This is a genomic window from Streptomyces sp. NPDC090106 (genome assembly GCF_044747265.1).
GTDB lineage: Bacteria > Actinomycetota > Actinomycetes > Streptomycetales > Streptomycetaceae > Streptomyces.
Genome location: NZ_JBIVDS010000024.1, coordinates 1 through 57,671, shown reverse-complemented (window position 1 = coordinate 57,671; position 57,671 = coordinate 1). Strand labels below are relative to the sequence as shown.

The window sequence follows — 57,671 nt, the reverse complement described above, 5'->3', positions numbered from 1 at the left end:
CTGTCGTGCCTTCCGGGAGTTCGGCCGGGATGGTTTTCGGATGGACAGGTCCGTATGAATCCCCGCACAAAAGAACCGCTTCGTCACTGCGGTGGGGTTCTCATCGGCCTTGAAGTGCACGAAACGATGTCGTCTCCTATCGAGGAAGGTGTGTTACGTGGTCGACGCCGTATTCGCGAGATCGGCCTTGCCGCTCCTGACAGCGGACCGCTCAGTGGAGTTCTCCATGTCGTCGAATTGCGCTCGCCGCTGACGGGAAGCGTGACTCCGCGTCGGTGCGGAGCGATCCGGGCCTCTCGCGCTCGTTCCGCGGGAATCTGTTCATAGATGATCGAGTTCAATGGCGCGCGACAACCGAAGCGCGACCAGGGCGAGATCGGTCCGGACTACCTACAGAGGGTGCGCGGCCAGTGGGGCTCGGCTGCTTCGCAGTCCGCAGCCTGTGCGACGGGCAGCCACGGGCACCCAGTTTCCACGTCTCGCATCGACGTCCTTGTCCCTTGGCGCCGGTGTGGACGGACAAGTCCAGCTCAGCAGTTCTCCTCCTGACGTCTCCGCTCATGGCGTCGGGCCGATCAACCTTCCCCCTAACAGGTTGACAACCCTGCTCTGAACACCCCACGACCTGATTGGGAGTACGCCCTCGTGGCCACGTTCCTCTACAAACTCGGCCGACTTACCTACAGGCGACGGCACTTCGTTGCCCTCATATGGGTAGCGTTGCTGGCGCTGGCAGGGATCGGCGCCGCCGCCGCGCCCAGCGCTGGCACGTCGTCCTTCTCCATGCCGGGCACGGAATCGCAGAAGGCGTTCGATCTGCTCGATGAGCGCTTCCCCGGAAGCAGCGCCGACGGGGCTACCGCGAGGGTGGTGTTCAAAGCCCCCTCCGGCGAGAAGATGACGGACGCGACGAACAAGGCCGCCGTCGAGGCGGCTCTGGAGGAGCTGTCCCGTGGCTCCGAGGTAGCCTCCGTGGCCGACCCTTATGAGTCGCACGCGGTGAGCAAGGACGGCACCATCGCCTACGCCTCGGTCAACTACAAGGTGTCCTCCATGGAACTGGAGGTCTCCACACAGGACGCTCTGGAAGAGACCGCACAGGAGGCTCGGAGTGCAGGGCTGACCGTCGAGATCGGTGGCGATGCACTGACGAGTAACGAGGCGAGCGCTGCCACCGAGATCATCGGCATCGCTGTCGCCGCTGTTGTCCTCGTGATCACCTTTGGATCGCTGCTGGCCGCAGGGCTCCCCCTGCTCACCGCTCTGATCGGCGTCGCGATCGGCGTGTGCGCCATCACGATCCTGTCGAAGCCTTTCGATCTCAGTTCGAGCACCCCGACTCTGGCCATGATGATCGGTCTCGCGGTCGGTATCGACTACGCGCTGTTCATTGTCTCCCGCTACCGCGCAGAACTGGCTGAGGGACGAAGCCGTGAGGAAGCCGTCGGCAGGGCGGTCGGCACAGCGGGCTCGGCAGTGGTCTTCGCCGGGCTCACCGTGGTGATCGCGCTGGTGGGTTTGACCATCGTCAACGTGCCGATGCTGACCGAAATGGGCCTCGCTTCGTCCGGCACCGTGGTCATCGCGGTCCTGATCGCTTTGACGCTGGTTCCCGCGCTGCTCAGCTACGCGGGCCAGAAGGTGAAGCCGGCCGGTGAGAAGAGCAAGCTGCTGGGCGGCGGGCGGCGCGCAAAGAACACGGACGCGCCCAACATGGGCACCCGCTGGGCCAGCTTCGTGGTGCGCCGTCCGGTCGCCGTTCTGATCACGTGCGTGGTGGGCCTGGGTGCCCTGGCTCTGCCCACGACCTCGCTGGAACTGGGCCTGGGAGACGACGGTACGAAGCCCACGTCGACGACCCAGCGCCGTGCCTACGATCTGCTGTCGGACGGCTTTGGACCAGGGTTCAACGGCCCGCTGATGGTAGTGGTCGACGCCAAGGGCGGAAGCGACATCGAAGGCACGGTCGGCTCGGTCTCCGATGAGATCGGCGGGTTGAAGGATGTCGCTCAGGTCACGCCTGCGGCATACAACAAGGCCGGTGACACGGCGATGTTCACCGTGTTCCCGGGCTCCAAGCCGTCGTCGGTGACGACGGAAGACCTGGTGCACACCATCCGCGACAAGGGCAGCGCTGTCGCTGCCGACGACGATGCCCGGCTGCTGGTCACCGGTACCACGGCCATGAACATTGACTTCTCGCAGACGCTGAGCGATGCGCTTGTGCCGTATCTGTGCCTGGTTGTCGGCCTGGCGTTCCTTCTGCTGATTCTGGTCTTCCGTTCGATCTTGGTCCCGCTGAAGGCGGCGCTCGGCTTCCTTCTGAGTGTGCTGGCGGCCCTGGGTGCCATCGTCGCGGTGTTCCAGTGGGGATGGCTGGCGGGCCTGCTGGGGGTCGAGGAGACCGGCCCGGTCATGTCGATGGTGCCGATCTTCATGGTGGGTGTGGTCTTCGGCCTTGCCATGGACTACGAGGTGTTCCTTGTGACCCGGATGCGCGAGGCGTATGTCCATGGCGAACGGGCGACCGAAGCTGTGGTGACCGGTTTCAAGTACAGCGCCAGGGTGGTCGCCGCGGCGGCAGTGATCATGATGGCGGTCTTCGCCGGATTCATCGGCGCATCCGAGTCGATGATCAAGATGATCGGCTTCGGGCTGGCGACCGCTGTCTTCTTCGACGCCTTCATCGTGCGCATGGCGATCGTCCCGGCAGTTCTCGCTCTGCTCGGGGACAAGGCATGGTGGCTTCCGCAGCGGCTGAACCGGCTGCTGCCGAACGTCGATGTCGAGGGGGAAGGGCTGCGCGGTGAGCATGAGAAGAGCGCCGATCCGGACGACGAACAGAAGCTGGTGCGTGTCTGACGCGTAACAACTCGACGTTGGACCAGCTGGTGGGGGATACCGAGAGGGGTCCCCCACCAGCTTTTGTACAAGCGCTCGGCATGTCAAGTTGATTGATATGCGGCCGGTGTGCGGGTCAAGGTAAAGTCGGCTCCTGTGGAGTCGGTAGAGGACAGAACACCCGCGCGGATCACCTACTTGGTCAAACAGGTTGAGCGGGGGGTGCGCCTGGTGCTGGAGCAAGCGGTGCGCGAATTCGGTCTGTCGACTGTGCAATACGCGACGCTCAGTGTGCTCGCCAGGCGCAGCGGGCTCTCATCGGCGCAGCTGGCGCGAAGAGCGTTTGTCACACCTCAGGCGATGAATCAGGTCGTCGGCCAGCTTGAAGACGCGCAGCTGATCTCGCGTGAGCCGGATCCGGCGAATTGGCGGATTCTGCGGGCCTCGCTCACCGAGGAGGGTGAGCGACGCCTTGCGTCATGCGAAGCAGCCGTTGACCTTGTGGAGGCTCGGGTCCTGGCTTCCCTGGAGCCGGATTCGGTAGAACTCCTGCGATCGGCGTTGGAGTCCTGTGCGGTTGAACTTCGGGAAATGATCGAGTCGGCAGACGCGGATTAGCTGACTGGCCCTCGGCCTACCCGAAATGTCATGAGGGGTGCTGTCGCCCGTCGTCGATCGTCCCCGCTGTCATATGGTCTTGGGCCGGCACGGTTCCGCTGGACGGCCTGCCGATCTGAGGCGCAGTGCTGTAGCGAGCCTGGAGTGCGCGGCGTATGCCCACGGCGGTTGTGCGCACGGCTGCCGCGAACTGTACGGCTTCCTGATCGGTGCGGACGATCACGGAGATGGCGGCGACCGTGCTGGCCTCCGGTGCCGGAATGGGTGCGGCGCAGGCGAATGCGCCCACCGTGAACTCCTGGTGGCAGTAAGCGGTGCGATCGCGTCTGATTTGTGCGAGCAGGAAGCGTAGTTCCCTGGGGGATGTAACTGTATGCGCTGTGTAGGGAGCAAGCGGGCTCCGCAGGATCCGTTCCTGCACTGCCTCAGGGGTGTGCGCGAGCATGGCCCTGCCGACGCCACTGGCGTGAAGAGGTAGGCGTCCTCCGGCCCGGCTCCGCGTGGGAGCGCCTCGTAGGCGGGAGATTTTCTCGACGACGAGTGCCTGATCCCCGTCGAGCAGGGCGAGCTGGACGTGTTGCTGGGTCATCTCGTAGAGACTCTGCAGATAGGGCATGGCGATCTCCCGGAGACCCGACCCTCGTACGGAGCGGCTGGCTATCTCCCACAGCCGCAGCCCAATGCGGTAATTGCCCTGAGGGGACCGTTCAAGGATGCCTTCGCCCAAGAGGTCCTGAGCCAGACGGTGTGCGGTTGAGGTGGGGAGGCCCGTTAGCCGCTGGAGCTGTGTGAGAGAGAGCTCGTCGTGATCACCCGAGAAGGCCGCGAGGACCTGCACGACTTTGCTCGCCACCGTGCGCCCGGGTGTGGCCTGGTTTCCAGCCATGGGGGCACCCCGCTTTCGTAAATCAGAACCTCTTGACAAGCTACTTGATATGTGTGTTCTCCGTCCAGGGAGACGGGACACCGTTCGAGGTGTTCGGGAGCCAAGTCGCTCTCTGTCTTCTTTGCCATCCAGTGGGATGGCGGGTGTTCCTTGTCCCAATGCACAGGAGACTGAGGACGGGTGCCGGGCTGCGCAGCCGCGCAGGGTTTCTGGGCTGTGAGGTATGGGTGGGCTGGAAGCCCGCTGCAATCGGAGCCAGCACGGGCGATTTTCCGTTGAGAGGCCAGCGTGAACCACTACCGCACCAACTTGCGAGACGTCGCCTTCGTCATACGCGAACTGCTGGGACAGGAGGTGCTGGACAGCCCCGAACCGTTTGGTCGAATAGACCTGGAACATGCTCAGCGGGTTCTCGCGGAGGCTGACCGCTTCGCGGCGGACGTGCTGGTGCCGTTGTTCCCTGACGCAACCCGCGAGTCACTGAGGTTCGATCCCGAAACCCGCTGTGTTCCCATGTCACCGCCGTTCCTGGAGGTCTTCGCCGCCTATTTGGAGTCCGGATGGCTGGACCTGGACTTGTCGCCTGAACCGAGTGGGCAGTGGACGCCACCGTCACTCCGCCTGGCTGTCTTGGAGATCATGCTGGGCGCCAATCCATCAATCCCAACCGGGGCGTACCTTGTGCCGCTGGTCGTGAGACTGCTCCATGCACGCGATACCCCGGACCATAGGCAACTGGCCGAGCTCATCGTGGACCGCGGCTGGACTGTCGGTATGCCTCTGACCGAGCCGGACGTCGGCTTCGACGCCTGCGCCGTAAGTACGGTCGCCAGCCCGCAGCCTGATGGCAGCTGGCACCTGGAGGGTGCCGGGCGATCCGTTGTCCACGGAGATCACGAGACGACCGAGAACGTCATGCATCTCGTGCTGGCCAGACCGATCGGTGTATCGGACACGGGGGACTCCGACTGCGACAAGCCTTCTCTGTTCGTGGTCCCTGAGTTCGGTGTCGATCTCGGGAGCGGAGGCCTCAGTGACCGCAACGGAGTTCTGGTAATACGACACAAGGGCTTTGCCGGCGAGCCCACGCCCGGTGGTGGGGCGCCGACGGTCGGATGGCTCCTTGGCGACGAACGCGACGGTGTCCGGCAGATTCTTGAGATCGTCAAGGCGATACATGTGCTGGTCGGCGTCAAGTCGATGACCACGCTGTCCACGGGGTATTTCATGGCCCGTGACTATGCGGCCGAGCGCGTCCAGAGCGGCACGCCGCTCGAGGACCGGCGGCCTGAGTCTGTTGCGATCATCGAGCACTCTGACATCCGTCACTCGCTGATGACGCAGAAGGCACATGCCGAAGGGATGCGGGCACTGATCCTTTACGCCGGGTCTCTTCAAGACCGCCTGACTGCCGCCCGGCAGACGGGTGCTCATGACCGGTTCGCCGACGCCACCCATCAGATGCTCCTCCCGGTCATCAAGGGCTACTGTTCGGAAACGACCTGGCGGGTCCTGGGCCAGGGAGCGATGCGGGTGTTGGCCATCTCGGGCCATCCGTGCGACTACCCGCTGGAGCAGTACGTCCGGGATGCGGTGGTGGACAGCCTTTACGGGGGCCCGACCGGTACACAGGGGCTGCTCCTGTTCAGTTCCACGATCCTGAAAGATGAAGGTGCGGCGCTCGATGCGCTTCTCGACGAGGTCGCGGCGACCGCGGAGCGCCGCCTGGACGACACCGACGAATTCACTGTCGAACGCCGACAGCTCCACCACGCTCTACAGGCGTTCCGTGTACTGTTCGGCCTGCTCCTACGTCGCTGGGAGGACCAACAGCCCGATGGACCAGCCCTGGTGGCTCAGGACACCACCCGTTTCCTGCTCGCCATGGGCGACTTGCTCTGTGGGTGGCTCCTTTTGCGCAGTGCTGAAGTCGCCGCCTATGCGCTGATGGGCGACGGCCCGGACGACACTGACGTCTCCTTCTACCAAGGCAAGGTCGCCTCGGGCCGACACTTTGCCCGCACGGTGTTGCCTTGCGTCGCTGCCGACTTGGTGGCGGCTGGGTACACGGACGACATCTTGCTTTCCCTGCCCAACGCCGCGTTCTGACGGGCCTGCCACCGCGTCCGGGGGCCGACGCAACGCTGCCGCTTTGCCCTGGTGACGCCGGCACGGTGTCTCCATGAGCCGACTGCCCATGCCCTGCCTGTGGTGTGGCCTGGGGCAGAGCACAGGCAGGGCGCAGGTCCGGTCGCCGTGCGCCGACGGAGACCGGCGCTTGTCCTCTACTTCACGAAGGGCAGGAAGACCCGCGAGCTGAAGCGTCCTCCGGTGTGCAGGGTGTGTGTCCCCGCGTTCCTCGTGGCAACGGGAGCGCGGCCCGGCTGGGATGCCGAGAACGGCCCTGCGGGACTGCCCGCGATCTCCAGGATCAGAGTCTCCCCGGCATGGACGGTCATCCCGGTCGGCCACAGGCCCAGGTCGAGTTCGATCGGGGTGCCGGGCTGGACGGGCTCCTCAAGCTCGTGAGAGAGGTACGGCTCCAACATGGTGGACCTCACCGGGTCGAGCGCGCGGTGTGAGGCACGAAGCCTGCCTACTGGCCCGGTGTAGGCCAGGTGACTGATCAACTGGCCGTCCTTCTCCATCTGCAGGGCCATTTCCTTCAGTCCGGGCATGACGTTCTGCCACAGCGGGGTCCCGGCCGAGTCGACCTTGTAGACCGCCGCGAACAGGTCGAGGTCGTCGCCCTCGCTGGTCTCGGCCCAGAACCGGACATTGAGCGGGCCCAGCAGCTCGGTGTCCTGTTCGGCGGTGAAGCTGAAGCGGGCAGTTGCTTCGGAGTCGGTCGCGGAGTAGGAGATCGACGCCTCGGCGGACGGCTTGTCCCGTGTCAGCTGGCCGGACGCCGCGTCGAGGTAGAGAACGGTCGGCTCCAACGGCGCGGGCGGCCATGTGGCGGCGGTGCGATGGACGGAGGTGTCGTGTCCAGGGTCCAGTACTGCGTACCGGACTGGCGGCGTGGACTCCCAGCTGTTGTCCTCGTCCTTGAGATAGCGGTCGAAGAAGCGGCGCAGATCAGCGATGCTCTCCGGGTCGGCGATGTCGTGCCACTCCATGGTGTCGTGGACGCGCAGCCACTTGCGGTCGGAGCCCAGCTCCTGGAACGCCTGCTGGGTTCCGCGGGTGTGGATTCCGTTGCTCCAGCTGGACACCACGTAGGCAGGGATGTCGACTGCGGTGAGGTCCGCCCGCTTGTCGGCCCAGTAGGCGTTGGTGGTGGGATGACGTCGCAGCATCGCGGTGACGTCCTCGAAGCGGGCCGTCCCGTACAGGTGGCCGATGATGTCCTCGTCGTGGAACGCAGTGTCGGGGATGCCTCCTCGGCTGATTGCGTCCCGGTACACGTCTGTCAGACCCTCCCAGGGAGCGATCGCGCTCAGATGCGGTGGCTGCAGCGCTGCTGCGGCCCACTGCACCATGGCGAGGTAGGAGTTGCCGGCCATGCCGACCTTTCCGGTGCACCATTCCTGGTCTGCGATCCACTCGACGGTGTCGTACACGTCTCGACCCGCTGCCTCGCCTACGAACACCATGTCGCCTTCGGAATGACCTGTTCCTCGCGCGTCCACGACGACCAGTGCATAGCCGTGTGCACACCAGTACGCGGGGTCGAGGGCCTCGAACGCCTGAAGCCCGGAGAGGTTTTCCTTGGGGACGCCGAAATTGGCGGCGTAGTGAGTGGTGTTCCACCAGCCGCCCTGCTTGGAGTACACCGTGTAGATGAGGATCGCCGGCCGGGCGGTGGTGCCGGTGCCACGGTAGACGTCACCGTAGAGCCTCAGTCCGTCGCGCAGGGGGATGGCGACGTCCTGCAGGATTTCGATGTCCAGGGGCACAGGGCGGGCCCCGTCTGCGTGCACACTTCCGTCCGGGATGATCCGGGACCCCGGGGCCAGATCAGGGATCTCGGGTTCGGAAAGGGCGAGGGCGTTGGCAGGCCGGTAGATCACATTCATGTCGAATCGGCCCTGCGGGCTTGCGTTGTTCACGACACCACCTTTGTGTGGCGGCCACGCCCCGGCGGGTGCGTTTTCGGCCGCTCCACTTACCAAACATGAGGCACTTTTTGGTGTCAACGAATGAAGCTGCATTATTTCTGCGGTATGAAATCTTCATCTGGGCAAGGCGGAACTCCTCCGGTGCCTGGGCCGACGAAGGGCGATCCGCACCCCCTCGGGCCTGCCCAAAGAGCCCTGGAAGGTGGGTCGTCCTGCCGCCAGTGGCAGTCGGTCACGCCTTTGCGATCGCCCTTGGTCAGGTCAGGGCCGAAGCGACCGCCCTATGATCTCCTTCATGATCTCCGTCGTGCCGGCGTACAGGGTGCTCGCGCGGGCATCAAGGAAGTCACGGGCGACGTCGTACTCCTGCATGTACCCATATCCACCGTGCAGTTGCAGGCACCGGGTCACAACCCGCTGTTGCAGCTCGGTGGTCCACCATTTCGCCATGGCAGCGTCGACCGGGGTCAGCCGTCCGGCAACCAGGTCGCTCGCGCAGCGGTCCAGGTAGACCCGGGCCACGTGCACCTCGGTGGCGAGTTCGGCGAGGGTGAACCGGTTGGCCTGGAAGTCCGCAACCGGTCGGCCGAAGGCAGTGCGCTCCGCCGTGTACGCCAAGGTGTTCTGCAGGGTCCGCTCCATGGACGCGACCGCTGTCGCTGCCACACTGAGGCGCTCCTGGGGGAGATTGTGCATGAGGTACTGGAAGCCGCGGCCTTCCTCGCCGAGCAAGTTCGCGACGGGCACCCGGACATCGGTGAAGAACAACTCGGCGGTGTCCTGCGCGTGCAGGCCGATCTTCGACAGCTTGCGGCCACGTTCGAAGCCAGGCATGCCCCGCTCAAGGATGAGAAGGCTGATGCCTTCGCGCCCAGCGGTGAGATTGGTGGATACGACCACGATGGCGAGGTCGGCGAGGATCCCGTTGCTGATGAAGGTCTTGGCGCCGTTCACGATGTAGACGTCACCTTCGCGCACAGCGGTGGTGCGTATGGCTTTGAGGTCGCTGCCGGTGCCGGGCTCGGTCATGGCGATGGCCGCCACCTTGCGTCCGGAGCACAGATCTGGCAGCCAGCGCCCCTTCTGCTCGTCGGTGGCGAGTGCTGAGAGGTAAGGCGATACGAGGTCGTTGAAGCCGCTCAGATTCATTGTCACGGCCGCGGCTCCGGCCCGGCACAGTTCTTCGATGACGATGAGGTTGTAGCGGAAGTCGGCGACCCCGCCACCTCCGTAGCGTTCATCGATGTCCAGGCCGAGCAGGCCGACGGTGCCGGCCTGCTCGAACAGAGAGCGGTCGACCGCGCCCGCCTGTTCCCAGGCCGGTAGGTGGGGTTGGACCTCGTTGGTGACGAAGTCGCGGACCATCGCGCGGAAGTCGTCGTGGTCGGTGTCGAAGAGATCGCGTTCCATGGGCAGCAGTCCAGAGAGTCGTCGGGCAGGACGTTGCAGCGGAGTAGCGGGGCTCCCGAATGCTCAGTCGGATGGGGCGGGAGTGCTACGGACGAAGAACGGCATGGGCGCGTCAGGCATAGTGGCGATAGACGGCTTGGGCGACGCATGCCGGCTTGTCGGTTCCCTCGACTTCCACGGTGAAAGCGATACGCATCTCGACGCCGTTGCCGCGGACCTCCTCTACGGACTCGACCGCTCCGTGCAGCCGGATTCTCGAACCGACGTGCACGGGGCTGGGGAAACGGACCTTGTCCAGGCCGTAGTTGATGCTCATCGAGGTTCCCTCGATGGCGAGCAGCTCGTTGAAGAGAGGGATGATCAGCGACAGGGTGAGATAGCCATGGGAAATGGTGCCTCCGAAGGGGCCGGCAGCAGCGCGTTCGGGGTCCGTGTGAATCCACTGGTGGTCGCCGGTTGCGTCGGCGAAGGTGTTCACCCTTTCCTGGGTGATCGCCTGCCAACCGGTGCGGCCCAGATCGGTGCCGGCCAGGGCCACGATCTCATCGAGATTCGTGACGGTGCGCAGCGCAGTCATACCGGTGCCTTTCAGGAAGTGGTGCCGTAGGTCTGGCGGATACGGGGTTTCAGCAGCTTGCCGGCGCCGCTTCGAGGGAGAGCATCGGCGAAGACAACCGATTTGGGGATCTTGTAGCGAGCCAGTCGGCCATGGAGGAAGGCGAGGATCTCCTCCGCGGATGCCTTCGTACCAGGAGCGAGCACGACGACAGCTCGGGGCACTTCGCCCCACTTCTCGTCCGGCACTCCGATGACGGCGCAGTCGCTGACGGCGTGGTGCTCGTAGAGGGCCTTCTCGACCTCGGCCGGGTAGATGTTCTCCCCACCCGAGATGATCATGTCTTTGGCGCGGTCGACGATGGTGATGTAGCCGTCTTCGTCGGCGACGGCGATGTCACCGGAGCGGAACCAGCCGTCCTGGAGGACCGATGCGGTCTCCTCTGGCAGGTTCCAATAACCCCGCATGATGTTGGGGCCCTCCACGAGCAGTTCACCACGAGTGGCATCTTGTCCGGCCGCGTTGACGATGCGGACATCAGTGAAAAAGTGCGGCAGTCCGGCGCTGCCAGGCTTCTCGAGGGCGTGCTCGGCGTCTAGGAGGCAGACTCCTGGGGAAGCCTCAGTCATGCCGTAGCCCTGCAGGAAACCGATCCCGCGCCGCTCGTAGGTCCGGATCAGTGCCTCGGGGACAGGTGCGCCGCCGCACAGCAGCATGCGCACCGATGACAGGTCGGCCTGGGTGAAACCGGAGGCCGAGGCAATCTGCTGGAACATGGCAGGCACCCCGAACATGACCGTGACACCAAGGCGCTCGATCACATCGAGGGTGCGGGTGGGGGAGAAGGATTCTTCCAGGAGCAGGGTTCCGCCCTTGAGGACGGTGGGGAGACAGGTCATGTTCAGAGCGGCGGTATGGAACAGCGGCGCGGACAACAGGGTGATGTCGTCGGCGCTGAAGTCTCCGTCGACCAGGGTGTTGACACTGTTCCAGACGAGGTTGCCGTGGGTGATGACGGCTCCCTTGGAACGCCCGGTCGTCCCCGAGGTGTACATGATGATCGCAATATCGGAATGACTGACGGATACATCGAGGGCCGTTACCTGTAGTGCGGCCAGCTCCTCGTCCAAAGTTGTGCCTGCCGCGACCCGGCGTGGGACATCGCAGGAGTCGGCGAATGCCTGGAACGTCTCTGTGTGCATCAGCACGCTCGCGCCGGAGTCCGCTAGGCAGTGCAATAGTTCGGGCTCGGCGAGCCGGGTGTTGAGGGGTACGAAGATGGCCCCGAGCTGCGCTGTGGCGAACAGGGTCTCCAGGAACGAGGGATGGTTGGGGCCGAGGTAGGCGACCCGGTCACCGGGGCGTACTCCCAGTCCGCGCAGGTAGTGGGCCAGGCGGGTGGTGCGGTCGTGGAGCTGGCCGTAGGTGAGCTGGACGTGCCCGTACACAAGGGCGGGCCTATGGGGTGACTTGCGGGCGCGTCGCGCTGTCCAGGACCCGATGCCGTGATTGCGCATACGAGTACTCTGCCTTTCTGGATCGGAGAGTTGAGCGGTACGGCGGGGATGTGTCAGATTCCTTCCAGCCCGAGCGGGCCCGGTGCGGGCTGCTGAGCTGCGGCGGGAAGTGCCGGGATGTGAGCGAGGGGCGGCCAGTCTGGGAGGTGGCCGCTGCGCGTTGGCGCAGGTCTGTCGCCTCCACATGATCGAGGTCTATGCGGGCGCTCATGCCATTCGTGCATTGGAGGCCGGGGACGGGGATGTCGCAGGTTTCGTATTCCGGGCCCATGCTGGCGGCCCAGGCGGTGGCGATGTTGGTGCCGGACCAGCTGCTGTCGTGGAAGGTGATGGTTTTCCGCTGAGGGTGCGACCGCAGGGCAGGGCGGTTCTCGCCCATGCCGATGGCCTGGCCGGTGATGCCGACGGAGAGCTCGGGGGCCGAGAAGGAGACCAGGCCAGCGGCGTCCTGGACTGTGGCGAGACGTTCGTCTCTGCGTGTCCATGACTGGAGGGGAGTGCCGGTGGGCTTGGTGCCCTTCAGGGCGGGCACGACTGTGGGGATCTCCCATGGGGCCCTGTCCCGCAGGTTGCCAGCATGGCTGACTAGTGCGTTGAGTCGGCCGGGGTGCTTCACCGCAGCGCCGTCCAGCCTTTCTGCAAGCTCGGTTGTGCCCACTTCGGTGGCCACCCCTATGGCTTTGCCGCCTGTGTGCGTCAGGTTCGACGTGGCGGCCTCAACCACGTGCTGGTCCGCGTCGTTCACGAACACGGACTGGCCGTTCGTCGTGAGCGCGGGCGTAGGCGAGACCGTGGCCGCTCCCTGTCACGATGGCGACCTTCCCGGCAAGTCCACAGGCACCCCTTCCATTGACAGGATTCCTGGCTATGGCCGCTCAGTTTATCTTCGGCAGGTTTCCTGTCAATGGGATAGTGTGAAGCTCTCGGACGGGCCTCTCGCCAGGTGTGCTCGTCAGCGCAGTCGTATGAGGGAGGAGCCGTGCCTGACGCCGTGGCACAGTCGGCGGACAAGGATGCAAAGGCGTCACCTTCGCTGCTCTATCTGATCAAGCGCACGGAGCAGGTCGTGCGAGCGCGCCTTGAGCAGGTCCTCAAGCCGGCCGGTGTGACCGCCTTGCAGTACACCGCGCTGACGGTCCTGCTACGGCATGACGGACTCACCGCCGCACAACTGGCCCGGGACTCCTTTGTCACGGCCCAGTCCATGGCTGACATGGTCCGCACTCTCGAAGCGCGGGGATATGTGGTGCGGCGCTCTAATCCGGCCAACCGACGAGAGCTGCTCATTGAACTGACCCAAGACGGACGTCAGCTCCTGGCCAGGTATGAGCAGCCGGTCCGTGAGCTGGAGAATCGTATGACCGCTGGTTTGACCGCCGTTCAGAGCGACAGTCTGCGCGCGGCCCTCGACCACACCTGGCGCCAGCTTTCCTGACGCCAGGGCTCGTCTCCGGAACCAGGCCAGCTGCGTGAGGCGCGCCGATTGCGGGAGGGGCGTCATGCCGCTCGAACCCCCGGCAGCAGGCCCAGGACTGTGTCGATACGTGTGCCCTTCCGTCCGCGTATGAGCCGCCGGTAGCCGACTTCCAGCAGGATGCTACGGACGCCGGCTCCCGACTGAGCCGCCTGATCCCTGTTTGCTCCGCGTCGAAATCCAGTCGGGTCGCCGCGGGGCAACAGATGTCCCGAAAGGGTGCGGCTCCTTTTGAGTGAGCTTGGGGGTCAGGCTCTGAGTTCGTAGTGGTGCTGGTCGGGGTGGGGATGGAGGCGTTCGCGTTCCCGCTGGGTGTGGAAGATCCAATATTGCGGGAAGTCTCCGTTGCTGATGAGGGCACGGAGGGTGAGTACGGCTTCGGCGCCGGGGACGCTCCATCTGCTGCCGGTGATGTCGAGGCGGTCGGCCACCAGATGGCGTGCGGCTCCTTCGACGATGCTGCTGGCGATGGGCCAGCCGGCTTCGAGGGCCTGGTCGTAGTGCACGAAGGCGGCGTTGTTCTCCAGGTAGCGGCAGGTCTTGTCGATCGTGGCGCGTTGTTCGTCGGTGAGGTGGCCGCGTGCGGCTTCGCCGCGCAGGTCACGGACGGCGCCCGGGGCGTCGCCGGCCAGGATCCGGGCGGCTTTGAAGCCGACCCAGGTCTCGGCGGCGGGGTCGGCGGCGGCGTGGAAACACCGTGCGCTCGCCCACAGCTTCTCGATGACGTGCACGATGTCGAGGACGATATGGATCGTGACCGCCCGGCGGTCGGCCTCCTTCTGGATCAATTCCAGCTGGTGGGCGGCGCCGTCGACGAGCACCACCCAGCATCGCTGGTGCTGCGGGTCACGGGCTTCTGCCTCGTCGAACGCGGCGGCAATCACCTGGTCCGCGTCGTGTTCGACGGAAGCGGTGAGCCACTTCGCGCGGGCTTTTGGCCCCTTTCTCGGGACGCGGCCCGTGGCGCGGCCGCCGGGCGGGGCGATGATGTCATGCGGCCTGCGCGGCGCCGGGTCCGCGTCATGCACCACCGCCAGGGTCGCCATCCGCTTGCGTCCCGTCTTCTCCCCGGCAGACAGACGGGTGCGGAAGGTGCGGGTCGCACGCTCGGCGGCCTTGCGCGTCGCCTCCCGCAGATGGCCGGGGAGCATCACGATCCCCTTGCCGTCGACGCTGAGCACCAGCAGCGTCGTGTGGGCTGCGGGAGGAGGAGTGCGGGCGGCATAGAAGGCGGCGATGTCCACTGCGGCAGCCTGCACCAGCTGTTCCACCTGGCGTTTGCCCAGTGGACGTGTCCCGCAGTGGCGGCCGACCGCCTCAAGTGCCTGGTCGTAGGAGCCGCGGACGGCCTCCAGCACCGCCAGCCGGCGCAGGCCCAGGCTGTGACGCCCGCCCGGGAGCCCCAACACCGCATCGGCCGGGTAGTAGTTGGGCTGCTTCGGGGCGCGTAGTGCGCACCGGGTGACGGTCACCGTCCCGACCACGGTGGCCAGTTGACGGCGGTGGTGCTTCTCCAGACGGGTGCGGCCGGCGGCGAGTGCGGCCCGCCCACCGGCCTCCAGGGCCGTCAGGTGTGCTTCTTCCTGGCGGGCACGCAGGTCCAGGTGGCCCTGCAGGAGCAGACGCGCCAGTTCCCTCGCCCCGTTCTCCGCATCCTGCTCCACCTGGTCATGGGGCAGGAGCAGTGCATCGGGACGGGAGAGGGAATCGATGAGACAAGTGAGGAAAGAAGCGGCTCGGTCAAAGGGGTCAGCCACCGCGGCGGCCGCATACGCTCCAGTCATCGGGCTCTCGCCTTTTCGGCTCTCGTTTTGGTTGGCACCAACGACGCTAGGGACGAGAGCCCGACCTCACACCGGCGCGGCCACGCACGGCGGAGCTTTCCGTCTGCACCGGCGCATCCTTGTCCGCCGCCAGCAGGTGGCCCGGCGTGAACAGTCCCGGCCCCTGCTCCACCAGCCAGCCCCGCTCGACCAGCCGTTTCAGCTTCGACCGGAAGCCTTCCACCTTGCTCTTGTCCGTCGACAAGCCCAGCGCGGCACACAGGTGATGCGCCCGCATCGGATGCACCGCGTCCATCAGGACCTCGACAATGTCCCGATACAAATCCGGCAGCACTTCCACCCCCAGTCCGGGCGTCCACTGCGGCACCAGCCGCACCCCGACCGGCGATCCCGCCGGGGACGGATGCGCCTCAACCCCTGCACCGTCGGCGTCCGCTTCCGCCCCGGCAACAGTGACCGCATCGTCGCCGGACAGGATCTCGGTCATCGTCTCCCGTGTGATCTCCAGCCGGGACAGAACCTCTTCCCGTTCGGCAAGACGAGCGGTCAACTCCTCGATCCGGTCCCGAAGTTCGGCAATCTCCTCCCGCGCGCTGGCCTCCCGCCGATCGAGCTCCTCCAGCCACGACACCATCGCCGCCTCCAAGACCACGTCCCAGGACACGACGATCCGCCGTCCGGCCACGAACGGCAACGGCGCACGGCATCACCAGCTCACTGCAGAAGAGCCGCACCCGTCCCGAAAAGCGTGCAACAGCGTTGAGCGGAGCTGCGCCGAGAGCCTGGAACCGGCTCACGAACCGCGGGCGCGCCCTCCAGAGGCGCTGGTTGTCCCACCAATCCGCCGCGCCGCTTCAGTAACTCGGCCTTACGGCACACCTGCTGGCGAGAGTCGTGCCAAGGGTCATCGGCTGGGGTCGGTCCGGTTCCCGGACCGACTCTTCACAGGCAGCATCTCCGCCTCCGGGGGCGCGATGAACCAGAAGGACGAGACGTGACCAACTCCGAGTGGTACCGCAGTACCACTCGGAGCCCGAATTGCCCTCCCTGGTACCACCGTTCTGCGCTCAGCCACTCCTAGCGTGAGACGCGAGACAGCCAGGAGAGGCCGACCCTGGGCATGAGGGATACAAGAACAGGGTGTGCCAGGCGCAGCGGCTTGGAGCCGACACGGGCAAGCCCTTGCGCTACCGGTGGCCCACTTCGCCGCTCTTGCCGGCCGTCTCGCCCCTCTGCCCTTCTATGTCAGGAGCCTCTCCTTGAGCGACTTGACCCCGGCTGTGGAAGACGAAGGGCCGAAGGAGCGCCACTCCTCCGGCCCGCCGCCTCACTTCGCCCTCACCTTTGCCGCACTGATGGCTGCGATGCTCCTCGCATCCCTCGATCAGACGATCGTGAGTACCGCGCTGCCGACAATCGTCGGTGAACTGCACGGCGTGAACCACATGGCGTGGGTGACCACCGCATACATCCTGGCCGCCACGATCGTCATGCCCGTCTACGGACGCCTCGGTGACCTCATCGGGCGCAAATTTCTGTTCCTCGGCGGCATCGGTGTCTTCCTCGTTGGCTCTGTGATTGCCGGCTCGGCGCCAGACATGGCCATGCTGATCATCGGTCGTGCAGTCCAAGGGCTGGGCGGCGGAGGATTGATGATCACCTCTCAGGCGATCATCGCTGACCTTGTGCCGCCGCGGCAGCGGGCCAAGTACATGGCGCCGATCGGTGCCGTCTTCGGCCTGTCTTCGGTCGCCGGTCCTCTGCTGGGCGGCTGGTTCACCGACGGCATTGGCTGGCGATGGGCTTTCTGGGTCAACCTCCCGGTCGGAGTACTGGCACTCCTAGTCGGTGTGTTCGCGCTGCGGCTGCCGCGCAAGAGCGCCGAAGTCGTCTTCGACTACCGCGGCTTCGGCCTGCTGACGGTGGCGGTGACTTGCACTGTGCTGATGGCCGAGTGGGGTGGCACGGACTATGCCTGGTCGGACCCGGTCATCCTGGGACTGGCCGCTGGCGGCTTGCTGTCCTGGGTGGTCTTTTTCCTCTCCCAGCGCCGCGCCGCAGAGCCGATCATCCCGCTGTGGCTGTTCCGCAGCCGGATCTTCACCACCGCCACCCTGACCGGGCTGCTGGTCATCGGCATCGGAATGTTCGCGGTCATCGGCTACCTGCCGACGTACCTGCAGATGGTCTACGGCGTGAGCGCCACGGAGTCAGGACTCCTGCTGATTCCGATGGTCGTCGGCGTCTCTGTCACGGCCGTTTCGTGCGGGCAACTCATGAGCAAGACCGGCCGGTACAAGGTCTTTCCGATCGTCGGTTCAGCCCTCGTGGCTGTTGCCGCGCTGCTGCTGTCGACGCTGGGTACGGGGACATCACTCAGCGTGGTTTGCGGGTATGTGTTCCTGCTCGGTGCCGGGCTCGGCCTGACGATGCAGCCCTTGGTCCTGGCGGTTCAGAACGATTTTCCGTCCGCCGATGTGGGCACTGCGACCAGCGCCAACAACTTCTTCCGCGAGATCGGAGCCACGTTGGGCACCGCGGGCGTCGGAGCGCTGTTCACCCACCGGCTTGCCGACCAACTGGCCGACCGGCTCACTGCCGATGCCGCCAAGGCGGTCGGGGACACTGAAGCCCTCACCCCGGCTCTGGTCCACGCTCTGCCGGAGAAGGTGCAGGACTCGGTGATCCTTTCGTACCAGCAAGCGCTGACACCGGTGTTCCGGTACATGATCCCGGTGTTCGTCCTCGGTCTTGTGCTCGCTTGTGTGCTGCCGGAGAAGATGCTCGCGGACGATGACGGCGGCCCCGGTGATGCCACGCATAGCCCGTCCGGGGAGCCCGTGGCGGCCTCTTGAAAAGTGGGGTGAGGGCTAGGTGGGGTGGTCACACGGTAACCCGTGCCGCCGCTTCGAGACGGCGCTCGACTTTACCGGGTACGGCGTCGACCCTCCCGGCGGGTGATCGGAGAAGACGGCTCCCTGCCCATGGCCCTCATCATGCTGATTGCCACGCCCGGCTCTGGCACTGCTCTGATCACGTCGGACCCAGCCCCGGCTTGTTGCCGGAAGCTGTAGCGCGCAGATAGCAGCTAGGTGTCATGTGTATGGCAGCAGGCCGATGAGGGGAGGACCACATGCGTCTGTACTTTCGTTCGCTGGAACAGGACCGCACCTACGGCGTGGACGTGGTGATCAGCCGCACCGGTCCCGGGCTGCTGGGTGCCCTGGCCTCGCTGGCCTACCTGGCAAATGAGCATCTGCACCAGCCCTGCGATGATCCTCACTGTGACGTGATCGTGGACTGCACCACGTACTGAGAGGCGGCCAGCCCTCCCAACGAGGTGAGGTCGTTGATCGGTTCATGGGGCGGGGTAGGTGAATTGGATTGTTCCGGACGAGCCGCAGGAGATCGCGAAGCCGCTGATTCCTCCGTCGAAGGTGCGGCCGCAGAGTGGCGGAACGCACGGCACCCCTGATGGGACGCTGTTCGCTGCCATTGTCTACGCGGGTCCCGCCTGTTGAAGGGCTCTCCTGCTCATGAGCGCGGCCACCGGGTCAGCCAGACCTCCCCGCCCGACGGCAGCAATGCTGTACGGGTCTCCTGAAAGCCGAGTGTCTCCAACTGTTCGACCTCGAAGACGGAGGTGGCCAGCGCCATGACGGTGCAGCGACGCCGTTCCACCTCCTTCAGCCCGGGACACAGCAGACGGCCGAGTAGTTCGGGGTCGGCGTTGTGGCTTGCCACCGTAAGAGTCCAGTCCCGCCGGCCGTGTTCCGTGAGCGCCAAGGCTTCGCCGTCCGCTCGGCCGAGAGCCACGAGATCGGGCGCAATATCCAGTTCGCGCGTGATCAGTTCGTGGAAACGGTCCACGGCCCGCTGAGCTCCGGGCGGCAGCCACACGGCCGCGGCGAGGAGCTGCTTTGAATCACGTTCCGCCACCCAGACTTTGCCTTCCTCCAGTGCATGGTGAGCCAGCAGCAACCGCAGGACGGCCCTTGCGTCCTCCGGCGTGTGTGCCATGGGTGGAGTTGCACCGGCGGCCCGAGACGTGAACAGGCGCACCACGGCCGGGACATCGACCAGATTGGCCTGACGCACCCGCTCAATGATCCGTCGGCTCGCGCTCACCCTCTTCCTTTCGTCGACCGGTCGTGTCACGGCAGGCACTCTGGCTCCTTCGATCAGCTTGCACCGGTCGCGCCGGTTCGGCCTGCCAGGGTCGCCGGGCGGACCAGGCCCGATTCGTAGGCGAAAGTCACCGCCTGGACCCGGGCGGTGGCACCGATCTTGGAGAGGATGCGGCTGACATGGCTCTTGACGGTGGTTGGGGCAATGAAGAGCCGGGCTGCGATCTCGACGTTGGACCAGCCGGCGGCGACGCCGATCAGTACTTCGCGTTCACGCGCGGTGAAGGCGTCGATCCCCACGGAGCCTTCGCGGAAACGGCTGGTGTGCTGGCGGCACACGGTGTCGATGAGCGCACGTGTCAGCGTAGGTGTGATGACGCCATCGCCTTTCGCCACGGTTCGGATGGCCGCCACGAGTTGGCTCGGGTCCGCATCCTCGTGCAGAACCCCGGCGGCGCCAGCGCGCAGGGCGACGTACGCGTACTCGTGCTCGCCGGCCGGAGTCAGCGCCAGGACGTGCGCGGACGGCTGTCGCCGCCCGATGGGTTCGAGCGCCTGGGGCAGGGGTGCGGGGCGTGTGATGCGTCGGATGGCGGTGATGTCGTCTCGGGCGGCGAGACGGCTGTCCATGAGGACGACGTCGGGATGGAGTGCGGTGTTCAACGCGACTGCATCGGCTCCGCTTGCCGCTTCTGCGACCACGGTCAGTTCCGGTTCGGCCGTTAGCAGCATGCGCAGAGCGAGCCGGTGCAGAGACTGGTTGTGGACTACGAGTACGGAGACCATGCGGTTCTTCTCCATGCGGGATGTGCTGGTGGGGGGAGCCGGCGTCGGCGAAGCTTGCGCGAGCATCTCCCCGCTGAACGAAACGGTTTCGTACCGAAAGTGGATGCAGATCTTTCGTTCGGTGGAGGAGGTGGTTATGGCTTGGCTCTGACGAGCCCGGCGTCGTAGGCCACAATCACTGCCTGGACGCGGTCGCGTGCGCCGATTTTGGCGAGGACGCGGCCGACGTGCTTCTTCACAGTGGATTCGGAGAGCACGAGGCGTTCGGCGATCTCGGTGTTCGTCCAGCCCTTGCCGATGGCGATCAGGACCTCGCGTTCGCGGTCGCTGAGTTCCTGCAGTCGGGGATCCGCGGCGGCACCGGCGGTGTCGGGTGCGAGAACCTGGTGGGCGTAGGCATCGAGGAGGCGGCGGGTCAGGCTGGGGGCCACCACTGCGTCGCCGCTCGCCACCGCCTGGATCCCGGCGATGATCTCTTCCGGTCGTGCGTCCTTGAGAAGGAATCCACTGGCTCCGGCTCGCAGGCCATCGTGGGCGTATTCGTCGAGGTCGAAGGTCGTGACGATGAGGACACGGGTGCGGCCGCCCGCGGCCACGATCCGGCGAGTGGCCTCCAGACCATCCATGCCGGGCATCCGGATGTCCATCAGGACAACATCTGGGCGCAACTCGGCGGCAAGGCGTACTGCTTCGGCCCCGTGGGCGGCCTCGCCGACTGGGGTCATGCCCGGCGTTCCCTCAAGAAGCATCCGGAAGCCCATGCGCTGCAGAGGCTGGTCGTCGGCGATCAGGACGGTGGTCATGGCGTGGACTCTCCCGGTGTGTGTCGGCTCTGGGCGCTGGACGTGTCGAAGTGCACGTCCACGAGCCAACCCGGCCGGTCCTCGCGCGGTCCGATCGTAACGGAGCCGCCGAACAGTGCTGCCCGCTGACGGATGCCGACCAGACCATGACCGGAGTCGTCGGGCCGGGCGGCCAACACGGAGTGTGCGGCGGCTCCAGGTGGGGGTCCCGTGTCGGCGACACGGATGTGCAGCAGATCGGCGTTGGCGGTCAACGTGACCTCGGCGGTTGAGCCAACGCCAGCGTGCTTGAGGGTGTTGGTCAGGGCTTCCTGGACGATGCGGTAGACGGTGAGTTGGCTCCCGCTGCCGAGAGAGGCGAGACCTCCCTCGGTCCGGTACGTCACCGCGATTCCGGCCGCGCGGACGCGGGCCAAAAGAGCGTCGAGGTCATCAATGCCTGGCTGTGGACTGAGTGGCCTGGCCGTATCGTCCGGTCCTTCGCGCAACACGCCCAGGACCCGGCGAAGCTCGCTCATGGCCTGGCGTCCGGTGTCGCCGAGCATGCGCAGAGCCTCGGCGGAGCGCTCGTTGTTGTTGGCGGCGAGAGTCGCGGCGCCGTCGGCAAGGGTGACCATGACGGAGAGGTTGTGGCCGACGATGTCGTGCATCTCGCGGGCGACGCGTGAGCGTTCGGCGGCAGCGGTGAGCCGGACGCGCTGGTCCCGCTCGATCTCCAGACGTCGGGCGCGGTCTTCCAATGCCGCCAGGTACATGCGGCGAGTCCGCATGGTGAGACCAACAGCCGTGGCCGCGGTCACGGTCCCCAGCAGGAAGAACATGCTGAGCACCCACCGCTCGACAGGAACCGGAAAGCACACGCTGGCAACGACTTGCACGATCGCCAGTGCGACGGCCCACGCCAGCACCCGCAGCGAGCCATGTGCGGCGAGCGTGTACAGGGCGACGAGTGTGCTGAAGCCGGCCGGCAGCCACAGACCGAGGAGGCTCTGAGCTAGCGTCACGCCTGCGGTTACGAAGAACACCGTGGCGGGGGCTTTGCGGCGCCACCACAGAGGCGCGATGAACGCCACGGTGACGAGATAGGGGATAGCGGCCGGTAGTTCCGTACGGGTGTCGGTGCCGGTGAACGGTGTGTTGGCGGCGCCGTCGGAGAGCAGATTGGGCAGGCTGATGCAGGCGACGACGAGCACCACCGCGGTGTCCAGGAGCCATGGATGCTGCTGGTCCAGTTGCTGCATCCGGCGCCTGCGCCGCAGCATCTGGCCCAGGGGGGTGCTGCCCCAGGCTGCCTCGGGCCCATCAGACTGCGTGCTTGCTGACTGAGGGGTCCGGTCCGCGGCGTCAGCCGCGCGGTGCGGACTCATGGTTCTCATCTTCGTTGCTGTGCAGCTCAGACGTCGGACTTCTTCAACCGGATGGCGGCCGCGATCAGGCCGACGGCCACCCAGGCGGCGAAGACTGCGAGTCCCGCGCTCGGGGAGAGGGAGTCGGCGCCCTGGTGCAGAGAGTAGATTGCCGAGCCTGCGTTGCTTGGGAAGTACGGGCTGGTCGAGTCGTACAGAGAGTCGGGCAGCAGCGAGGCCAGACCGGGCAGGATGAGCAGAATCCCGACGAGGGAGGCAATACCGCCGGCGGTGGAACGGATCAGCGAGCCGAGCGCGACACCCAGCATGGAGACCATGCCGAAGTAGATGCCCGCGCCGACCAGGCTGCGCAGCACTCCGTCGTCTCCCAGGGACAGGGCGATCTGCTGCCCGTCCAAGCCCACCGAACCGATCGCGAACGCGGCCAGCGCGCCGACCGTGGTGACGACGGTGACGAGCGGCCCGATCACGATGGCTTTCGACCACAGCACCGGCAGTCGCCGGGGTACTGCGGCGTAGGTGGAGCGCACCATGCCGGTGCCGTATTCGCCCGCCGACATCAGCACGCCAAGCACACCCACGATCAGCGAGGCGAAGGAGGCGCCGGTCAAAGCGAGCGAGATTGCGTCACTGGTGGCCCCCGTCTCGGGGCCGGGCGGACCTCCCAGTCCTGTGCCGTCGGGGCTGTAGGTGAAGGCGGCGATCGATCCGAAGACGAGCAGGATCAGTACCGAGGCGACGAGTGTGATCCAGCTAGAGCGCAGCGACCAGAACTTCGCCCACTCCGAGCGCAGGACCCGGCGGTTTGTCACCTTGGGTGCCTTGCGGTCCGTCTTCTTGGCGGCGGGCACCGAGGACAGGGTGGTGGTAGTCATCATGCTGCCTTTCGCGTGATGTCGTCGGTGTGGTCGTTGGAGGCACTCTGGTACTCCACGGCGTCACGAGTGAGGTCCATGAAAGCGGTCTCCAGCGACACGGCCTGCGGGGTGAGCTCGTACAGCGGGATCCCGTGCGCGGCGGCGACGGTTCCGATCTCTCGAGCCTCCCTGCCGGTGACCAGCATTTCCCCATTGGAGGACGAGCTGATTGTGACGTCGGGCCCGCCAAGCAGTGTCCGCAGCCTGGTGGTCTGGTCGGTGACGACCTTCACGCCTCCACCGCCGGCCTCGCGGGTGAAGTTCTCTAGCGAGGTGTCGGCGAGCAGCCGCCCTCGCCCGATGATCACCAGGTGGTCGGCGATCAGCGCCATCTCACTCATCAGATGTGAAGAGAGCATCACCGCCCGCCCTTCGGCTGCCAGGCCCGACAGCAGCTGTCGCACCCACAGCACACCTTCCGGGTCGAGGCCGTTTACCGGCTCGTCGAGCATGATGATCTCCGGATCGCCTAGTAGCGCCGCAGCTATGCCCAGCCGCTGCCCCATGCCGAGCGAGAACGCCCCCACCCGTTTGCCGGCCACACTGGTCAGGCCAGCGATCTCGATGACCTCGTCGACGCGGCTGCGGGAAATTCCATGAGTATGGGCGAGCGCCAGCAGATGATTGCGTGCGCTGCGTCCCGGGTGCACCGACTTGGCGTCCAGGAGGGTGCCGATCTCATGCAGCGGCGCCGCGTGCTTGTCGTAGGGACGCCCGTTCACGGTGACCGAGCCACTGGTCGGGGCGTCCAGGCCTACGATCATCCTCATCGTCGTGGACTTGCCCGCGCCGTTGGGTCCCAGGAACCCGGTCACTTCGCCCGGCTTCACGGTGAAGGACAGACGGTCGACGACGGTCTTGTCCCCGTACCGCTTGGTCAGCTCGTGTGCTTCGATCATCGAGATGGTCCTTGCCTCGAACACCGCCGCGGCCGTTCCGCGATCTCTGTATTCGACGCTACGGGCACAAGCACCTGGTTTTCTGGGACCACAGGAGGCACTTCACCGGGCGAGTGGTACCGCAGTACCACTGGCCCGGCTGTCGCGCGGCACCAAGGCTCGGCCGGGCTTTCCGGCCCTCGTTGTGTGCGGGTAGAACCCTGCGCCCTTTCTATGACCAGACGGGTCCTTGGGGGCAATGAAGGACGAGGCCTGTTGGAGGGAGGATCAGTCCGCTGCTGGCCGCGGCGTGGCGGCCGCCTCTTCATCGAGCAGGCGCCGGGCAATCGCATCAAGTGCGCGGTCCAGCCGAGCCCGGTCTTCGGGGTCGGTGACATTCCAGTCCTCGAGTCGGCTATCCAGCCACTGCCGCCGCGCGTGGGTCAGCCGATCCATCTCGGCCTGCCCGGCCGGGGTCAGGGTGAGGCGGTCGCCGTCGAACTTTGCATAGCCGACGTGGGCGACCTTGCTGAAGGCGGGCTCGAGGATCTCTTCAGGCATGTGGTGGGCCTGTGCCAGGTCTCCCAAGGACATTCCACCCCTGATGCGCGAGCGCACGTGGATCTGACTGAGGGCCCATGCCTGGCCGGGAGTCATCGGGCTTCCCGAGCGGGCGAGCATTTCGAGGTGGTCGGCGGGTTTGGTCTTGCGCATGAGGCTGGACAGTGCGCGCTCAAGCTGCTTGTCTGCGGCCGAAGTGTCAGGTGCCGAGAAACCCTCGCCCATGTCGGTGGCGGAGGCGCGGGCGCTATCGCGCAGGGGCACTTCCTTGAGGAACCAGGCCACGATGAATCCGACTACGGCGATCGGTACGACCCACAGGAACACGAAGTCGATGGTGTCGGCGTACGCCTGGAGGATCGGCGCGGCCTGCGTATCGGGAAGATCACGCAAGGCTGCCGGGCTCTGGACGGCTTCCGGCGGTACTCCGGGGACCTGCGCGAGGGCGTCTTTGAGGTTGGGTTCGAGCTTATTGCTGTAGAGCGTGCCGAATACTGCGGTGCCGAACGAACTACCCAGGCTGCGGAAGAAGGAGACCCCAGAGGTCGCGGCCCCCATGTCCTTGTAGGCCACGGTGCCCTGAACGACGATGGTCAGCACCTGCATGGCTAGGCCGATGCCGACGCCGAGTACGAACATGTAGAGGGACTCCAGCCACACGCCGGTGCCCGGACCCATCGTCGACATCAGATACAGGCCGAGCGCCGTGGCCGCAGTGCCCATGATCGGGAAGATCCGGTACTTGCCGGTGTTGCTGACAACGGTGCCCGACAGCATCGACGTGCCCAGCAGACCTACCACCAGGGGGAGGGTCCGCACCCCGGACATGGTGGCGGAGACACCGTCGACGTACTGGAGATAGGTCGGCAGGTAGGTCATTGCGCCGAGCATCGCGAAGCCCACGATGAAGCTCAGGATGGAGCACACGGTGAATACTGAGCTACGGAACAGGTGCATCGGCAGCACAGGTTCGGCGGCCCGTTGTTCCACGAAGACGAAGCCGACGAAGCAGAGCACCGAGCCGATGAAGAGGCCGAGGATGGTTGCCGAGCCCCACGCGTATTCGTCGCCGCCCCATTCCAGTCCCAGTACCAGTCCGCAGGCGCCGAGTGCCACCAGGATGATGCCGAGGTAGTCGATGACCGGCCGGACGATGGTCTTGACTACGGGGATCGTCTTGGCCGCCATGGCGATCATGACGATGGCGATGGGCACGTTGACGTAGAAGCACCAGCGCCACGAGGCGTGGTCGGTGAACAGGCCGCCGATGGTAGGCCCGATTACGGTCGTCACGCCGAAGACAGCGCCGAGCGCACCCTGGTACTTGCCGCGTTCGCGCAGTGGGATGACATCCGCGATGAGCGCCATCGCGGTCACCATCAGGCCGCCGCCACCGATGCCTTGGATGGCACGCCCCACGATCAGGAGGGTCATGCTGTTTGCCAAGCCGGAGAAGACTGAGCCGCCGACAAAGATGATTGCGCTGAGCTGGAAGAGGGTCTTGCGGCCAAACATGTCTCCGAATTTGCCGACAAGTACCGTCGACACGGTCTCCGCAAGGAGGTAGGCGGTGACCACCCACGACATGTGCGAACCGCCGCCCAGGTCGGCGACGATCGTCGGCAGTGCGGTCGAGACGATGGTCTGGTCGAGTGCGGCCATCAGCATGCCGAGCAGGATCGTGACGAAGATGATGTTCATCCGGCTGCGACTCAGGACGGGCGTATCAGCCCCTGGTGCCGTTTCGGTAGCGGTTGCAGCCATCGGCTGAGCCTCTCGTGCCGGGTTTGATTTGGTACAGAATGCGATGAGTTGAACAAACATGCCACTGGGAGAACCTGTAGTGCCGATGCCATCAACGGACGGGTCCATCCGGAGGAACAGCCCGCCCAGGTGACGATTGAGTGCGCACAGCACGGAGATACCGGCTCCCGTGCTCAGCAGGCCCGCGAGAGCCGCTCCGGCTGCCGACGTGCCGCTGAGGAAGGTGAGGATGGTGATGGTCAGACCGATGACGATCGCCGTCAGCAGGACCAGGGCAGTGTGCAGTGGAAGGAAAGGGTCAGCCGCTGTGGGAGTGGTCTCGCGTGGGCCGGACGGCTGACGGATCTGGTTGACCGCTTCGGCGACGCCGTGCTGGTGCGCGCGCTGGACGTGACCGATCGCGAGGCGGTGTTCCGGGTCGTTGCCGAGGGACACGCGCACTTCGGCCGACTGGACGTGGTGGTGAGCAACGCGGGCTACAGCTACACGGGAGCGGTTGAGGAACTGGACCTCGACGAGGTGAAAGCGAACTACGACACGAATGTCTTCGGCACCCTGTCGGTCATCCAGGCGGCGCTGCCGCTGCTGAGGGCGCAGGGCAGCGGACACATCCTCACTGTGTCCAGTATCGGCGGGATCGCCAGCTTGCCGACCGGCGGATCCTACGTGGCGACCAAGTTCGCCGTCGAAGCCATGAGCGAGGCCCTAGCTGGCGAGGCCGCCGCGCACGGGATCAAGGTGACGATCATTGAACCGGGCAGCTACACCACCGGCTTCCGCGGAGCAACGAAGGCCGCTCCGGCCATGGAGGAGTACGACGCCGTCCGGAAAGCGGTCTACGCGTCGTTCGACCCGTGAATGGCCGGCGACGCGGCAGCCACGGCCGCAGCCCTCCTCACCGTCGTGGATGCGGCCGAGCCGCCACTGAGCCTGCTCCTCGGCGACTGGATCCTCGACCAGGTCAAGGGCATCTACGCGGACCGGATCGACACGTGGGAGCGGTGGGCTGCAACCGTCTGACGCCGCGCAGCGCTAGCGAGGCGTCAGACGGTTGCAGGATGAGGTAGGCGCGTGCCTGCCCGGCGGTCAGTCCTCTTGCCTGGCGTCGTCCAGTTGGGGCGCGTCCGGGTCGCGCAGCGGGCAGGGCGCCGGTGGCTGGGGCGGAGGCTGTGAAGCCGTAGCGGCCGAGGGCAAGCGCCATATCCAGGCGGTCCTCGTCCTCGCCGCTGCCGCGTCAACATCCTCTGGGCACTCCTGCGCGACGGGCGGTGCTACGAACTCACCCAGTCCAGGGCCCTCGCGGCTTGACAGACCGCATTAGGAATCAGTGTTGGTCAAAGTGGCTGGGACGGTCGTCCTGGAGGATCAGGCGTCCCAGCTGAGTGGCCTTGCTGTGAGGCATGAGCCTCCAACTGCCGTCGGTGTGGTGCAGGGCAGTGGAGTGCCACGGTGTGGTCCAGGCATCGGGTGCGTCGAGAAGACGGATGCCGAATTTCGGGGAGCCTATGGGCTGGGGGTGTATGGAGAGGCGTACGGCGTCGGGGTGGTGTTCGGCGATCAGATCGCCCCAGGCGCGACTGCGCTGGATGACTCCATACGCGCGCCTACGGCATTCCCGCTGGAGGGCGGAGCGGGTGCCGGTCCAGTCGGCGGTGTCCTCGACGAGGAAGCGCGTGATGCCCCGGTAGAGGGCGAGGGCGTGGCCGTCGGTGCGGAATTCGGCACGAAGGCCGTCCACCGTGGGGGCGTAGCGGTCGTGGACGTGGGCGCGCTTCGTGTCGTGGTCGAGGTCGCCTAGAACGTCCCGTAGATCGAAGACGGACAGCTTGGTGAGGTCCAGTCTGCTTATGAGCAGGCGCAGTTCGTCCGAGTAGGCGTCAATGTGCGCGTCGGGGACGCCGATGAGGTCGCCAAAGACATGGCCGTCGGAGCAGATGGAGATGTGGGCACCGGGTGGGTAGATCTGCTTGATCTGCTGGCACAGGGCGTCGAGGAAGGTGAGCGAGAGGCGTTCGCCCATGTCCGGGAGATGGCCGAGGACCTTCGCGGGGTTGGGGGATTTGCAGGGGAAGCCGGGCAGGGTGAAGGCGATGGGAGCGCGGGCGCGTACGAAGTCTGAGATCTGGGCCAGCTGATGAGGGAATGATTCCGCAGTGACGGCGGCGAGGTCTGTCGTGCGGTGGTGGGGCAGGAGCAGGTGCAGGATCTCGGCGCTGATGGTCGTGGGGAGGGTGTCCGGTGTGCTTGTCAGCGGCATGTCGTTCCTCCGTTGGGCATGACGTCATGGCGCTCTGGCGGAGGTGGCTGCCAGTCGCCGTGGGGCGGAAGGTCTTGGAGTGCTGGGGAGGAGAGCCGGGATCGGGTCCGGGCGCGGTCGTGAGTGCGGACCCGATCAACCGGCGGCCGGCGTCAGAGGCGTCGCTCGTACCCGACGGGGAGGTGATTGGTACCGCGGCCGAGGACGGCGGGGATCCACTCGATGTCCTCGGACCTTATGGCGAGGTGCAGGCCGGGGAGGCGGGCCAGCAGGGTGCTGAGGGCGATCTGAAGTTCGGCGCGGGCGAGGGCGGCGCCTGGGCAGAAGTGGATGCCGTGGCCGAATGCCAGGTGAGGGTTGGGGGAGCGGTCGAGGTCGAGGGTATCGGGGTCATTGAAGCGGAGCGGGTCGCGGTTGGCCGCACAGAGGGACACGATCACTGAGTCGCCGGCGGGGACCTCCGTGCCGTGCAGGTCGCTGTCGCTGTCGAAGAAGCGCCAGGTGGTCAGCTCGAAGGCGCTGTCGTACCGGAGGAGTTCCTCGACCGCGCGGGGCAGTAGGGTTGGGTCGTTGCGCAGGCGGGACAGTTCGGCCGGGTGGCGGAACAGAGCTATCAAGGCCGTGGTGATCTGGTTGGTGACTGGTTCCTGTCCTGCGACCAAGAGTTGGAAGATCATCGAGTCCAGCTCTTCCTGCCCCAGTTCGCGGCGGTCGCGCGCTGTGACCAGGCGGCTGAGGAGGTCGTCTTCCCAGTGTTCGCGTTTGTGGGCGACGACCTCGGTGATGTAGCTCTGCAGGCTGTGCAGGCGGGCCTCGTACTGCGGTCGCCCGGGGTCGGTGGGGCCGACGGGCTGGACGACCTTGCCCCAGTCCCGGTCGAAGCGGGCGGCCATGTCCTGAGGCAGGCCGATGACTTCGGCGAGGACCTGGAAGGGGAACAGGGCGGCGAAGTTCGTGACGAGGTCGGCGGGACCGCTCTCGGGCAGGGCAGCGATCAGGGCGTCCGCGAGTTCCTGGAACCGAGGGCGCAGGCTCTCGATCCGACGTGGGGTGAAGGCGTCAGTGACGAAGCGCCGCATGCGGGTGTGTTTGGGCGGGTCCTGGTGAAGGAGGTGGGCCTGGAGCTGGGAGTGCTGGGGTTCGGGCATGATCGAGGCGCGGGCGCGCCAGCGGTCGTTGCCGCGGTCGTGGTTCTTGCCGAGGCGGTCGTCGTTCAGTGCCGTATGGGCTGCGTCGTAGCCGGTGACGAGCCAGGCATGGACGCCGCTGGGAAACAGGACGCGATGGACGGGGCCGGCCGTGCGCATCTGCTCGTACAGGGGGTAGGGGTCGGCCTTGTAGGGACATCCCATGAGGGGCACGGGCTCGGGCAGGGCTTCAGTGGCCGCCGTCTCGGGTTCCTGGAGGGTCATGAACGGGGCTCCTCAGAGGGCGAGTTCGGGCTGGTAGTGGTCGAGCCAGAGGGCGAGGTCGACGACGCGCTCCAGGCGCAGCCGGTGGCCCCATTCGAGCTGGTCGGGGGGAGTGTCGAGGCAGGGCTTGATGAGGGTCTCGTCGGCCAGAGTGCGGACCTGCTCGGATACGAGGGCGTCGCGGGCCATGTTCTGCAGGCCGCGGTTGTAGTCCGGGTGGTGGGTGGCGGGGTAGTGGTTCTTGGGGCGCCACAGGACTGACTCCGGGGCGAGTCCGGCGCCCGTGGCACGTAGCAGGCTCTTCTCGCGGCGGTCGTAACTTTTGAGTGCCCAGGGGGTGTTGAAGGCGTACTCGATCAGCCGGTGGTCGCAGTAAGGGACGCGTACCTCCAAGCCCTGGGCCATACTCAACCGGTCTTTGCGGTGCAGGAGTTGGCGCAGCCAGCGGGTCAGTGAAAGGTGTTGCATCTCGCGCTGTCGGTGTTCGGCTGGCGTCTCGCCCTCGACGTGCGGTACCGCGGCCAGGGCCGAGTGGTAGGTGTCGTCGCGGAACTCGCCTATGCGCAGGTCGAGTTCGGGATTGAGGGGCATGGCGGCCTCGTCGCCGGTGACCAGCAGCCAGGGGAAGGTGCCGGCGGCGAGGGCCTTGGGGCTGTGGAACCAGGGGTAGCCGCCGAAGACCTCGTCGGCTGCCTCACCAGACAGAGCGACGGTGGAGTGCTGCCGTATCTCTCCGAAGAGCAGGTACAGAGAGGTGTCCATGTCGCCGACACCGATTGGCGAGTCACGGGCCACTACGACTGCCTTGCGGTGTTCGGGGTCGAGCAGGGCGAGGGGATCGAGTACGACGGTGCTGTGGTCGGTGCCGATGAAGGCACCCGCTTCGGTGGCGAACGGAGTGTCGTGGCCGGTGCGTAGGACGTCGCCCGTGAACTGCGCCGCCTGATCGCTGTAGTCGACGGCGTACGATCGGATGCGCGCCCCGGGGCCTTCCCGTAGCCGGAGTTCGTCAGACAGGAGGGCCGTCAGAACTGTGGAGTCGAGGCCGCCGGAGAGTAGGCTGCACAGCGGGACATCGGCCTCCAGCTGGCTGCGGGCTGCCGCACCGACCAGCTCGCGGATCCGCTCGATGGTCGCGTCCTGGTCGTCGGCGTGGGTTTCGGCTTCCAACTGCCAGTAGCGGCGTTCACGGATGCCGTTACGGTCCAGGACGAGGAGGCCGCCCGGTTCGACCTCGCGCACGCCCGCCCATACTGTCGGACCAGTGTTGAACAGCAGGCTGTATGCCTCCCGCAGGCCGTCCGCGTCGACGCAGGGCCGGATCTCCGGATGGGCGAACAGGGCTTTGGGTTCGGAGGCGAAGGCCAGACCGCCGTTGACGGCCGCCCAGAACAACGGCTTGACGCCGAGACGGTCACGGACCAGCAGCAGACGCTGTTCCCGTTCGTCCCAGACGGCGAACGCGAACATGCCGTCCAGGTGCTCGGCCACCGCCTCGCCCCACTCCGCATAGGCATGCAGCACGACCTCGGTGTCGCTGCGGGTGCGGAAGTGGTGGCCACGGTTGCGGAGCTCGGTGCGCAGGGCGTGGTGGTTGTAGATCTCGCCGCTGTAGCTGAGCACGATGTCCGGCTCGTGAGGCCGGTCCGTCATCGGCTGAACGCCTCCGGTCAGGTCGATCACGGCCAGTCGGCGGTGGCCGATAGCCGCGCGCTCACCCAGCCACGTGCCGCCCGCGTCGGGGCCGCGCGGTGTGAGGGTGGCGGTCATGGCCTCAATGACTGGGGCTTGGGTGCGGGCGTCGTGGTTGAAGGACGCCCAGCCGGTGATTCCGCACATGGGGAAGTCTCCTGGGTCAGGTGTGTGAGGGGTCGGGGGACCGCTCAGGCACGGGGGAGGGCAGTGCGAGGAGAGTTGCGGCGAGACAGGCGGCTGTGGCAGCCAGGGCCAGCCCCGCCCTTGGGCTGTCGGCTAGTCCCCAGGCGGCGGTGGCCAGGGCAGGGCCGAGGGTGAAACCGAGGCTGCGGGCGAGTTGAACCGTAGAGCCGACGGTGGCGATGCGGTCTGGTGGTGCCGTGCCCATGATCAGCGCCTGGGTGGGCCCCCCGTTCAGGCCCATGCCGATCCCGGCGAGCGCCAAGCGCCAGGCCACCTCGGCGGGTGACCAGCCGTTACCTAGCGGGATGAGCAGGAGCAGCCCGATCGCGGTGAGCGTGGCGCCGGTTATCGCGACCAGGCGAGTGCCATATCTGTCGGCCAGGCGTCCGCCGAGTGGTCCGGCCAGGCCCATGCCGAGCGGGAATGCAAGGACGGTCAGGCCGGTCGTTGTGGCGCTGACGCCGTCGTCGCGCTGGAGATGCAAAGCGATGACATAGTGCATCCCAGCGAATCCTGCCGCCAGAGCCAGCACCGCTCCGTGTGCGCGAATCAGTCCCGGAACGCGCAAGACGCTGATCACCGGGCGCCCGCCCGGGCCCCTGAGCCACCACCACAGCGGCATCGCGGCGATCAGCGCGAGGCCCAGCCAGGCCACCGGACCGTCCGAGGAGAGCGTCAGCGCGAGCAGCACGGCTGTGACGCCGAAGGCCAAGAGCAGCGCATCCGCCAGCGATCGATGGTCCGGCCGCCGCAGCCGGCCGTCTGGTGGCATTACCCGCCACGTCACGACCAGCGCGAGCAGACAGAAGGGGACCTTGACCAGGAACACCGCCTGCCAGCCGAAGTGGTCCAGCAACAGTCCGCCCACTGCGGGGCCGGTCACGGCCCCCAGAGGGCCGAGTGTCGCGGGCACACTCATCGCTCGCCCGCGCGCTTCGGGCCGTACGGAACGTATTGCGAGGACGGGCATCAGCACGAACAGCACTGCTCCGAAGGAGCCCTGCGTCAACCGAGCGACGATCAGCCAGGCTGTCCAGGGCGCGGCGGCGGCCAGCACGCTGCACAGGCTGAACCCGGCCGTCGCCACCAGCACGGCAGTACGCGTACCGCCGCTGTCCAGCCACCGTCCTGCGGGCAACAGCAATGCAACTACAGGCAGTTGGTAGCCGAGGATCGCCCACTGCGCCGTCGCGGGGGACACATGCAGGCTCTCGGCGATGTCTGCCAGTGCCACATTGACGATGTTCATGTCGAGCATGGCCACGAAGGCGAGTACGCCCGCCACGGCGACCAGCGACCAGCGGTCGCCGCTGACAGGTGTGCCGGAGTCGTTGCGTGCCACGTGTCCGCTCCTCGTCGTCGCGGGTGGACTGCCGGTCGGCAGCCTCGTCCCACAAGTCGGGGGAAAATCTGAGTGAGTTCCCGCGCTGGCCAAATTGGTAGGGGCTGTGGGGGAGTTGTCGCGCCGGGCGGTACGGAGGACGTAGCGTGGCGGCGCAGTCAGGCAGTGCGCCGAGGGGGACCGCTGGTGGAGCGCAGCCAGCCGTATCCGCCGACGGCAAAGTAGCGTCAGGAGCCGTGGAGCCACGCGAAGGCCTACTCGATCACCCACCGGTTGCAGCCCAGCTTCGTGCTGTATCGAGTCCCCTGGCGGGCGGTCGCGGGCACGATGCCGTGGTCGTGGATCGCCGCAGACGAGTCCCCTTTCCTGCTCCGGCCTGTCGTCGCGGAAGTTCCTCCCCCGCGCGCAACGTTCTTGGTGGAACCCAGCGCTCCGCCCAGCCGACTACTGAAGGGATGGGGCGGGTCTGAACATCCGCCTCGTTGAATCCCCAAGCCCTCAAAGCTTCATCGGTATCGAGGAGTTGTGCCATGGCTACGAAGCAGTACAGCGTCACCGGAATGACGTGCGAGCACTGCGCGGCGAGCATCAGGGAAGAAGTGTCGGAGGTCCCAGGCGTGAGCGAGATCATGGTGGACGTCGCCGCGAAGTCGGTCACCGTGCATGGCACTGACCTCGACGACGGGCGGCTGCGGGCTGCGATCGTCGAGGCCGGGTTCGGCGTGGCCGCCCCGATCGCTGCCTGACGCTTCTCGGGCCGGGCACCGGGACTGCCCGGCCCTACTTCACCCGCTGGCGCGCGCCTGCACCACCGGCTCATCTGCCGGCGCCCGGTGGTCGAAGGCGATCAGCGGGTCCCCCGTCAGAGGGTGATCGACCACGGCGGCCCGCACCCCGAACACCTTCGCCAGCAGCTCCGATGTGAGAACCCCGCGCGGCGTCCCGGAGGCGACCACTGCCCCGGTGTGCAGCACATGGAGCCGGTCGCACACGGATGCGGCGGCGTTGAGGTCGTGCAGCGACACGAGGGTTGTGCGGCGCTGGGTGCGCAGGAGGGCCAGGAGTTCGACCTGGTGGCGGGCGTCGAGGTGATTGGTGGGTTCATCCAGGACCAGGACGTCCGGATCCTGGGCGAACGCACGTGCCAGCAGTACACGTTGGCGCTCGCCGCCAGACAGCGCGGTGAACAGGCGGTCCGCGTATGCCGCCATGCCGACATCGGACAGAGCGCGGGTGACGATGTCACGGTCGGTGGCGTCCTCCCCGGCGAAGGCCCGTTTGTATGGAGTGCGGCCCATGGTGACGACTTCGCGCACGGTCAGCTCGAAGTCGCTGCCACGTTCCTGCGGGAGGGCGGCGATGTGTCGGGCCGAGATGCTGGGTGCCATGTCCTGGAGGTCCGCGCCGTCCAGCAGCACTTGCCCGGCGACCGGCTTTAGATGCCGGTAGACCGTGCGGAGGAGTGTGGACTTGCCGCTGCCGTTCGGCCCGACGAGGCCGGTGATCTCGCCCTTGGCCGCGATCAGGTGGGCGCCAGAGACGACTGTGCGGCCCGCATAGGCGACGTGCAGATCCTTGATCTCGATCCTCAATTGCCGCTCCCCAGACGTCGGTCCAGCAGGTACAGCAGGGCCGGAGCCCCGATGAGTGAAGTGACGACGCCGACCGGCAGCTCCTGCGTCTCCATCGCCGTACGGCACACGATGTCGACCACGACCAGGAGTAGCGCCCCGAACAGTGCGGAGATGGGCAGGAGGCGTCGATGATCGCCGCCCAGGACCAGGCGGCACACGTGCGGCACCATCAGCGCGACGAAGGCGATCGCACCAGAGACAGCTACGAGTACGCCGGTCAACAGGCTCGTCACGGCGAAGAGTTCACGGCGAAGCCGGGTCACGTCGATGCCAAGCCCCGCGGCCGTCTCGTCGCCCATCAGCAGGGCGTTCAGGCCGCGGGCACGCGCTTGAAGCCATAGTCCGGCGAGCGGCACCGCCGCGGCCGGTACAGCGAGCAGCTCCCAATTGGCTCCGCTGAGGCTGCCCATAAGCCAGAACAGCACGCTGTGGGTCTGCTGCTCGTCCCCAGCCTGGAGCACGAGGTAGCTTGTGAAACCGGACAGGAACTGGCCGATCGCGACTCCTGCCAGGACCAGCCGCAGCGGCGCGAAGCCGCCGCCCCGCCGGGCAACCGTCCACACCAGTGCGAAGGTGGCCAGGGCCCCGGCGAAGGCCGCGCCCGATAGACCCAGTCCAAGCGATCCACCCGCACCGAGGCCGAGCACGATCGCAGCGACCGCGCCGAGGGAGGCACCGTTGGAGATGCCCAGGAGGTACGGGTCGGCCAGCGGGTTGCGTACCAGCGCCTGCACCGCCGTACCCACGAGCCCGAGCCCGGCACCGACCAGGGCCGCCAACAGGGCGCGAGGCACGCGGAGCTGCCACACGATGAGATCGTTCGTTCCGGGGCGTGGTGCCTCGCCAGATAGCCGCCGCCACACCACGCTCCATACCTCGGCGGGCGGGATGGACGTTGAGCCCCAGGCAACGGCGGCCGTCAGGGCGACGAGCAGGGCCATGACCAGGACCGCTGCGAGCGGTCCTGCGGGCATTTGACCGCGCTCCTTGGTGGGCGCGGCCTTCCGGCGCGCCGCCGTGAGCGCCACGGTCAGCCGACCTTGCCCGGGTACAGGGCCTTCGCGATCGTCTCGACTGTGGTGGCGTTCTCGACGCCCGCGATGGTGGTCTGCTCGGAGCCGATACGCAGGAAATGGTCCTTCTCGACCGCCGTGAGGCCCTTGGTCGCCGAGTTGGACTTCAGCCACGCCTCGGCTTCATCAAACGCCTTCTCGTTTGCCGCCTTGCTGCCGCGGTTGCGCACCCCGAGCTGGATCCAGTCCGGGTTCTTGGAAATCACGTCCTCCCAACCGACCTGCTTGTAGTCGCCGTCGCACTCGGCGAAGGCGTTGCGTGCGCCAGCCAGGGTGATGACCGCGTTGGCGACCTGGCGGTTGCAGACAGCCATGGGCTGCTTTGTTCCGGCATCGAAGTCGAAGAAGAAGTACGTCGGCCGCGCGTCTTGGGCAGTGCTGCCGACTGCCTTCTGCACCGCGTCGACCTTCGACTTCATCGCGGCGACAAGTTCTTTGGCCTTGGTGCTCGTTCCGGTGACCTGGCCGAGGGAGGTGATGTCGGCCTCGACACCTGACAGGTCGGTCAGTGCGCTCTTGCTCGTCGCCGCGCAGGCGGTGGACTTCAGGTAGATGTGCTTGATTCCTGCGGCCTTGAACTCCTCGTCGGTCGGGGCGTCGCCCATACCGCCACCCATGTTCATCGAGGCGAAGGTGTCGATGTAGAGGTCAGCACCGGATCCCAGCAGCTTTTCCTTCGGGATGACGGTGTCACTGAGCACCTGGACCTTCTGCGCCTGGGCGTCCAGTTCGTCGGGGAGCGTGCCCTTGCCGGGAGGGAAGCCGGTGCCGATCACTTGCTCGCCAGCGCCGAGGCGGAGCAGCAGTTCCAGACTTGAGGCGTTACTGGTGACGATCTTCTTCGGGGCGCTATCAAACGTGGTCTTGGCGCCCATGCAGTCGGTGACCGAGACCGGATAGGCGCCAGAGGCAGCCTTTCCGGCATCAGCCGCGTCCGTAGCATCCACCTGTCCGTCTCCGCCGCAGCCGGTGACCAGCAGGCCGCCCAGTACGACGGCTGCCGTACCGCACCACACACGAGAACGCGAACGAGAATGCATTGAACAACTCCCGGATCTACTTGGCACACGGGCGAACCTTCGTCACCCGGTCCAGAAGTCGGGACGAACACGCGCCGAGTTCCCGGCCAGTTGGAATCCCGGCTCAGGTGAACCGTTCGCGGTAGTCTGCCGACGAGATCCGCAGCATCCGCACGAAGGCCTGCCGCAGCGTGGCCTCCGTGCCAAAGCCGACTTGCCGCGCGACCGCCTCGGTGCTCTTCGACGTCTCGGTCAGTAGCCGAGACGCGAATGCCACGCGGGCTTGTTCCACTTACTCCTTGGCTGACATACCGACCTGTGCCCGGAACCGCCGGGTGAAATGCCGCTCGGACAGTCCCGCGTGCCGTGCCAATGCCGCTACGGTCAGCTCACCCGCTGGGCGGTCGAGGACCCTTCCCTGCGCCTCCCGCGGGGCCGGATGCTGGGCCTGCTTCGCCCGCAGCGTGGCGAACTGGGTCTGCCCGCCGGGTCTGTTCACGTAGGTGACGAGGTGCCGGGCGACGCGCTGGGCGGTCTCGCGGCCCAAATCCTCCTCTATCAGTGCGAGGCCCAGCTCAATGCCGGAGGCGACACCGCCTGCTGTCAGGACGGATCCGTCCCGTATCACGGTGTTGCGTGCATCGACCTTGACGGCCGGGTGGCGAAGGGACAGTTCATGGGCATGGCGCCAGTGGGTGGCCGCCTTACGGCCGTTGAGCACTCCGGTTTCCGCGAGCACGAAGGCTCCCGTGCACACCGAAGCGAACCGTGTGGCCCGCGCGGTAAGGATGCTGGCGGTCTCCGGGTATGCCGAGGGGATGCCGTCCGCGCCCGGGAAGATCACCGTATCGGCCTCGGACACGTCCGCGTGAGACATGTCCGGTACGACCACGAGCCTGCTGGACGATCGGACGGGCCTGCCGTTGCGGGAGACCGTCCTGATGTCGTAGCGGAAGTCTGCTGTGCTTGCCTCGGCCAGGACGTCCATCGGGCTCGAGAATGTCAGGCTCTGGACGCCGTCGAAGAGCAGGATCACCACGAGGTGCCTGTCCGGGTGTGTATCTGTCATGGGCGCTCACTCCAGGATGAGGGTGCCGGGCCGTCTGGGACCGGCACCCTCGTGCGATCGAGCTCAGGCCGCTGCGAGGACGGAGGGTTCCTCCGTCGTGTCCAGCAGGTCCATCAGGGTCGCCCGCGCACGTGCCACCCGGGAGCGGACTGTGCCGATGGGGCAGTCGCTGATCTCGGCGGCCTCCGCGTAGGGCAGGCCGACCATCTGGGTGAGGACGAAAGCCTCGCGGCGCTCGTCGGGCAGGGAGGCCACTAGGTCCAGCAGGGCGACGCCGTCGTCGAAGCCTGGCAGGTCCTTCGGTTGGGCGTACTCGACGGCTATCTGCCAGTCCGGTACGTCGGCCAGGCGCGGCCGGGCCGCGTTGTACCGGTAGTTGTCGATGACGGCCCGGCGGGCGATGGACAGCAGCCATGCCCGCGCCGAGGAACGTCCCTCGAATCGGTGCAGACTGCCCAGCGCGCGCAGGAAGGTGTCCTGCGCCAGATCGTCTGCGGTCTGGGGGTCGCCGCACAGATGCATGACGTATCGCAGCACGTCACGGTGGAGCGCGTGCACGAACCGTTCGACTGCGTCGGCGTCACCGCCGCGGGCGGCCAGCGCCCAGGCGGTTATCGAATCGTCGGCCGATGCTTTCGGATCGCTTCGGCGGTTCGGCACGGGCAGAACAGAGGTAATCACCTGGTGTCCTTCTCGGATCCGTGATCCGGACCTAGGCGCGCGAGGGCGCGGGCGGTCCGGTGAAGGGGGAGTCGGTTTACAACACACAGGCACGGCGGCAAGGTCCTGTTGCGGCGCCTGTGTGGGCGTATAGCCGAGGCCCGAGGCGCAGACGGGCGGCCTCGGGAATCCAGCTGTCGTCAGATGACAGCGGTCCCCAGGGGCGGACCCCGAGATGTGATCGCGTGGATGAGCAGGCGCAGGCTTGGTGCCCGGTCCGATCGAGGGCGCGCGCGACGGACGCGGGGTCGATCCGGGACGGCTGGGAGGGCGAGTGGCAGCCGCAGTGGAGCCGCCAACCATCCGGAGACCGCCCGCAGGATGCGGAAGGTAGCCTTCTCGCCGTAGGCCAGCCACAGGCCGGTCAGCAGCGCGGCGATCAGGTGGGCGGCGAGCATGCCGAAGGATGACGAGCCGCCGTCGTCCATGACCATGGAATGCCCCATGTGATCCATGCCGCCGATGTGGCTCGTGCCCATGTGACTCATGTGGCCCATGTCCATGGAGCCCATCGACATCGACCCCATGTGGGCCATGTTCGTGGCGGCGGCTCCTGACGCTGACTGGGCGAGGGAGAACGACCAGTGCAGTGTCGTCTGCGCGGTGACTACTACGGTCACCACCGTCGGTAGCCCGCGCTCACGTCCTGCCAGGCACCAGCCCAGCGTCCCGGTTCCGGCCACTCCGGCACCCAGCGCCCACGCGGGCAGGTCGGTGCCGGACATCAAGACGTGGCCCAGGGCGGCGAGCAGCACGCAGACGGCGGCGAACACCGCGGCCCGTATTGTGCGAGAACACCACCCTGCTGTCATGGCGCCTCATCCTTGCATCCGGCCATTCCTGTTCATGCGGGGGTACGGATAAGGCCCCGCATACGCACTCAACCAACAACAGGTGATCCAGGTCACCTGAATGGGGTGGAACTCATTGGGTGTCTGGTCCGACGATTGTTGTAGTGAGAGATCGGTCAGAAGCTAAGGAATGGGCCGGCGGAGAGCCGTTGCCTTCCGGGCTGGCGATGCGGCGCGATGGTACACACGCTGCTTGCACCATCCGGGTTCGATGGCCGCGGTGCCAGCGACGCCGTCGCGGCACGACGTCTGCGATCAGCGCCTCTATGGAGGGGCGTCAAACGCGATCCTCGCCCGCGAAGTGGATGTGATCGCCGAGTGCGAGCCTCCCCGCCACGGCGTACGCGGCGGGGACACGCTGGTGGAGAAGAGCGCCAACGCCCTGCGTTTGGCTGGGACCAGGACTGCGCTGATGTCACACTGCCGCCAGCGACACCTGATCCTCGGAAGGAGCCGTGGCGCCCCGGCGACTGCAGGCGGTCCAGTGCGGGCGTGCTGACCCGCGTGGGCGCGTACCCACGACCAGTGCGAGCAGCACTTGGCGCACCGCAAGCGCTGTCGACCGCTGTTGCCGCGAGACAGGCCGCGTTCCCGATGCCTGTCGGGGGGCTGCTGGCCTTCGGGAGCCAGCGGTGTGTCAGAAGCTGAGATCGACGGGGAGCGCGACCGCGGCGAGGGTCTTGACCGGACCGCTGCGCTCGAAGTGGAAAGTGAACGACACCAGATCGCCTGCCTCCCATCCTTCCTTCGGCGGCACGATCAGGTCCAGCCCTTGTGGTGACATGGACAGTTTGCCGCCTGCCCGCACGGTGATCGAGGCGACGCTTTCCCGATAGGCGGCCGTGCTGCCCACCATCCGATGCTGACTGAGGTAGATCTCCCCACCGACTCCGGAGGATGTCACCGAGACCAAGCGGTCGTCCGCACCGCCGGCGTTGGTGATGGTGAAGAACGCGGCGGTCTGATTGCTGTCGCCGTACGGCAGAAGGATCTGGCCGCTCGACACAGCGACCCGTGCCGGACTTCCGGCCTTGCCTGCCGTGACCCAGGTCGTCAGCCCTCCGAGGGCAAGACTGAACGCAGCGACAGGCACGAAGGCGGCGAGCAAGGCGTCGGTAAGCCGACGGCGGGTGGGCCGCCAGAGACTCCGGTCGGTCATCGGGTACGCCCCTTCCTCACGGGCGAGGGCTGCCAGGCCCGCAACCGCAGGCTGTTCCCTACCACTAGGACGGAACTGGCAGACATGGCCGCAGCGGCCACCATCGGATTGAGCAGCCCGACCATGGCGAGTGGCACGGTCATGACGTTGTACCCGAAAGCCCACACGAGGTTGACGCGGATCGTGCGCAGTGTGCGCCGGGCCAGCCGTACCGCGTCTGCCAGGGCCTCTATGTCGCCGCGCACCAGCGTCACGTCCGATGCGCCGATGGCCACGTCGGTGCCACTGCCCATGGCAATCCCCAGGTCGGCACTGGCCAGCGCGGCAGCGTCGTTGACGCCGTCGCCTATGACGGCGACCCGGTAGCCCTGCTCCTGAAGGTCGCGTACGAGGGCGGCTTTCTCCTCGGGTGTGCAGCGGGCGTGGGCCTCCTTGATGCCCAGTGTTTTTGCGACGGCCTCAGCGGGTGCCTCACGGTCGCCAGTGGCGAGCACGGGTCGCACGCCGAGCCGGCGAAGTCGTTCGACAGCCCGGTAACTGCCCGGTCGTACGACATCACCAACCTCAAAAAGTGCCTCGGCGACGTCGTCCACGTACACCAGCACCGGCGTGTGCGTGGATCCTTGCTGCACTGAGAGCCCGGCCGGGAACTCTTCGCCCGGGGCGCGGACTTCGACCCGTCGCCCCTCGACGATCCCCCGGACACCTCGCCCTGGCATCGAGCTGAACTGGTCCATCTCGGGGAGCGGTTCCGCCAGTTCCCGCCGGGCGTACGCAGCGATGGCCCGTCCGAGGGGATGCTCCGATCCCTGCTCGACTGCTCCTGCTAGCCGGAGTACAGCCTCCCGCCCAAGCCCGTCCGGTACGACGGATATTCGGGCCACGCTCATATGGCCCGAGGTGAGTGTGCCGGTCTTGTCGAGGACCACGGCATCAAGATGTTGGAGCCCTTCCAGAGACTGAGGGCCTGTGACCAGGACGCCGAGTTGGGCGCCGCGTCCGGTCGCAGCCATCAGCGCGGTCGGTGTCGCGAGGCCGAGCGCGCAGGGGCAGGCCACGACGAGCACGGCGACGCACGCGGTGATTGCCGCCTGCGGATCCGCGTCGGCGCCCAGCCAGAATCCGAGGGTCGTGACGGCCAGCGCCAGTACCACCGGCACGAAGACCGCGGCCACCGAGTCGGCCAGCCGCTGCGCCTTGGCCTTGCCCGCCTGCGCCTCGGTCACCAGCCGTGTGATGCGGGCGAGCTGGGTGTCGGAACCAACCGCGGTGGCCCGCACGAGAAGCAGTCCACCGGCGTTGACGGATCCGCCGATCACGGCCGAGCCGGGGCCGACTTCCACCGGTTCGCTTTCCCCGGTTACCAGGGACAGGTCGACCGCCGAACTGCCCGCCGTGACCAAGCCGTCAGTGGCGACTCGCTCTCCGGGCCGCACGGCGAAAACCTCGCCGGCTCGCAACTCCTCGATGGGCACCAGCCGTTCGGCACCGTTTTCCCGTACAGCGACTTCCTTGGCACCGAGTTCGGCGAGTGACTGTAGCGCCGCTCCTGTCCCGCGTCGGGCGCGTGCTTCGAGGAACCGCCCGGCGAGCACGAACAGCGGTACGCCGACGGCCGCTTCGAGATAGATATGGGCGACTCCTTCCGCGGAGGAGGGCACGAGGCTGAACGGCATCTGCATGCCTGGGTCGCCGGCGCCGCCCAGGAACAGTGCGTACGCCGACCAAGAGAAGGAAGCCACCACGCCAAGGGAGACCAGGGTGTCCATGGTGGCTGCCGCATGCCGCAGTCCTCGTAGCGCCCGTGTGTGGAAGGGCCATGCGCCCCATACGGCGACTGGCGCGGCCAGGACGAAGCACAGCCACTGCCAGTTGCGGAACTGCCAGGCTGGCACCATCGACAACACCAGTACCGGAAGCGCGAGAAGCGCCGTGATCAGCAGCCGCTGACGCTCTTGACGGCTTTCCTCAAGCTCGACGCCGTCTTCGTGTCGCTGCTGTCTGAGCGGCCTGGGGAGGGCCGCCGTGTAACCGGCCCGCTCCACGGTCTCGACGAGGTCCTGAGGGCTGATCTCCGCTGGATGTCTTATCCGGGCTAGCCCGGTGGCGAGGTTGACGGTTGCCGTGACGCCGTCCAGCCTGCCGAGCTTCTTCTCGACGCGGTTCACGCAGGCCGCGCAGGTCATGCCACCGATGGTCAGATCGGTGGTGACGAGGATGTTCATGGGGTCGGTGCTCATCAGTGCCCTTCCCCGTCCATGTCCATGCCGCCGTTGTGCTCAATGTAGCCAGTTTCATCCTGATTTATGGTGTTAGCAGTTCCCTGCATGCCGGGTGCGACGGGTCCTGCATGGGTCCCGACGATGTAGGCCACCGTGAACATCAGCGTCAGCAGCAACAGGAAGCCGCAGAGCGCAGGCGGAGGGGGGAACCCTCGCAGCGCGGCACCCGCGTTCCTGCCGTAGAAGGATTGACTGGGCTCGTCCCTCACCAGGTCTCCCGATCACGTCGTGCGGCGTCAGCCGGATTGACCGAACCGCTTCAGGAGTCGCAGCGGTTGCGATTGGAGTTCCCCATCACTCAACCTTGTGACGTGGGTCACGGTGAATATCGCGGTGTTGATGGCCAGGCCTTCCGCCGTCGATATTCCAGCGGCAGGGCCGCGTTTGACTCGTCCTTGGCGGGCAGCCCACGGCACGATGGGATGCCCAGCCTGTTGCGCGTTTGCGGCAACTGCGGCGGCCTCACCTCTTCATCGATCCAGGCACAGCTTCCCGGCCGATGCATCATCCTCATCGATGACTCTGGCCAGTGTTGTCCAGTTGACCGTCGAGGCAGTGTCCGACTTGGTCGACGGTCCCAAGGCGGGCAAGCTGGACAGCATCGCTGCGCTGTGAATGACCGCTCATCGTAGGGTTGACCACCGTGGCCCGGGACGATCTGATTGAGAGGGCGGACGCGTTGTCCTCCACCAAGCTCGGGGAGGTCGGGGAAGCTCTTCGTGCCGCGATGGCTGCCAGACTCCACGAGATCAAAGACGCCCGCAGTCTCGGAGCGCTCGAGTAGCGGGCGCCTGGGTCGGCTGGCTCGATCCTGTCGACGACCCGCGGCGGCCCGCCCTCCGCCGCACTCCAGCAACAAGATCATGATCGCAACAGGGGTACTACGGACACCTCAGCGAAACGGGTGCCCCCGTGTCTGGGAACCTGTTTGGCTTCCGTAGCGTTGTCGTCATGTATCGCTTCCTTCTGCGCCCGCAATGGGTAGCTGGCACGCTTTTCGCTTTGCTGGCCATCCCTTTGTGTCTCTACATGGGTTCGTGGCAGCTGAGTCGATTCGAGGACCGTGTCCACCACAGTCGTGCAGCCAAGGAACTGGCGAAATCTCCCGCGGCCGAAGCGGCGCACCCCGTTACCTCGATGCTGCCGGTGACCCAGTCGACCCTAGGTAAACGCGTCCATGCCGAGGGGCGCTACGTCGGCCAGTTGGTGGTTCCCGATCGGTGGCAGAACGACGGGGCAGGCTTCTACGTTCTGGGGCTGCTGCGAATTGAAAAGGGATCGGTGCTTCCCGTGGTGCGGGGATGGCTTCCCGGTCAGGCTGACGCGGCCAAGGTGCCGGCGGCCCCGAGCGGACCGGTGACGGTTACCGGCGCTCTCCAGGCGTCCGAGGTGCCCGGCGAGAACGGAGTGAGCGCGCAGGGCGGACTCCCTGAGGGGCAGGTCGGCGTGATCAGCGCCGCTTCGCTGGTCAACAAGGTGCCGCACAAGGTGTACGACGCCTGGGTCTCCCTCACTGCTCCCGACTTGGGACTGCAGAAGGCCGTGGTGGAAGGCGTGTCCAGCGGCGGACTCGACCTGAGGGCGTTTCAGAACCTCGGGTACACCATCGAGTGGTTCGTGTTTGGCGGCTTCGTCATGTTCATGTGGTTCCGGTTGGTGCGCCATGAAGCGGAGATGGGCCAGGACCGGCGACTGGGGCTAGAGACATCGTCAGGTATGGAGGCTTGATCCACCCGTCGGATGGCCGTGATTCATGAGGTGAATGATCCGGAGGGCGGGCCTGAGGCTGGACGAGTCGATGCTGAACAAGGACTTGGCGACCATGGCCGGTCGTGAGCTTGCTGATCTGTACTTATGGCCTGCTCCAGTGCGCCGGTTCACGGGCAATGAACCCGCCCCCGGAGTCGGCACTGCCGCTTGGCGAGTCACTACACGACTCCGACGCCGCGGTACGCCCTGCCATGAACTCTTCCTCGCGGGAGGGATTTTCACATCTGCGAGGAGATTCCGCAGCTCTGACGTGCATACCCCTCACCTGCCGGATCGGGCAGGTGGTGCTTTCCTTGGAGCGGCGGCCACCCCTGCGATCCTCGCTCCTGCCCTAACGCTGGGCCAGCATTGCTACGCCGCAGCTCAATTGGACTGCCGTGTACGCAAATTTTTGCCCCTTTCTGCACCCTTGTGTGTGACGAGCAGGTGGCGGCAGGTCTTGGCGTCGAGGGCATCCCAGGCGCGTCTCTGGCGAACGCGCGTGGGATTCTCCTGACTCATCTGCACAGGGACTGCATCGCGTGCTGGCCTGTCCTTTATGCGACGGGCTCCGAGGTGACCGCTCTAGTCGCGGCAGCGGCGGTTTGATCAGCGCCCACGCATCGTCATCCACGATGAACGGCCGAGCGCTCACGCCCTCCCGAATAGGCTGAATCGTCGCATCGGTCCCGCCCGGCCCGCGCATCTCAACAAGATCGTGTTGTGAGCTCTCACTGGGGTGGCTCATCGCTTCAGGCCCGATTCGATCTTCGTTCGTGTGGGGCCTGCATGACCTAGCACTTTGCTCAGCTGCTGGCAGCTGAAGTGACCAGGAAGAGCCGCGCTGATTGGTTACAGCGCTTGCACGGCGGAGCCCAGACTGCTCTGACGAGCCACGAGTTCGGGCTCAAGTACCACTTGGCGCGGAGCCGTGTCCGCTTCGTAGAGCGCGTCGAGTACGAGCCGCATGGCTTCCTCTCCCACGCGGTGCGCGTTCTTGGCGATGGTGGAGATCGGGATGGCGTCCTCGGAGGCGAAGCGGTTGTCGTCGAAGCCCACGACGGCGACGTCCTCCGGCACCCGTACGCCGGCGCTCCTGAGGACCTGGATGCATCCCACGGCCATGAGGTCGGTTGCTGCGAAGATCGCGTCGAACGGTTTTCGCACCTGCAGGGCTTGTCGGGCGATGTCGCGTCCTGAAGCGATCTCCAGGCCCTCGGCGGTCAAGGTGGTGAGGGTTGCTCCTGGTATTTCCGCGACTGCCGCTGCGGCTCCCGCGTGCCGTTCGTCGATGACCTTCACGTTTCCCGTGCAGCCGGCGAACAGCAGTCGCCGTCTGCCCAGTTGCAGCAAGTGCCGGGTAGCGAGCAGTCCTCCGAGGCGTTCGTCTGTGGTCACGGACGAGCCGTCCCAGTGCGGGTGGGTGTGGTCGGCCAGGACCAGCGGTGCACCTCCGGGAGGTGCTTTGAGGGTTTCGTCGACGGGATTGAGCGGAGTGAGGATCACTCCGGCGGCGCGCAGCTCACGGAAGAGCGCGAGGGCCTCGCGTTGGCGCTCGGCGTCGATGGCGCTGTCGACGATCACCACTTTCATGCCGTGTGCGGCGCCCAGTTCCTCGGCGCCGCGGGCGAGGTCGACGAAGAGGGAGTTGCCGAGGTCGGCCAGCACGATCCCGATGACGCGACTGGACCCGGCGGCGAGGGTGCGGGCGCTCTCGTTGCGGACGTAGCCGAGCTGCGCGATGGCGGCGAGCACACGTTCGCGTACCTGGGGGCGTACCACGTGCGGTGCGTTGAGCACGTTGGAGACCGTGCCGCGGGAGACGCCTGCGCGGCGGGCGACGTCGGACATGCTCGGCGTGGAGGGGCGTTGCGGCATCGTTCTCCGTCGGTCGCAGGGCATTGGAAATCGGGATGTTACCGAGTGTTGACACCCATGCTCTCATGACCGATGCTCCTTGGAGCGCGCAAATTTTGGAGCGCGCAAATTCACGAAGTCGCAGCTCAGAGGTTGTCTGAGTGCTTGCGGTGGCCCGTTGTGTGGTTCAAGGAGGAAACATGTCTGGGATCCGTATGCGCCGTCGCCACGTCAGAGTCGTCACCGCGCTCGGCGTCTGTGTCGCGACCATGGTGGCGGCGGGCTGTTCCGGCGGGAGCGGCGCGTCCGGCTCGGCATCCGGGAGCGAGGCCTTCCGCTACTTGTCCGCCGACACCAACACCCAGATCAGGGATGTACTGAAGATCGCCGCGGGTAATCAGTGCAAGGCGGAGAACGCGGCGCAGAAGCTGACTGTCACCACCACGCCGGGAACGACCGTCGACCAGACGCTCCAGTTGCAGGCGGGGCAGAACGCGCTCTCGACGATGACGACCGCGTCGGGAACCCCGAGCCTGATGAAGGACTTCATCAAGACCGGCAAGCTGGTCAACGTCACCAAGGCCCTGGGCGACGGTTCCTCGGACATCCTGCCCGCCGCGCAGTCGGTGATCACCGAGCTGTACGGGACGGAGGACTCCTACGTGATGCCGACGGAGTTCAACATCGAGGGCGTCTGGTACAACAAGAAGATCTTCGCCGAGCACGGCATCGAAGTCCCCACCACCTGGGACGACTTCGTCGCTGCTTCTGACAGGCTGCAAAAGGCCGGCGTCCAGCCGATGGCCACGGACGGCAAGGACGGCTGGACCATCACCCGCCTGGTCAGCAACTACCTGTACCGCACGCTCGGTGTCGACGCCCTCAAGGACGTCTCCGAGGGCAAGGCGAAGCTCACCGACGACGCCTATGTCGAGGCGGCGAAGGCGGTCGCGGACTACGGCAAGGCCGGCTACTTCGGCAAGTCGCCGTCCTCCATCGACTACAACACCATGGAGAGTCTCTTCGGTACCGGCCAGGCGGCCATGATGTACAACGGCAGCTGGACGCTGTCGAACTTCGCGGACGAGAACGCCACGACCATCGGCAAGTCCAACATCGGTTTCTTCCCCTTCCCGGCAGTGGCCGGCGGCAAGGGCAGCATCGATGACACCCCCTCGAACATCGGTATCCCGGTGATGTTCGCGCAGTCCGCCTACGGCTCGAACACGCAGGCCTGGATGAAGTGCATCGCGGCCAACTACGGCAACATCGCGCTCGCCAACGGCGGTGTCGTCTCCGGCTTCAAGGTGACCGAAGTGCCCGACGACCTCGACCCCCTGACCAAGCTGGTCCAGGAGAGGGTGGCGGGCATCTCGCAGAGTGTCCTGTGGTTCGAGGCACTGTTCAGCGCCAAGCAGACCACCACGAGCCAGCAGAAGGCAGCCCAGCTGGCCACCGGCTCCGTCAGCCCCGAACAGTTCATGCAGTCGGTCCAGAACGCCGGCTGAGCCGAGCCGCTTCTCCCGGTATCCCCGGGTTCCGCACGACCGGCGGCCAGCAGCCGCCGCTGACGAAACAAGGTCGTCCACCATGAAAAGCGTTCTCGGGGACCGGCGCGCCATCCTGCTGCTCATCGGCCCCTCGCTTCTGCTCTACTCCCTGATCACGCTGGTTCCCCTCGTGTGGTCGCTGGGCTACATGTTCTTCCACGGCAGCATCGTCACCGGATTCCAGTTCGCGGGACTGTCGAACTTCAGCACGTTCCTGAGTGACCCCAACGCCCACAGCGCACTGTGGTTCACCGTCAAATACGCGGTTCTGCTGACGGTGTGCCAGGTCGCCATGGGCTACCTCCTCGCGCTGATGTATTACTTCTGGCTCCAGAGCGGGTCGGCGCTCATCCGCACCCTGGTCTTCTTCCCCGTAGTGCTGCCCACGGTGGCCGTCGCGCTGCTGTTCCAGCAGGTCTTCCAGACCGCGCCCACCACCGGCCCCGCCAACGCGGCCATCGAGTCCGTCGGAATGTCCGCACCGGACTGGTTCGGCAGCGGCGGCACCGCGTTCTGGGTCATCCTCCTGATGGACGTCTGGCGCTCGATGGGTTTCTACGCCGTCCTGCTGTTCGCCGGCATCGTCGACATCCCGCAGGACGTCCTGGAGTCAGCCCGCCTCGACGGTGCGAGCGGAGCGAAGCTGATCCGCCACATGGTGCTCCCGCTGACAGCCCCGGTCCTGCTCTCCGCCGTGATCTTCAGCATCAACGGGACCCTCAAGGTCTTCGACTCCGTGCTCGCCCTGACCAACGGCGGCCCGGGTTTCAGCACCACCCCGCTGACGCTCTACATGTACCAGACCGCCTTCACCTACGGGGACTACGGCTACGGCAGCACCCTCGCCTTCGTGCTCACCCTGCTGTGCCTGATCGTCACCGTGTTCGTCTTCCGCGCGCAGCGGCGCGAGATCGTCTGAGAGGCACCGTGACCCACACCGCCCCCTCGCATCCCCGGCGTCTGGCACGCAATGCCGCACGGCGCGTCCCGCTCTGGTGCGCCATCGCCCTGCTGCTGGTCATCGAGGTGTACCCGCTGCTGTGGCTGCTGCTCGACTCCTTCAAGACCCAGGCGGAGTTCCTCAGCGAGCCGTTCTGGGCACTGCCGGACTCGCTCCACTTCCAGAACTACGTCGACGCCTTCACCACCGGGCAGATGGGCAGCTACATCCTCAACAGCGCCATCGCCGTCGTCCCCGCCTTGGTGCTGACGATCGTGCTCGGTGTGGCGACCGGCTTCGGCCTGCAGGTGATGGTGTTCAAAGGCCGCAGCACGCTCCTGCTGCTCTTCCTGGCCGGCATCCTCGTGCCCGGCCAGATGACCCTGCTGCCGCTGTTCACCATCTACTACCAGACCCACCTGACCGGCACCCTGTGGCCGCTGATCATCACCTACACGGCCGGCGGGCTGCCCCTCACCGTCTTCTTCATGGCCACCTACTTCCGCGCCGTGCCGCGGGAGGTCTTCGAGGCATCGACCCTCGACGGGGCGAGCATCCTGCGCACGTACTGGTCGGTGGGCTTCCCACTGGTGCGCAACGCGGTCTTCACCATCGGGCTGGTGCAGTTCTTCTTCCTGTGGAACGACCTGCTGGTCGCACTGACCTTCACCAACAGCTCACAGCTGCAGACCATCCAGGTCGGCCTGCTCAACTTCACCGGGAACTACGGCCAGATCGCCTACGGCCCACTGTTCGCCGCGATCTGCGTGAGCGTGTTCGGCACCCTCGCGATCTACCTCTTCCTCAACAAACGCATCATGGAAGGACTGACCGCAGGAGCGGTCAAATGATGAACCCCACCACCATCACCACCATCTGGGCGGAGAACCGCCGCGGCGCCGACGCCGCCGGTATCGACGAGACCGCACCGCGGCTGTCCTGGACCACGGACGGCAGCGCCGACACCTACGACATCGAACTCATCCGCGAGAACGGCGACGCCGACCACCACCGCACCACCGGCACCCGATTGATCGAGTGGCCCTTCGCCCCGCTGCGCTCACGCGAACGCGTGACGGTCCGCGTCCGGGCCGCCACCCCTCACCAGGGGCCCTGGTCCACGCCCTTCACCATCGAGGCCGGCCTGATCGAGCGGAACGACTGGCAGGAGCCCTTCGTCTCCCCGTCCGGTTCTGCCGGCACCGACACCCTGCGCCCCGCCTACCTGCTGCGCGCCGAGACCGACCTGAACCAGTGGGGCATCCGCCCGTCCGACATCCGCCGCGCACGGGTCTACGCCACCGCGCACGGCGTCTACGAACTGGAGATCAACGGCCGCCGCGCCGACGAGTCGATCCTGGCCCCAGGATGGAGCAGCTACCGCCACCGCCTGCGCTACCAGACCTACGACGTCACCCACCTGCTCGAACCGGGCGCCAACGTGCTCGGCGCATGGCTCGGTGACGGCTGGTACCGCGGCCGGATCGGCTTCGACGGCGGCGTGTGGAACGCCTATGGCGACGACGTCGCGCTCCTGGTCCAATGGGAGATCACCCTCCTCGACGGCACGGTACGGCGCATCCCCCTCGCCGGGAACTGGCGCTGGACCACCTCGCCCATCACCGCGGTGGGACTGTACGAGGGCGAGACCTACGACGCCCGGCTGCTGCCCGCGAACTGGAGCCGCCCCGGCCACGACACCTCGGGCTGGGAGCCGACACAGGCCCTGGCGACGGAGGACTTCCCCGCCGCCCTGGAGGCGCCGCCCGGACCACCGGTCGTCGTCACCGAGCGACTGCGCCCGGTCTCCGTCACGACCCTTCCCGACGGACGGGTCCGCCTGGACTTCGGGCAGAACATCGCCGGAACGCTCCGCATACGTGTGACCGCCTCCGAGGGGCACCGCATCCGGCTGCACCATGCCGAGGTCCTCGAAGAAGGCCGTCTGGGCGTCCGGCCGCTGCGCTCCGCCACCTCCGTCGACACCTTCATCGGCGACGGCAAGCCCCAGGAGTGGTCGCCGAGGTTCACCGTGCACGGCTTCCGATACGCCGAACTGGAGAACTGGCCGTCCGGCGCCGACATCGACGTAGAAGCGCTCGTCGTGCACTCGGACATGCCGCGCACAGGCTGGTTCTCCGCCTCAGACCCCCGTCTGGAGCGCCTGCACAGCAACGTGGTCTGGAGCATGCGCGACAACTTCGTCGACCTGCCCACGGACTGCCCCCAGCGAGATGAGCGGCTCGGCTGGACAGGCGACATCCAGGTCTTCGCCCCCACGGCCCTGTTCCTGTTCGCCGCGCACGGCGTGCTGACCAGCTGGCTGCGCGACGTCGCCCACGAACAGGCGGAGCAGGGCCATGTGCCGAACTTCGTCCCCTGGGTCGAGTGCGGCTTCCCCAACCATCCCACCGCCGCCTGGGGCGACGCCGCAGTGATCGTCCCGTGGGAGATGTACCTCAACGACGGCGATGCGCGCATCCTGCGCGACCAGTACCCGAGCATGAAGGCCTGGGTCGATCTGGTGGCCTCGCTCGCCGGCCCCGACGGGCGCTGGAGCGAGGGATTCCAGCTAGGCGACTGGCTCGACCCCGCGGCCCCTCCGGAGGACCCCGGGCTGTCACGGACCGACCGGCACCTCATCGCCTCGGCCTACCACATCCGCACGGCACGCATCCTCGCCCGCACCGCGGGCGTCCTGGGCCACGACGACGACGCGCGCACCTACGAACGCCTCGCCGAGCACGCCCTGCACGGCTTCAGGGCCGCCTATCTCGGCGCTGACGGGACCGTCCTCAACGACACCGTCACCTCGCACGCCGTCTGCCTCTGCTTCGACCTGATGCGAGACGACGAAGAGCGCGCACACGCGGGCAGACGGCTGGCCCGCCTGGTCGCCGACAACGGCTTCCACATCGCCACCGGATTCGTCGGCACCCCGCTGGTCTTCGAGGCACTCATCGCCACCGGCCATGTGGAAGAGGCCTATGCGCTTCTCCTGCAGGACCAGTCGCCGTCCTGGCTGTACCCGGTCTCACAGGGCGCGACGACCATCTGGGAGCGGTGGGACAGCATGCTCCCGGACGGATCGATCAACCCGGGCGACATGACGTCGTTCAACCACTACGCGCTGGGCGCCGTCGCCGACAGCCTCCACCGCCACGTCGCAGGCATCCACGCCACCGAGCCCGGCTGGCGCACCTTCACCGTCCGCCCGGTTCTCGGCGGCGGTCTGACCCACGCCGCCGCCACCCATCTCACCCCCTACGGCAGGGCCGGCGTCTCATGGCGCCGCGACGGCAGCACCTTCCGCCTGCACGTCACGGTGCCACCGTCCACCACCGCCCAGGTGTGGGTGCCGGGAGAACCCGGACCCCGTCAACTGGCCCCCGGCGAACACGACATCGAATCCGCCTACCTGCCGGACACCGGCGAGTGGCACCCGCCCGTCCCGTCCCTCATCGGCGCGCCCGCCGAGTCCCCCTGAACTACGGAGACAGTTCCATGACGTTGACCTCCATCCGCCCCGGCCAACCGTGGCTCGACACCGCCGGCAACCGGATCCAGGCCCACGGCGGGTCGGTCCTCCACGACGACGGCGTCTTCTACTGGTACGGGGAGAACAAGGAACACAGCCACCGCGGCAGCGGCATCTGGCACTGGGGGGTGCGCTGCTACTCCAGCACGGACCTGTACAACTGGCACGACGAGGGTGTGATCATCCCGCCGACGCCCGAGGACCCGTCTTCGCCGCTGCACCCGGGCGCGGGCATGGACCGCCCGCACATCATCAAGAACCCCCACACCGGCAAATACGTGTGCTGGATCAAGGTCATGGGGGAGGGGGACGCCAGTACCCAGCTGTCCACAGTTCTCGTCGCCGACAGCCTGCTGGGTCCCTACAAGGTCGTCCATGAGGCGTTCCGGCCGCTGGGCATGAACGCGGGCGACTTCGACCTGGTCGTCGAACCCACCGACGGCAAGGCCTACTACTACTTCGAGCGCGTGCACAGCGAACTGATCTGCGCGGACCTCACGGCCGACTACACCGACGTCACCGGCTACTACTCGACGCACTTCCCGCAGCCGCAGCCCCCGTTCGTCCGGGAGGCCCCGGCCCACTTCCGCCGCGGATCCCAGCACTACCTCATTACCTCGGGCACCAGCGGCTACTTCCCCAACCCCTCCGAGGCCGCTGTGGCCCCGTCGTACCACGGCCCCTGGCAGGTGCTCGGCGACACGCACCCGGACGACGACAGCAGGACCTCCTACCGCTCCCAGCTCAGCTCCGTCTTCAAGCACCCGCACAAGAAGGACCTGTACATCGCGATCGCCGACCGGTGGCTTCCGACGCTGCCGGCCGAACGCTCCAACCAGACGGAGCTGTTCCGCCGCATGTTCGCCGGAGAGGACCGCGCCACGATCGAAGCGGACGCCCCGGACGAGTTCATCGATCCCGACACCTCGATCGCCGACTACGTCTGGCTGCCGATCACCTTCGACGGCGACCGGCCCCTCATCCACTGGCACGACGAGTGGCGCATCGAGGACTTCGACTGACGCGAATTCCTCAGCAGCCCGCAAACGAGCGCCAGCTCCCAGCCGACCAACGCGCCTGACAGCACCGAGCGCCGGTGCTCCGGCAGGCCACGAGCCTGCCGGACCACCGGGCCGCCCCCAACCGTCCGCCCCGGTCCGGGGCGGACGCGCGCCGAACGACCGGAGCCGGGGTCCGGCAAGGCAAGCCGACCGGCCCGGCGACCCTGCCCCTAAAGGCGCCACCGCACCGCCGCCCGGAGCCGACATCGCTCCGGGCGTGACCGCATGCCATCGCACTCGACGAGGAGACCGATGCTGCCGCACCCCGCACCGACCGCCACCCGCCTGAGAACGCTCGTCGCCGCCACCCTGCTCGCACTCACCACCCTGACCGTGCCGTCCACAACCAGCCATGCCGCCGCCTCGGACACCCCCGCGACCAGCGTCAAGGTCGTCTACAGCTCCTACAACGACGCCTCGACGACCTACCGGCTGACCACCCAGCCGTCAGCGGAGCTCACCCCGGTCAGCGACAACCAGTCCGCGCTCCCCACCATCACCGTCGACCCCTCGCAGACCTACCAGTCCTGGGACGGCTTCGGGGACTCGCTGGAGAACACCACCGTCTACAACCTTCAGCAACTGTCCGCCACGAACCGCGCATCCGCACTGGACGCCCTGTTCAACCCCACCACGGGCAACAACTTCAACCTCATGCGGCTGACGATCGGCTGCGCCGACTTCTGCTCCGCCGTACCCAACTACTGGACCTACGACGACAACGGCGGCACCCCCGACCCCACGCTGGACCACTTCTCCATCCAGAAGGACATCGACTCGGGCCAGATCGACCTCCTGCGGCAGATCCTGGACATCAACCCGCGGACGAATTTCTTCGCCTCCATGTGGTCACCCCCGGCCTGGATGAAGACCACCGGCTCCATCATCGGCACAAAGACGGGCAACTGCCCGACGGACGGATCACAGCCCCGTGTCATGCACGGCGCCGACACCGGCTCCAGCGTCGACTACTACCCCGTCCTCGCCCAGTACTACGTCAAGTACCTCCAGGCGTACGCGGCGCAGGGCATCCCGATCGAGGCCGTCACCCTGCAGAACGAGCCCGCGATCAGCATGGACTACCCCTCCACCTGCTTCACCCCCGCCGAACAGGCCGACTTCGCCGTCGAACTCGCCTCCGCCCTCGACGCGGCCGGTCTCGACGTGCGGATCTGGGGCCTGGACGACAACGAGCAGAACACCTTCCCCTACAGCGACGCCACCCTCGCCGACCCTGCCGTCTCCGACGACGTCGACGGCCTCGGATTCCACAACTACGCCGGCACCCAGCTCTGGCAGCCCAGCGCGGTCAAGGCCCAGTACCCCGACAAGTCCATGCACCTGACGGAGATCACCAACGGCGCGGACCGCCTCGTCGAATATTTCCGCCACGACATCTCCAGCTACACCGGCTGGGCCACCATGTACCAGTTCCAGCCCGGCCCCGGACCGGGATACTGGCAGAGCGCCTCCAGCACCAACCCGGACTTCTACACACCGTCGCTGCTGTCACTGAACACCTCGGACCCCGAGGACTACGACCTCAACGGCTGGTACTACAGCTTCGGACAGTTCTCCCGGTACATACAGCCGGGCGCCCAACGCATCGACAGCACCGGAACACTGTCGGGCAACCTGTCCAACGTCGCCTTCCGCAACCCCGACGGCACCATCGTCGTCGTCGCGGTCAACCGCATCCCCACCTCGCAGAACAGCGCCGTACAGAACACCCCCGCGGTCCAGTTCCGGGTCGCCACCCCCGACGGCCAGTTCACCGACACCCTCCCCGGCGACACCATCGCGACCTACGTCTACACCCCGTCCACCGGCAGCACTGTCGCCCTGAGCGGCTCCACCGCGACGGCCAGCGCGGTCCACTCCGGCCACACCCCCTACCAGGCGGTCGACGGCCAGACCTCCACCGTGTGGACGAGCGGCGCCGACCAGACCGCCGGAGACACGTTCACCGTCGACCTCGGCAGCGCCAAGACCTTCGACCAGGTCACGCTGAACCAGGGATCCCTCCCGGGCGACTCTCCCGCCGCCTTCAGCATCTCCACCTCCACGGACGGCACCACCTGGTCGGCGGCCGGATCCTTCACCGGCACCACGGGCCTGACGAACATCCCCCTCGCCCGGCAGACGGCGCGCTACCTGAAACTCACCCTGACCAGCGCCGCCGCCCACTGGTGGAGCATCGGACAGCTCTCCCTCTACGACTCGGAGCTCGGCCTGCTCACCCCCTCCGGGGCCTCGGCGTCGATCACGCAGAGCGGAGGCGACCCCGCCTACGCCATCGACGGGAACCCCGACACCCGCTGGACGACGGGCACCGCACAGAGCGCGGGCCAGTCCTTCACCCTCGACCTCGGATTGAACCAGCAGGTCAACCGTCTCGCCCTCGACACCGGGAGCAGCAGCGGCGACCACCCCCGAGGCTATGCGCTCACCCTCTCCACCGACGGCGACACCTGGACGGCGCCGGTCGCCTCAGGCTCAGCGGTCGGGCAGCAGACCCAGATCGACTTCCCCACCGCCACCGCCCGCTACGTACGCGTCACCCTCACCGCCGCAGCCTCGGACCACTGGTGGTCGATCGGGGAGATCCACGCCTACGACGCGAGCCCCGCGCACAAGTCCCGGACCGGCTGGACGGCCTCCGCGTCGCTGAACAGCACCTCCGCGGCCGACGCACTCGACAGTTCCTCCTCCACAGGCTGGTCCACCGGCACCGCGCAGACGTCCGGACAGTGGTTCCAGATCGACACCGGCAGCGTGGGCCGGATCAGCGGTGTGGATCTGTCGTCGGCATCCACCGGTACGGCGCCTGGCTCCTTCACCGTCAAGACGTCCCTCGACGCCCAGAACTGGACCACCGTCCACACCGGGAACGGCCTGGCCGCCGAGACGACCGCGTCCTGGCCCAGCCTGGACGCCCGCTACGTCCGCGTGACCCTCACGGGCGCCTACAGCGCCGGCAGCTCCTGGTCGGTCACCGAGGCGCGGCTGCAGACCCAGCCCGTCACTGCACCGGCCGGAACCTCGCTGTCCCACTCGGGATGGAGCACCGACGCGTCCGCCGCCGGCGGCGACGCCGCCAACGCGATTGACGGACTCCTCAACACCCGCTGGAGCGACGGCACCGCACAGAGCGGCAACGAGTGGTTCCAGGTCGACCTCGGCTCCACCAGAACCATCACCGCAGTCCAGCTGATCGCCGCCGGCTCGATCGACAACGACGAGGGCGACTATCCCCGCGGCTACCAGGTGTACACCTCGACAGGCGACGGCTGGACCCTCGCCGCCTCAGGCACACCCCACGGCAATGCCGTGACCATCCCCCTGCCATCCACTACCGCCCGCTACATCAACGTCCACCAGACCGGAACCTCGGCCAACCACTACTGGTCCATCGCCGAGTTCAACGTCCTGCAGTAGCCCTCTGGCCTTCATAGAAGCCGCCTTGCTGCGCCGCTCTCCTGCCGACGCAGCAGGGCCGGGGCACGTCTGCAGCGTCGGATGTGTGCCGCCTCGGCTGTGAACGGCGGAGGCGTTGAGACCGTCGATTGTTGCCGCCGGGAAGTGGTCGAGCGCCTCAGCCACGGAGAGTATCCGCCCGGTGGTCTCTGGGGACGACCACCAGACGTAGCGCCGGTCGTCGGAAACCGGCCCCGCACCTTCACCACGAACCCACGGATCAACTCCTTGACACGGGGGGTACCGACCCTTCGGGGTCACGCCCGACAGCCTTCCGTTCCGCGAACTCACGGAGGCGAGGGATCAGTGGGTGGGTGGGACGAACTCGGGCTGGTCGAGCAGGCGCAGCCAGCTTCCGTCAGGCTGGCGCCGGACGACCTGCGCCCGGGCACCGGCCCCGTCCTTCGGCGGGGTCGAGGTGAGGGCGATGTCACCGCTGATCAGCGTCGGCAG

46 protein-coding genes and 4 pseudogenes are annotated in these 57,671 nt (G+C 66.7%); 19 read left to right on the top strand and 31 right to left on the bottom strand.

All coding sequences use genetic code 11. The features are described 5' to 3' along the window. The first annotated feature begins 645 nt into the window (after positions 1–645). The gene (locus tag ACIPSE_RS44475) at positions 646–2,862 is read left to right on the top strand and encodes an MMPL family transporter (RefSeq protein WP_401675332.1); all 2,217 of its coding nucleotides are present in this window, start codon (positions 646–648) and stop codon (positions 2,860–2,862) included. A 135-nt stretch (positions 2,863–2,997) separates the two neighbouring features. Next, entirely contained in the window at positions 2,998–3,459 is a 462-nt protein-coding gene (locus ACIPSE_RS44470) for a MarR family winged helix-turn-helix transcriptional regulator (protein ID WP_401675329.1), read from the top strand. A 28-nt stretch (positions 3,460–3,487) separates the two neighbouring features. Here the strand turns inward: ACIPSE_RS44470 and ACIPSE_RS44465 are convergent, their stop codons facing one another. Continuing rightward, positions 3,488–4,345 carry an IclR family transcriptional regulator gene (locus ACIPSE_RS44465; protein ID WP_401675326.1) on the bottom strand — a complete coding sequence of 286 codons (858 nt, stop codon included), beginning with the start codon at positions 4,343–4,345 and terminating at the stop codon, positions 3,488–3,490. Positions 4,346–4,633: 288 nt separating this feature from the next. Between ACIPSE_RS44465 and ACIPSE_RS44460 the strand changes: the two genes are divergently transcribed. After that, positions 4,634–6,454: an acyl-CoA dehydrogenase gene (locus tag ACIPSE_RS44460; protein ID WP_401675323.1), complete on the top strand. Its 1,821-nt coding sequence runs from the start codon at positions 4,634–4,636 to the stop codon at positions 6,452–6,454. 176 nt (positions 6,455–6,630) lie between these two features. Here the strand turns inward: ACIPSE_RS44460 and ACIPSE_RS44455 are convergent, their stop codons facing one another. The 5 genes from ACIPSE_RS44455 to ACIPSE_RS44435 all read right to left on the bottom strand — a co-directional run bounded on the left by ACIPSE_RS44455 (position 6,631) and on the right by ACIPSE_RS44435 (position 12,640). After that, the gene (locus ACIPSE_RS44455) at positions 6,631–8,397 is read right to left on the bottom strand and encodes a CocE/NonD family hydrolase (protein ID WP_401675321.1); all 1,767 of its coding nucleotides are present in this window, start codon (positions 8,395–8,397) and stop codon (positions 6,631–6,633) included. Positions 8,398–8,667: 270 nt separating this feature from the next. Next, a complete protein-coding gene (locus tag ACIPSE_RS44450) occupies positions 8,668–9,816 on the bottom strand; it encodes an acyl-CoA dehydrogenase family protein (protein WP_401675318.1) in 1,149 nt (382 codons plus the stop codon). A 112-nt stretch (positions 9,817–9,928) separates the two neighbouring features. Then, positions 9,929–10,393 (bottom strand): MaoC family dehydratase, encoded by a 465-nt coding sequence (locus ACIPSE_RS44445; protein ID WP_401675316.1) that lies wholly within the window; start codon positions 10,391–10,393, stop codon positions 9,929–9,931. 11 nt (positions 10,394–10,404) lie between these two features. Continuing rightward, positions 10,405–11,889, bottom strand: a complete 1,485-nt coding sequence (gene menE, locus ACIPSE_RS44440; protein WP_401675313.1) for an o-succinylbenzoate--CoA ligase — start codon at positions 11,887–11,889, stop codon at positions 10,405–10,407. Then, entirely contained in the window at positions 11,831–12,640 is an 810-nt protein-coding gene (locus ACIPSE_RS44435; RefSeq protein WP_401675311.1) for a hypothetical protein, read from the bottom strand. Before ACIPSE_RS44435 ends, menE begins: the two co-directional genes overlap by 59 nt. Before the next feature lie 228 nt (positions 12,641–12,868). On the opposite strand from ACIPSE_RS44435, the gene ACIPSE_RS44430 reads away from it, so the two are divergent. Continuing rightward, positions 12,869–13,324 (top strand): MarR family winged helix-turn-helix transcriptional regulator, encoded by a 456-nt coding sequence (locus ACIPSE_RS44430; protein ID WP_401675309.1) that lies wholly within the window; start codon positions 12,869–12,871, stop codon positions 13,322–13,324. A 287-nt stretch (positions 13,325–13,611) separates the two neighbouring features. Here the strand turns inward: ACIPSE_RS44430 and ACIPSE_RS44425 are convergent, their stop codons facing one another. Next, on the bottom strand, positions 13,612–15,147 hold the full coding sequence (locus ACIPSE_RS44425) for an ISKra4 family transposase (protein WP_401675308.1): 1,536 nt from the start codon (positions 15,145–15,147) through the stop codon (positions 13,612–13,614). 46 nt (positions 15,148–15,193) lie between these two features. Further along, positions 15,194–15,841: a hypothetical protein gene (locus ACIPSE_RS44420; protein ID WP_401675306.1), complete on the bottom strand. Its 648-nt coding sequence runs from the start codon at positions 15,839–15,841 to the stop codon at positions 15,194–15,196. 565 nt (positions 15,842–16,406) lie between these two features. Between ACIPSE_RS44420 and ACIPSE_RS44415 the strand changes: the two genes are divergently transcribed. From ACIPSE_RS44415 to ACIPSE_RS44405, 3 genes and pseudogenes are all read left to right on the top strand, one after another. Continuing rightward, positions 16,407–18,002 carry an MDR family MFS transporter gene (locus tag ACIPSE_RS44415; protein WP_401675303.1) on the top strand — a complete coding sequence of 532 codons (1,596 nt, stop codon included), beginning with the start codon at positions 16,407–16,409 and terminating at the stop codon, positions 18,000–18,002. A gap of 278 nt (positions 18,003–18,280) precedes the next feature. After that, the gene (locus ACIPSE_RS44410) at positions 18,281–18,463 is read left to right on the top strand and encodes a hypothetical protein (RefSeq protein ID WP_401675301.1); all 183 of its coding nucleotides are present in this window, start codon (positions 18,281–18,283) and stop codon (positions 18,461–18,463) included. Between the two features lie 58 nt (positions 18,464–18,521). Beyond that, a pseudogene (locus ACIPSE_RS44405) lies at positions 18,522–18,650 on the top strand (IS5/IS1182 family transposase); the annotation flags it as partial. A gap of 31 nt (positions 18,651–18,681) precedes the next feature. Here ACIPSE_RS44405 and ACIPSE_RS44400 read toward each other — a convergent pair. From ACIPSE_RS44400 to ACIPSE_RS44370, 7 genes are all read right to left on the bottom strand, one after another. Beyond that, the gene (locus ACIPSE_RS44400; protein ID WP_401675299.1) at positions 18,682–19,275 is read right to left on the bottom strand and encodes a hypothetical protein; all 594 of its coding nucleotides are present in this window, start codon (positions 19,273–19,275) and stop codon (positions 18,682–18,684) included. A 53-nt stretch (positions 19,276–19,328) separates the two neighbouring features. Next, positions 19,329–20,075 (bottom strand): LuxR C-terminal-related transcriptional regulator, encoded by a 747-nt coding sequence (locus ACIPSE_RS44395; protein ID WP_401675297.1) that lies wholly within the window; start codon positions 20,073–20,075, stop codon positions 19,329–19,331. Positions 20,076–20,194: 119 nt separating this feature from the next. Further along, positions 20,195–20,863, bottom strand: coding sequence for a response regulator (locus tag ACIPSE_RS44390; RefSeq protein ID WP_401675295.1), 669 nt, complete (start codon positions 20,861–20,863; stop codon positions 20,195–20,197). Beyond that, on the bottom strand, positions 20,860–22,104 hold the full coding sequence (locus tag ACIPSE_RS44385) for a sensor histidine kinase (RefSeq protein ID WP_401675292.1): 1,245 nt from the start codon (positions 22,102–22,104) through the stop codon (positions 20,860–20,862). The genes ACIPSE_RS44390 and ACIPSE_RS44385 overlap by 4 nt, the downstream gene beginning before the upstream one ends. A 152-nt stretch (positions 22,105–22,256) precedes the next feature. Continuing rightward, positions 22,257–23,105 (bottom strand): ABC transporter permease, encoded by an 849-nt coding sequence (locus tag ACIPSE_RS44380; RefSeq protein WP_401675289.1) that lies wholly within the window; start codon positions 23,103–23,105, stop codon positions 22,257–22,259. Continuing rightward, complete coding sequence (locus tag ACIPSE_RS44375) at positions 23,105–24,046, bottom strand: ABC transporter ATP-binding protein (protein ID WP_401675287.1); 942 nt, start codon at positions 24,044–24,046, stop codon at positions 23,105–23,107. The genes ACIPSE_RS44380 and ACIPSE_RS44375 overlap by 1 nt, the downstream gene beginning before the upstream one ends. Positions 24,047–24,313: 267 nt before the next feature. Continuing rightward, a complete protein-coding gene (locus tag ACIPSE_RS44370; RefSeq protein WP_401675358.1) occupies positions 24,314–26,350 on the bottom strand; it encodes an MFS transporter in 2,037 nt (678 codons plus the stop codon). A gap of 390 nt (positions 26,351–26,740) precedes the next feature. On the opposite strand from ACIPSE_RS44370, the gene ACIPSE_RS44365 reads away from it, so the two are divergent. The 3 genes and pseudogenes from ACIPSE_RS44365 to ACIPSE_RS44355 form a co-directional block, all read left to right on the top strand. Then, the gene (locus ACIPSE_RS44365; RefSeq protein ID WP_401675285.1) at positions 26,741–27,208 is read left to right on the top strand and encodes an SDR family NAD(P)-dependent oxidoreductase; all 468 of its coding nucleotides are present in this window, start codon (positions 26,741–26,743) and stop codon (positions 27,206–27,208) included. Beyond that, positions 27,209–27,370, top strand: a complete 162-nt coding sequence (locus ACIPSE_RS44360) for a hypothetical protein (RefSeq protein WP_401675283.1) — start codon at positions 27,209–27,211, stop codon at positions 27,368–27,370. Between the two features lie 163 nt (positions 27,371–27,533). Then, positions 27,534–27,658: pseudogene (locus ACIPSE_RS44355) on the top strand (IS110 family transposase); the annotation flags it as partial. Between the two features lie 16 nt (positions 27,659–27,674). On the opposite strand, the gene ACIPSE_RS44350 reads toward ACIPSE_RS44355, so the two are convergent. The 4 genes from ACIPSE_RS44350 to ACIPSE_RS44335 form a co-directional block, all read right to left on the bottom strand. Continuing rightward, complete coding sequence (locus tag ACIPSE_RS44350; RefSeq protein ID WP_401675280.1) at positions 27,675–28,607, bottom strand: L-tyrosine/L-tryptophan isonitrile synthase family protein; 933 nt, start codon at positions 28,605–28,607, stop codon at positions 27,675–27,677. A 152-nt stretch (positions 28,608–28,759) separates the two neighbouring features. Beyond that, complete coding sequence (locus ACIPSE_RS44345; RefSeq protein WP_401675277.1) at positions 28,760–30,019, bottom strand: cytochrome P450; 1,260 nt, start codon at positions 30,017–30,019, stop codon at positions 28,760–28,762. A 12-nt stretch (positions 30,020–30,031) separates the two neighbouring features. After that, positions 30,032–31,858, bottom strand: coding sequence for an asparagine synthase (glutamine-hydrolyzing) (asnB, locus tag ACIPSE_RS44340; RefSeq protein ID WP_401675274.1), 1,827 nt, complete (start codon positions 31,856–31,858; stop codon positions 30,032–30,034). Between the two features lie 16 nt (positions 31,859–31,874). Continuing rightward, positions 31,875–33,239, bottom strand: a complete 1,365-nt coding sequence (locus ACIPSE_RS44335; RefSeq protein WP_401675272.1) for an MFS transporter — start codon at positions 33,237–33,239, stop codon at positions 31,875–31,877. A 530-nt stretch (positions 33,240–33,769) separates the two neighbouring features. Here ACIPSE_RS44335 and ACIPSE_RS44330 point away from each other — a divergent pair. Further along, on the top strand, positions 33,770–33,985 hold the full coding sequence (locus ACIPSE_RS44330; protein ID WP_401675269.1) for a heavy-metal-associated domain-containing protein: 216 nt from the start codon (positions 33,770–33,772) through the stop codon (positions 33,983–33,985). A gap of 39 nt (positions 33,986–34,024) precedes the next feature. On the opposite strand, the gene ACIPSE_RS44325 is transcribed toward ACIPSE_RS44330, so the two are convergent. The 10 genes from ACIPSE_RS44325 to ACIPSE_RS44280 all read right to left on the bottom strand — a co-directional run bounded on the left by ACIPSE_RS44325 (position 34,025) and on the right by ACIPSE_RS44280 (position 43,255). Further along, positions 34,025–34,831 (bottom strand): ABC transporter ATP-binding protein, encoded by an 807-nt coding sequence (locus ACIPSE_RS44325; RefSeq protein ID WP_401675267.1) that lies wholly within the window; start codon positions 34,829–34,831, stop codon positions 34,025–34,027. Next, positions 34,828–35,847, bottom strand: a complete 1,020-nt coding sequence (locus ACIPSE_RS44320) for a FecCD family ABC transporter permease (RefSeq protein ID WP_401675264.1) — start codon at positions 35,845–35,847, stop codon at positions 34,828–34,830. Before ACIPSE_RS44320 ends, ACIPSE_RS44325 begins: the two co-directional genes overlap by 4 nt. A 56-nt stretch (positions 35,848–35,903) precedes the next feature. Beyond that, positions 35,904–36,986 carry an ABC transporter substrate-binding protein gene (locus tag ACIPSE_RS44315; RefSeq protein ID WP_401675262.1) on the bottom strand — a complete coding sequence of 361 codons (1,083 nt, stop codon included), beginning with the start codon at positions 36,984–36,986 and terminating at the stop codon, positions 35,904–35,906. A 103-nt stretch (positions 36,987–37,089) separates the two neighbouring features. Continuing rightward, entirely contained in the window at positions 37,090–37,257 is a 168-nt protein-coding gene (locus ACIPSE_RS44310) for a helix-turn-helix domain-containing protein (protein ID WP_401675259.1), read from the bottom strand. After that, positions 37,258–38,004 carry a GlxA family transcriptional regulator gene (locus ACIPSE_RS44305; RefSeq protein WP_401675256.1) on the bottom strand — a complete coding sequence of 249 codons (747 nt, stop codon included), beginning with the start codon at positions 38,002–38,004 and terminating at the stop codon, positions 37,258–37,260. It lies immediately after the preceding gene. 93 nt (positions 38,005–38,097) lie between these two features. Then, a complete protein-coding gene (locus ACIPSE_RS44300) occupies positions 38,098–38,715 on the bottom strand; it encodes a sigma-70 family RNA polymerase sigma factor (RefSeq protein ID WP_401675254.1) in 618 nt (205 codons plus the stop codon). Between the two features lie 179 nt (positions 38,716–38,894). After that, the gene (locus ACIPSE_RS44295; RefSeq protein WP_401675252.1) at positions 38,895–39,566 is read right to left on the bottom strand and encodes a hypothetical protein; all 672 of its coding nucleotides are present in this window, start codon (positions 39,564–39,566) and stop codon (positions 38,895–38,897) included. Positions 39,567–40,242: 676 nt separating this feature from the next. Further along, positions 40,243–40,764: a copper chaperone PCu(A)C gene (locus ACIPSE_RS44290; protein ID WP_401675249.1), complete on the bottom strand. Its 522-nt coding sequence runs from the start codon at positions 40,762–40,764 to the stop codon at positions 40,243–40,245. Then, entirely contained in the window at positions 40,761–43,004 is a 2,244-nt protein-coding gene (locus ACIPSE_RS44285) for a heavy metal translocating P-type ATPase (protein WP_401675246.1), read from the bottom strand. Before ACIPSE_RS44285 ends, ACIPSE_RS44290 begins: the two co-directional genes overlap by 4 nt. Then, positions 43,004–43,255 carry a hypothetical protein gene (locus ACIPSE_RS44280; protein ID WP_401675244.1) on the bottom strand — a complete coding sequence of 84 codons (252 nt, stop codon included), beginning with the start codon at positions 43,253–43,255 and terminating at the stop codon, positions 43,004–43,006. Before ACIPSE_RS44280 ends, ACIPSE_RS44285 begins: the two co-directional genes overlap by 1 nt. 425 nt (positions 43,256–43,680) lie before the next feature. Here ACIPSE_RS44280 and ACIPSE_RS44275 point away from each other — a divergent pair. Beyond that, a pseudogene (locus tag ACIPSE_RS44275) lies at positions 43,681–43,830 on the top strand (type II toxin-antitoxin system PemK/MazF family toxin); the annotation flags it as partial. A gap of 167 nt (positions 43,831–43,997) precedes the next feature. Beyond that, complete coding sequence (locus ACIPSE_RS44270) at positions 43,998–44,774, top strand: SURF1 family protein (protein ID WP_401675241.1); 777 nt, start codon at positions 43,998–44,000, stop codon at positions 44,772–44,774. Between the two features lie 873 nt (positions 44,775–45,647). On the opposite strand, the gene ACIPSE_RS44265 is transcribed toward ACIPSE_RS44270, so the two are convergent. After that, positions 45,648–46,673, bottom strand: a complete 1,026-nt coding sequence (locus ACIPSE_RS44265) for a LacI family DNA-binding transcriptional regulator (protein ID WP_401675239.1) — start codon at positions 46,671–46,673, stop codon at positions 45,648–45,650. A gap of 179 nt (positions 46,674–46,852) precedes the next feature. Here ACIPSE_RS44265 and ACIPSE_RS44260 point away from each other — a divergent pair, with 179 nt between their 5' ends. The 6 genes from ACIPSE_RS44260 (at position 46,853) to ACIPSE_RS44235 (ending at position 57,179) form a co-directional block, all read left to right on the top strand. Then, a complete protein-coding gene (locus tag ACIPSE_RS44260; protein ID WP_401675236.1) occupies positions 46,853–48,160 on the top strand; it encodes an ABC transporter substrate-binding protein in 1,308 nt (435 codons plus the stop codon). 82 nt (positions 48,161–48,242) lie between these two features. Beyond that, on the top strand, positions 48,243–49,121 hold the full coding sequence (locus ACIPSE_RS44255) for a carbohydrate ABC transporter permease (protein ID WP_401675233.1): 879 nt from the start codon (positions 48,243–48,245) through the stop codon (positions 49,119–49,121). Between the two features lie 8 nt (positions 49,122–49,129). Continuing rightward, complete coding sequence (locus tag ACIPSE_RS44250; protein ID WP_401675230.1) at positions 49,130–49,993, top strand: carbohydrate ABC transporter permease; 864 nt, start codon at positions 49,130–49,132, stop codon at positions 49,991–49,993. Next, a complete protein-coding gene (locus ACIPSE_RS44245; RefSeq protein ID WP_401675228.1) occupies positions 49,990–52,629 on the top strand; it encodes a family 78 glycoside hydrolase catalytic domain in 2,640 nt (879 codons plus the stop codon). Before ACIPSE_RS44250 ends, ACIPSE_RS44245 begins: the two co-directional genes overlap by 4 nt. A gap of 17 nt (positions 52,630–52,646) precedes the next feature. Then, positions 52,647–53,702, top strand: a complete 1,056-nt coding sequence (locus ACIPSE_RS44240; RefSeq protein WP_401675225.1) for a family 43 glycosylhydrolase — start codon at positions 52,647–52,649, stop codon at positions 53,700–53,702. A 291-nt stretch (positions 53,703–53,993) separates the two neighbouring features. Next, positions 53,994–57,179, top strand: coding sequence for a discoidin domain-containing protein (locus ACIPSE_RS44235; protein WP_401675223.1), 3,186 nt, complete (start codon positions 53,994–53,996; stop codon positions 57,177–57,179). A gap of 342 nt (positions 57,180–57,521) precedes the next feature. On the opposite strand, the pseudogene ACIPSE_RS44230 reads toward ACIPSE_RS44235, so the two are convergent. After that, positions 57,522–57,671 (bottom strand): annotated as a pseudogene (locus ACIPSE_RS44230) (DUF4440 domain-containing protein); the annotation flags it as partial.

Bases quoted from the DNA above. Each gene is read 5' to 3' on its own strand.
- ACIPSE_RS44320 (WP_401675264.1), bottom strand. From the start codon at position 35,847: ATGCCCGCAGGACCGCTCGCAGCGGTCCTGGTCATGGCCCTGCTCGTC.
- ACIPSE_RS44235 (WP_401675223.1), top strand. From the start codon at position 53,994: ATGCTGCCGCACCCCGCACCGACCGCCACCCGCCTGAGAACGCTCGTC.
- ACIPSE_RS44270 (WP_401675241.1), top strand. From the start codon at position 43,998: ATGTATCGCTTCCTTCTGCGCCCGCAATGGGTAGCTGGCACGCTTTTC.
- ACIPSE_RS44295 (WP_401675252.1), bottom strand. From the start codon at position 39,566: ATGACAGCAGGGTGGTGTTCTCGCACAATACGGGCCGCGGTGTTCGCC.
- ACIPSE_RS44385 (WP_401675292.1), bottom strand. From the start codon at position 22,104: ATGCAGCAACTGGACCAGCAGCATCCATGGCTCCTGGACACCGCGGTG.
- ACIPSE_RS44260 (WP_401675236.1), top strand. From the start codon at position 46,853: ATGTCTGGGATCCGTATGCGCCGTCGCCACGTCAGAGTCGTCACCGCG.
- ACIPSE_RS44410 (WP_401675301.1), top strand. From the start codon at position 18,281: ATGCGTCTGTACTTTCGTTCGCTGGAACAGGACCGCACCTACGGCGTG.
- ACIPSE_RS44425 (WP_401675308.1), bottom strand. From the start codon at position 15,147: ATGACTGGAGCGTATGCGGCCGCCGCGGTGGCTGACCCCTTTGACCGA.
- ACIPSE_RS44345 (WP_401675277.1), bottom strand. From the start codon at position 30,019: ATGACCCTCCAGGAACCCGAGACGGCGGCCACTGAAGCCCTGCCCGAG.
- ACIPSE_RS44370 (WP_401675358.1), bottom strand. From the start codon at position 26,350: ATGGCTGCAACCGCTACCGAAACGGCACCAGGGGCTGATACGCCCGTC.
- ACIPSE_RS44390 (WP_401675295.1), bottom strand. From the start codon at position 20,863: ATGACCACCGTCCTGATCGCCGACGACCAGCCTCTGCAGCGCATGGGC.
- ACIPSE_RS44350 (WP_401675280.1), bottom strand. From the start codon at position 28,607: ATGCCGCTGACAAGCACACCGGACACCCTCCCCACGACCATCAGCGCC.
- ACIPSE_RS44380 (WP_401675289.1), bottom strand. From the start codon at position 23,105: ATGACTACCACCACCCTGTCCTCGGTGCCCGCCGCCAAGAAGACGGAC.
- ACIPSE_RS44445 (WP_401675316.1), bottom strand. From the start codon at position 10,393: ATGACTGCGCTGCGCACCGTCACGAATCTCGATGAGATCGTGGCCCTG.
- ACIPSE_RS44315 (WP_401675262.1), bottom strand. From the start codon at position 36,986: ATGCATTCTCGTTCGCGTTCTCGTGTGTGGTGCGGTACGGCAGCCGTC.
- ACIPSE_RS44450 (WP_401675318.1), bottom strand. From the start codon at position 9,816: ATGGAACGCGATCTCTTCGACACCGACCACGACGACTTCCGCGCGATG.
- ACIPSE_RS44375 (WP_401675287.1), bottom strand. From the start codon at position 24,046: ATGATCGAAGCACACGAGCTGACCAAGCGGTACGGGGACAAGACCGTC.
- ACIPSE_RS44255 (WP_401675233.1), top strand. From the start codon at position 48,243: ATGAAAAGCGTTCTCGGGGACCGGCGCGCCATCCTGCTGCTCATCGGC.
- ACIPSE_RS44265 (WP_401675239.1), bottom strand. From the start codon at position 46,673: ATGCCGCAACGCCCCTCCACGCCGAGCATGTCCGACGTCGCCCGCCGC.
- ACIPSE_RS44245 (WP_401675228.1), top strand. From the start codon at position 49,990: ATGATGAACCCCACCACCATCACCACCATCTGGGCGGAGAACCGCCGC.
- ACIPSE_RS44285 (WP_401675246.1), bottom strand. From the start codon at position 43,004: ATGAGCACCGACCCCATGAACATCCTCGTCACCACCGATCTGACCATC.
- ACIPSE_RS44395 (WP_401675297.1), bottom strand. From the start codon at position 20,075: ATGGAGAAGAACCGCATGGTCTCCGTACTCGTAGTCCACAACCAGTCT.
- ACIPSE_RS44360 (WP_401675283.1), top strand. From the start codon at position 27,209: ATGGCCGGCGACGCGGCAGCCACGGCCGCAGCCCTCCTCACCGTCGTG.
- ACIPSE_RS44290 (WP_401675249.1), bottom strand. From the start codon at position 40,764: ATGACCGACCGGAGTCTCTGGCGGCCCACCCGCCGTCGGCTTACCGAC.
- asnB (WP_401675274.1), bottom strand. From the start codon at position 31,858: ATGTGCGGAATCACCGGCTGGGCGTCCTTCAACCACGACGCCCGCACC.
- ACIPSE_RS44240 (WP_401675225.1), top strand. From the start codon at position 52,647: ATGACGTTGACCTCCATCCGCCCCGGCCAACCGTGGCTCGACACCGCC.
- ACIPSE_RS44330 (WP_401675269.1), top strand. From the start codon at position 33,770: ATGGCTACGAAGCAGTACAGCGTCACCGGAATGACGTGCGAGCACTGC.
- ACIPSE_RS44465 (WP_401675326.1), bottom strand. From the start codon at position 4,345: ATGGCTGGAAACCAGGCCACACCCGGGCGCACGGTGGCGAGCAAAGTC.
- menE (WP_401675313.1), bottom strand. From the start codon at position 11,889: ATGCGCAATCACGGCATCGGGTCCTGGACAGCGCGACGCGCCCGCAAG.